At 74.3% G+C, this 56,818-nt stretch carries 53 protein-coding genes (2 of these 53 cut by a window edge); 17 read left to right on the plus strand and 36 right to left on the minus strand.

The window, feature by feature from the left end; all coding sequences use genetic code 11:
* The 4 genes from qcrA to ACR80Q_RS10265 all read left to right on the plus strand — a co-directional run.
* Positions 1-244: the final stretch of a cytochrome bc1 complex Rieske iron-sulfur subunit gene (qcrA, locus tag ACR80Q_RS10250; RefSeq protein ID WP_435377504.1), read on the plus strand. The gene continues 881 nt to the left of window position 1, outside the view; 244 of the gene's 1,125 nt are visible here — the last part of the coding sequence; its start codon lies beyond the left edge, outside the window; the stop codon is at positions 242-244.
* Positions 244-1,956 carry a cytochrome bc1 complex cytochrome b subunit gene (qcrB, locus tag ACR80Q_RS10255; protein ID WP_435377505.1) on the plus strand — a complete coding sequence of 571 codons (1,713 nt, stop codon included), beginning with the start codon at positions 244-246 and terminating at the stop codon, positions 1,954-1,956. The genes qcrA and qcrB overlap by 1 nt, the downstream gene beginning before the upstream one ends.
* Before the next feature lie 80 nt (positions 1,957-2,036).
* The gene (locus ACR80Q_RS10260) at positions 2,037-2,681 is read left to right on the plus strand and encodes a GNAT family N-acetyltransferase (RefSeq protein WP_435377506.1); all 645 of its coding nucleotides are present in this window, start codon (positions 2,037-2,039) and stop codon (positions 2,679-2,681) included.
* The gene (locus tag ACR80Q_RS10265) at positions 2,678-3,880 is read left to right on the plus strand and encodes a heparan-alpha-glucosaminide N-acetyltransferase domain-containing protein (RefSeq protein ID WP_435377507.1); all 1,203 of its coding nucleotides are present in this window, start codon (positions 2,678-2,680) and stop codon (positions 3,878-3,880) included. Before ACR80Q_RS10260 ends, ACR80Q_RS10265 begins: the two co-directional genes overlap by 4 nt.
* Before the next feature lie 29 nt (positions 3,881-3,909).
* Here the strand turns inward: ACR80Q_RS10265 and ACR80Q_RS10270 are convergent, their stop codons facing one another.
* The 6 genes from ACR80Q_RS10270 to ACR80Q_RS10295 all read right to left on the minus strand — a co-directional run bounded on the left by ACR80Q_RS10270 (position 3,910) and on the right by ACR80Q_RS10295 (position 10,375).
* Complete coding sequence (locus tag ACR80Q_RS10270; protein ID WP_435377508.1) at positions 3,910-4,362, minus strand: hypothetical protein; 453 nt, start codon at positions 4,360-4,362, stop codon at positions 3,910-3,912.
* Complete coding sequence (dapB, locus tag ACR80Q_RS10275) at positions 4,359-5,105, minus strand: 4-hydroxy-tetrahydrodipicolinate reductase (RefSeq protein ID WP_435377509.1); 747 nt, start codon at positions 5,103-5,105, stop codon at positions 4,359-4,361. Before dapB ends, ACR80Q_RS10270 begins: the two co-directional genes overlap by 4 nt.
* Positions 5,106-5,165: 60 nt before the next feature.
* Complete coding sequence (locus tag ACR80Q_RS10280) at positions 5,166-6,527, minus strand: M16 family metallopeptidase (RefSeq protein WP_435377510.1); 1,362 nt, start codon at positions 6,525-6,527, stop codon at positions 5,166-5,168.
* On the minus strand, positions 6,527-8,776 hold the full coding sequence (locus ACR80Q_RS10285) for a polyribonucleotide nucleotidyltransferase (RefSeq protein WP_435377511.1): 2,250 nt from the start codon (positions 8,774-8,776) through the stop codon (positions 6,527-6,529). The genes ACR80Q_RS10280 and ACR80Q_RS10285 overlap by 1 nt, the downstream gene beginning before the upstream one ends.
* A 224-nt stretch (positions 8,777-9,000) precedes the next feature.
* Positions 9,001-9,270 carry a 30S ribosomal protein S15 gene (gene rpsO, locus ACR80Q_RS10290; protein ID WP_435377512.1) on the minus strand — a complete coding sequence of 90 codons (270 nt, stop codon included), beginning with the start codon at positions 9,268-9,270 and terminating at the stop codon, positions 9,001-9,003.
* Positions 9,271-9,382: 112 nt separating this feature from the next.
* Positions 9,383-10,375: a bifunctional riboflavin kinase/FAD synthetase gene (locus tag ACR80Q_RS10295; protein WP_435377513.1), complete on the minus strand. Its 993-nt coding sequence runs from the start codon at positions 10,373-10,375 to the stop codon at positions 9,383-9,385.
* A gap of 106 nt (positions 10,376-10,481) precedes the next feature.
* On the opposite strand from ACR80Q_RS10295, the gene ACR80Q_RS10300 reads away from it, so the two are divergent.
* The gene (locus ACR80Q_RS10300; RefSeq protein ID WP_435377514.1) at positions 10,482-10,919 is read left to right on the plus strand and encodes an SRPBCC family protein; all 438 of its coding nucleotides are present in this window, start codon (positions 10,482-10,484) and stop codon (positions 10,917-10,919) included.
* Positions 10,920-10,956: 37 nt separating this feature from the next.
* Here the strand turns inward: ACR80Q_RS10300 and ACR80Q_RS10305 are convergent, their stop codons facing one another.
* Positions 10,957-11,517, minus strand: coding sequence for a CGNR zinc finger domain-containing protein (locus ACR80Q_RS10305; RefSeq protein ID WP_435377515.1), 561 nt, complete (start codon positions 11,515-11,517; stop codon positions 10,957-10,959).
* 79 nt (positions 11,518-11,596) lie between these two features.
* Here ACR80Q_RS10305 and ACR80Q_RS10310 point away from each other — a divergent pair, with 79 nt between their 5' ends.
* A complete protein-coding gene (locus tag ACR80Q_RS10310; protein ID WP_435377516.1) occupies positions 11,597-12,643 on the plus strand; it encodes an EamA family transporter in 1,047 nt (348 codons plus the stop codon).
* Positions 12,644-12,683: 40 nt separating this feature from the next.
* Here the strand turns inward: ACR80Q_RS10310 and ACR80Q_RS10315 are convergent, their stop codons facing one another.
* Positions 12,684-14,600: a propionyl-CoA synthetase gene (locus ACR80Q_RS10315; RefSeq protein WP_435377517.1), complete on the minus strand. Its 1,917-nt coding sequence runs from the start codon at positions 14,598-14,600 to the stop codon at positions 12,684-12,686.
* Positions 14,601-14,772: 172 nt separating this feature from the next.
* On the opposite strand from ACR80Q_RS10315, the gene ACR80Q_RS10320 reads away from it, so the two are divergent.
* The 4 genes from ACR80Q_RS10320 (at position 14,773) to ACR80Q_RS10335 (ending at position 17,508) form a co-directional block, all read left to right on the plus strand.
* Positions 14,773-15,723 carry a DUF3097 family protein gene (locus ACR80Q_RS10320; protein ID WP_435377518.1) on the plus strand — a complete coding sequence of 317 codons (951 nt, stop codon included), beginning with the start codon at positions 14,773-14,775 and terminating at the stop codon, positions 15,721-15,723.
* Between the two features lie 35 nt (positions 15,724-15,758).
* Positions 15,759-16,451, plus strand: a complete 693-nt coding sequence (locus tag ACR80Q_RS10325; protein ID WP_435377519.1) for a DUF2461 domain-containing protein — start codon at positions 15,759-15,761, stop codon at positions 16,449-16,451.
* Between the two features lie 65 nt (positions 16,452-16,516).
* Positions 16,517-17,209, plus strand: coding sequence for an AzlC family ABC transporter permease (locus ACR80Q_RS10330; RefSeq protein ID WP_435377520.1), 693 nt, complete (start codon positions 16,517-16,519; stop codon positions 17,207-17,209).
* Entirely contained in the window at positions 17,206-17,508 is a 303-nt protein-coding gene (locus ACR80Q_RS10335; RefSeq protein WP_435377521.1) for an AzlD domain-containing protein, read from the plus strand. Before ACR80Q_RS10330 ends, ACR80Q_RS10335 begins: the two co-directional genes overlap by 4 nt.
* A gap of 12 nt (positions 17,509-17,520) precedes the next feature.
* Here ACR80Q_RS10335 and ACR80Q_RS10340 read toward each other — a convergent pair whose 3' ends face one another.
* The 7 genes from ACR80Q_RS10340 to rimP form a co-directional block, all read right to left on the minus strand.
* Positions 17,521-18,828 carry a M48 family metalloprotease gene (locus ACR80Q_RS10340; RefSeq protein ID WP_435377522.1) on the minus strand — a complete coding sequence of 436 codons (1,308 nt, stop codon included), beginning with the start codon at positions 18,826-18,828 and terminating at the stop codon, positions 17,521-17,523.
* 10 nt (positions 18,829-18,838) lie between these two features.
* Complete coding sequence (gene truB, locus ACR80Q_RS10345) at positions 18,839-19,849, minus strand: tRNA pseudouridine(55) synthase TruB (RefSeq protein ID WP_435377523.1); 1,011 nt, start codon at positions 19,847-19,849, stop codon at positions 18,839-18,841.
* Positions 19,850-19,851: 2 nt separating this feature from the next.
* Positions 19,852-20,358, minus strand: coding sequence for a 30S ribosome-binding factor RbfA (gene rbfA / locus ACR80Q_RS10350; RefSeq protein WP_435377524.1), 507 nt, complete (start codon positions 20,356-20,358; stop codon positions 19,852-19,854).
* 174 nt (positions 20,359-20,532) lie between these two features.
* Positions 20,533-23,595 carry a translation initiation factor IF-2 gene (gene infB / locus ACR80Q_RS10355; RefSeq protein WP_435377525.1) on the minus strand — a complete coding sequence of 1,021 codons (3,063 nt, stop codon included), beginning with the start codon at positions 23,593-23,595 and terminating at the stop codon, positions 20,533-20,535.
* 83 nt (positions 23,596-23,678) lie between these two features.
* Entirely contained in the window at positions 23,679-23,996 is a 318-nt protein-coding gene (locus ACR80Q_RS10360) for a YlxR family protein (RefSeq protein WP_435377526.1), read from the minus strand.
* Between the two features lie 116 nt (positions 23,997-24,112).
* Entirely contained in the window at positions 24,113-25,135 is a 1,023-nt protein-coding gene (nusA, locus tag ACR80Q_RS10365; protein ID WP_435377527.1) for a transcription termination factor NusA, read from the minus strand.
* Positions 25,135-25,731, minus strand: coding sequence for a ribosome maturation factor RimP (gene rimP / locus ACR80Q_RS10370; RefSeq protein ID WP_435377528.1), 597 nt, complete (start codon positions 25,729-25,731; stop codon positions 25,135-25,137). Before rimP ends, nusA begins: the two co-directional genes overlap by 1 nt.
* 132 nt (positions 25,732-25,863) lie before the next feature.
* Between rimP and ACR80Q_RS10375 the strand changes: the two genes are divergently transcribed.
* Positions 25,864-27,285, plus strand: a complete 1,422-nt coding sequence (locus ACR80Q_RS10375) for a hypothetical protein (protein WP_435377529.1) — start codon at positions 25,864-25,866, stop codon at positions 27,283-27,285.
* A gap of 22 nt (positions 27,286-27,307) precedes the next feature.
* On the opposite strand, the gene ACR80Q_RS10380 is transcribed toward ACR80Q_RS10375, so the two are convergent.
* Positions 27,308-28,126: a TSUP family transporter gene (locus ACR80Q_RS10380; protein WP_435377530.1), complete on the minus strand. Its 819-nt coding sequence runs from the start codon at positions 28,124-28,126 to the stop codon at positions 27,308-27,310.
* On the minus strand, positions 28,123-29,901 hold the full coding sequence (locus tag ACR80Q_RS10385) for a proline--tRNA ligase (protein WP_435377531.1): 1,779 nt from the start codon (positions 29,899-29,901) through the stop codon (positions 28,123-28,125). The genes ACR80Q_RS10380 and ACR80Q_RS10385 overlap by 4 nt, the downstream gene beginning before the upstream one ends.
* A 223-nt stretch (positions 29,902-30,124) precedes the next feature.
* On the opposite strand from ACR80Q_RS10385, the gene ACR80Q_RS10390 reads away from it, so the two are divergent.
* Positions 30,125-31,036 (plus strand): hypothetical protein, encoded by a 912-nt coding sequence (locus ACR80Q_RS10390; protein ID WP_435377532.1) that lies wholly within the window; start codon positions 30,125-30,127, stop codon positions 31,034-31,036.
* Between the two features lie 67 nt (positions 31,037-31,103).
* On the opposite strand, the gene ACR80Q_RS10395 is transcribed toward ACR80Q_RS10390, so the two are convergent.
* The 5 genes from ACR80Q_RS10395 to ACR80Q_RS10415 form a co-directional block, all read right to left on the minus strand.
* A complete protein-coding gene (locus tag ACR80Q_RS10395) occupies positions 31,104-31,952 on the minus strand; it encodes a GNAT family N-acetyltransferase (protein WP_435377533.1) in 849 nt (282 codons plus the stop codon).
* Between the two features lie 69 nt (positions 31,953-32,021).
* Positions 32,022-33,185 carry a flavodoxin-dependent (E)-4-hydroxy-3-methylbut-2-enyl-diphosphate synthase gene (gene ispG, locus ACR80Q_RS10400; protein WP_435377534.1) on the minus strand — a complete coding sequence of 388 codons (1,164 nt, stop codon included), beginning with the start codon at positions 33,183-33,185 and terminating at the stop codon, positions 32,022-32,024.
* Positions 33,186-33,227: 42 nt separating this feature from the next.
* Complete coding sequence (locus tag ACR80Q_RS10405) at positions 33,228-34,577, minus strand: M50 family metallopeptidase (protein WP_435377535.1); 1,350 nt, start codon at positions 34,575-34,577, stop codon at positions 33,228-33,230.
* A gap of 24 nt (positions 34,578-34,601) precedes the next feature.
* The gene (gene dxr / locus ACR80Q_RS10410; RefSeq protein ID WP_435377536.1) at positions 34,602-35,774 is read right to left on the minus strand and encodes a 1-deoxy-D-xylulose-5-phosphate reductoisomerase; all 1,173 of its coding nucleotides are present in this window, start codon (positions 35,772-35,774) and stop codon (positions 34,602-34,604) included.
* A gap of 51 nt (positions 35,775-35,825) precedes the next feature.
* Positions 35,826-37,265 carry an NAD-dependent succinate-semialdehyde dehydrogenase gene (locus tag ACR80Q_RS10415; RefSeq protein ID WP_435377609.1) on the minus strand — a complete coding sequence of 480 codons (1,440 nt, stop codon included), beginning with the start codon at positions 37,263-37,265 and terminating at the stop codon, positions 35,826-35,828.
* 127 nt (positions 37,266-37,392) lie between these two features.
* Here ACR80Q_RS10415 and ACR80Q_RS10420 point away from each other — a divergent pair, with 127 nt between their 5' ends.
* A complete protein-coding gene (locus tag ACR80Q_RS10420; RefSeq protein WP_435377610.1) occupies positions 37,393-37,788 on the plus strand; it encodes a pyridoxamine 5'-phosphate oxidase family protein in 396 nt (131 codons plus the stop codon).
* A gap of 39 nt (positions 37,789-37,827) precedes the next feature.
* Here ACR80Q_RS10420 and ACR80Q_RS10425 read toward each other — a convergent pair whose 3' ends face one another.
* Positions 37,828-38,364, minus strand: a complete 537-nt coding sequence (locus tag ACR80Q_RS10425) for a DivIVA domain-containing protein (RefSeq protein WP_435377537.1) — start codon at positions 38,362-38,364, stop codon at positions 37,828-37,830.
* Positions 38,361-39,578 (minus strand): dual-specificity RNA methyltransferase RlmN, encoded by a 1,218-nt coding sequence (gene rlmN / locus ACR80Q_RS10430; protein WP_435377538.1) that lies wholly within the window; start codon positions 39,576-39,578, stop codon positions 38,361-38,363. Before rlmN ends, ACR80Q_RS10425 begins: the two co-directional genes overlap by 4 nt.
* A 63-nt stretch (positions 39,579-39,641) precedes the next feature.
* Here rlmN and ACR80Q_RS10435 point away from each other — a divergent pair, with 63 nt between their 5' ends.
* The 3 genes from ACR80Q_RS10435 (at position 39,642) to ACR80Q_RS10445 (ending at position 43,917) form a co-directional block, all read left to right on the plus strand.
* A complete protein-coding gene (locus ACR80Q_RS10435; protein WP_435377539.1) occupies positions 39,642-42,032 on the plus strand; it encodes a phosphoketolase family protein in 2,391 nt (796 codons plus the stop codon).
* Between the two features lie 89 nt (positions 42,033-42,121).
* On the plus strand, positions 42,122-43,237 hold the full coding sequence (locus tag ACR80Q_RS10440) for an OmpA family protein (protein ID WP_435377540.1): 1,116 nt from the start codon (positions 42,122-42,124) through the stop codon (positions 43,235-43,237).
* Positions 43,234-43,917 (plus strand): hypothetical protein, encoded by a 684-nt coding sequence (locus ACR80Q_RS10445; protein ID WP_435377541.1) that lies wholly within the window; start codon positions 43,234-43,236, stop codon positions 43,915-43,917. Before ACR80Q_RS10440 ends, ACR80Q_RS10445 begins: the two co-directional genes overlap by 4 nt.
* Before the next feature lie 10 nt (positions 43,918-43,927).
* Here the strand turns inward: ACR80Q_RS10445 and ACR80Q_RS10450 are convergent, their stop codons facing one another.
* From ACR80Q_RS10450 to rpsB, 5 genes are all read right to left on the minus strand, one after another.
* Positions 43,928-44,941 carry a phosphatidate cytidylyltransferase gene (locus ACR80Q_RS10450; RefSeq protein ID WP_435377542.1) on the minus strand — a complete coding sequence of 338 codons (1,014 nt, stop codon included), beginning with the start codon at positions 44,939-44,941 and terminating at the stop codon, positions 43,928-43,930.
* Between the two features lie 3 nt (positions 44,942-44,944).
* The gene (frr, locus tag ACR80Q_RS10455; RefSeq protein WP_435377543.1) at positions 44,945-45,502 is read right to left on the minus strand and encodes a ribosome recycling factor; all 558 of its coding nucleotides are present in this window, start codon (positions 45,500-45,502) and stop codon (positions 44,945-44,947) included.
* A gap of 60 nt (positions 45,503-45,562) precedes the next feature.
* Positions 45,563-46,321: a UMP kinase gene (gene pyrH, locus ACR80Q_RS10460; protein ID WP_435377611.1), complete on the minus strand. Its 759-nt coding sequence runs from the start codon at positions 46,319-46,321 to the stop codon at positions 45,563-45,565.
* 7 nt (positions 46,322-46,328) lie between these two features.
* Positions 46,329-47,159 carry a translation elongation factor Ts gene (tsf, locus tag ACR80Q_RS10465; protein ID WP_435377544.1) on the minus strand — a complete coding sequence of 277 codons (831 nt, stop codon included), beginning with the start codon at positions 47,157-47,159 and terminating at the stop codon, positions 46,329-46,331.
* A 153-nt stretch (positions 47,160-47,312) separates the two neighbouring features.
* Complete coding sequence (gene rpsB, locus ACR80Q_RS10470) at positions 47,313-48,302, minus strand: 30S ribosomal protein S2 (RefSeq protein ID WP_435377545.1); 990 nt, start codon at positions 48,300-48,302, stop codon at positions 47,313-47,315.
* Positions 48,303-48,640: 338 nt separating this feature from the next.
* On the opposite strand from rpsB, the gene ACR80Q_RS10475 reads away from it, so the two are divergent.
* Positions 48,641-49,240, plus strand: coding sequence for a murein hydrolase activator EnvC family protein (locus ACR80Q_RS10475; protein ID WP_435377546.1), 600 nt, complete (start codon positions 48,641-48,643; stop codon positions 49,238-49,240).
* Here ACR80Q_RS10475 and ACR80Q_RS10480 read toward each other — a convergent pair.
* From ACR80Q_RS10480 to ACR80Q_RS10510, 7 genes are all read right to left on the minus strand, one after another.
* Positions 49,227-50,861 carry a choice-of-anchor I family protein gene (locus ACR80Q_RS10480; RefSeq protein ID WP_435377547.1) on the minus strand — a complete coding sequence of 545 codons (1,635 nt, stop codon included), beginning with the start codon at positions 50,859-50,861 and terminating at the stop codon, positions 49,227-49,229. The two genes, ACR80Q_RS10475 and ACR80Q_RS10480, sit on opposite strands and share 14 nt — an antisense overlap.
* A 106-nt stretch (positions 50,862-50,967) precedes the next feature.
* Positions 50,968-51,783: an RNA polymerase sigma factor WhiG gene (gene whiG, locus ACR80Q_RS10485; protein WP_435377548.1), complete on the minus strand. Its 816-nt coding sequence runs from the start codon at positions 51,781-51,783 to the stop codon at positions 50,968-50,970.
* Between the two features lie 330 nt (positions 51,784-52,113).
* Entirely contained in the window at positions 52,114-53,055 is a 942-nt protein-coding gene (locus ACR80Q_RS10490; protein WP_435377549.1) for a tyrosine recombinase XerC, read from the minus strand.
* Between the two features lie 4 nt (positions 53,056-53,059).
* Positions 53,060-54,373: a DNA-processing protein DprA gene (gene dprA, locus ACR80Q_RS10495; protein WP_435377550.1), complete on the minus strand. Its 1,314-nt coding sequence runs from the start codon at positions 54,371-54,373 to the stop codon at positions 53,060-53,062.
* On the minus strand, positions 54,370-55,950 hold the full coding sequence (locus ACR80Q_RS10500; protein WP_435377551.1) for a YifB family Mg chelatase-like AAA ATPase: 1,581 nt from the start codon (positions 55,948-55,950) through the stop codon (positions 54,370-54,372). The genes dprA and ACR80Q_RS10500 overlap by 4 nt, the downstream gene beginning before the upstream one ends.
* Positions 55,950-56,345, minus strand: a complete 396-nt coding sequence (locus tag ACR80Q_RS10505; RefSeq protein WP_435377552.1) for a YraN family protein — start codon at positions 56,343-56,345, stop codon at positions 55,950-55,952. Before ACR80Q_RS10505 ends, ACR80Q_RS10500 begins: the two co-directional genes overlap by 1 nt.
* Before the next feature lie 213 nt (positions 56,346-56,558).
* On the minus strand, positions 56,559-56,818 hold the 3' portion of the coding sequence (locus ACR80Q_RS10510) for a DUF2469 domain-containing protein (protein WP_435377553.1). 64 nt of this gene lie beyond the right edge of the window; only the last 260 of its 324 coding nucleotides appear in the window; the start codon falls outside the window, past its right edge — the gene reads right to left on this strand; the stop codon is at positions 56,559-56,561.

The following is a 56,818-nucleotide window of genomic DNA, read 5'->3' on the forward strand; positions in this document are numbered from 1 at the left end:
CTGCCCGGTGGCCCTGTACGAGCAGCAGACCCACCACCTGCTCTGCCCGTGCCACCAGTCGACGTTCGACGTGACGCAGAACGCGGCCGTCATCTTCGGCCCCGGCAAGCGGCCCCTACCCCAGCTGCCCATCGACGTGGACGATGACGGATACTTGGTGGCGACGGACGGATTCGCAGAGCCGGTCGGTCCCAGCTACTGGGAGCGCGAGCAGGACCTGCGCCGGATGACTGAGGAGTCCTGATGAGCGCGACCACGGCACCCGCACCGCGTCCGGCCCCCCCGCAGGGCACGGCGGCCAAGCTCGGCAGCTTCGCCGACTCCCGCCTCGGGCTGTCCGGGGTCATCAAGGCCAACGCCCGCAAGATCTTCCCCGACCACTGGTCGTTCATGCTGGGCGAGATCACGCTCTACAGCTTCGTCATCTGCCTGATCACCGGCGTCTTCCTCACGTTCTTCTACGTGCCCAGCGTCGCGCTCATCGAGTACTCCGGGCCCTACGAGCCGCTGCAGGGCAAGCTGGTGTCGGAGTCCCTCGCCTCGACGATCAACATGTCGTTCGAGGTCCGCGGCGGTCTGCTCATGCGGCAGATCCACCACTGGGCCGCCCTGGTCTTCGTGGCGGCGACCATCGTCCACATGGCCCGGGTCTTCTTCACCGGCGCCTTCCGCCGGCCCCGCGAGCTGAACTGGGTCATCGGTGCGATCCTCGCCCTGCTCGCCATCTTCGAGGGCTTCGCCGGCTACTCCCTGCCGGACGACCTGCTGTCGGGCACGGGCCTCCGGATCGCCGCGGCGATCATCCTGGCGATCCCGCTGATCGGCACCTACGTCCACTTCTTCGCCTTCGGCGGGGAGTTCCCGGGCGAGGCGTTCATCCCGCGGCTCTACACCATCCACGTGCTGCTGCTGCCGGCGATCTTCCTGGCGCTGATCGCCGCCCACCTGTTCCTGGTGGTGCTGCACAAGCACACCCAGTACCCCGGGCCCGGCCGCACCAACAGCAACGTGGTCGGCTACCCGCTGCTGCCGGTCTACATCGCCAAGGCGGGCGGGTTCTTCTTCATCGTCTTCGGCGTCATCGCGCTGATGGCGGCCTTCGTGCAGATCAACCCGGTGTGGTCCTACGGGCCGTACGACCCGTCACCGGTGACCGCCGGCTCCCAACCCGACTGGTACATGGGTTGGCTGGACGGTGCGGTGCGCGTGATGCCGGGCTGGCTCGAGGTCACGATCTTCGGCTACGTCCTGTCGGGCAACATCCTGATCCCGGCGGTGGTCCTGCCAGGCCTGCTGACCACGCTGCTCATCGCCTACCCGTGGATCGAACGCCTGGCGACCGGTGACGCGCGTGAGCACCACCTGCTCGACCGCCCCCGCAACGCCCCCACCCGCACCGGCATCGGGGTCATGGCCCTGACGTTCTACTGCCTGATGTGGGCCAACGGCGGCAACGACATCATCGCCACGCACCTCGACCTGGCGATCAACGACATCACCCGCTTCGTCGGGGTCGCGATGTTCGTGGCGCCCCCGCTCGCGTTCCTCATCACCAAGCGCATCTGCCTCGGCCTGCAGCGTCGTGACCGTGACCGGGTGCTGCACGGCGTCGAGACCGGGCAGGTGTACCGGCTCGACAGCGGCGAGGTGCTCGAGCGCCACACCCCGATGTCGGACTACGACCGCTGGACCCTGGTCCAGCACGAGAACTACGTGCCCCTGGAGCCGGGTCCGGCCACCGACGCCAACGGGGTCAAGCGCAAGGGGGCCCTGCTCAGCAACGTGCAGCGTCGTCTCTCGCGGTTCTACTTCGAGGACCGGGTCGAGCCCGTCACCCCCGCCGACCTGGCCGCGGCTCACAGCCACGGCGACCACGACAGCATCGACGGCACGCACCCCGAGCCGGGTGCCGTCGAGGGACGGTCCAACCGTGAGGTCGGCTCCGGCCAGGCCTGACCGCACGCCTCAGGAGGGCCCCGACCGCAGCTGCGGTCGGGGCCCTCCTGCTCCTCCCCCCCGCATGGCACGATCGGCCCATGTCGAGCCCCCTGCTCGGTGCCCCCGGCGCCGACAACTCCGTGCGGCCTGCGCGCGAACCCGACCTGAACGCAGTCGGTGCCGTGCACGCCGCCTCCTGGACCGGTCCCTACGCGCAGGTCCTCCCGGCGCCGCTCGTCGCGGCCCTCACCCCGGCGGTGCTGGCGGAGGCGTGGCGGCCGGCGGTGGCCACGCCCCCCTCCCGCCGCCACCGCGTGCACGTGGCCATCGGCGACGGCATCGTCGCGGGCTTCGTGGCCTCGGCCCCCACCCCGGCCGCGGAGACCGGCGAGGCGCCCCCCGACGCACCCGCGAACGTCGTGGAGATCGTGGCGCTCGAGGTGGACCCGCTGCACCAGCGCCGGGGCCACGGCTCGCGACTGCTGGCCGCGGTGGTGGACACCAGCCGGGCGGACGGCGTGGACGAGGTCCAGGTGTGGGTCCACGTGGACGACGCCGCCCGGGCCGGTTTCTTCCGCGGGGCGGGTTTCGAGACCGACGGGGCCCGGCGCCGCCGGGCGGTGCAGGGCGGCGACCCGCACGACGCCCGGTCCGTCTGGCCGGAGGTCCGCCTGGTGGCCTCCCTCGCCGGTGACGACGCCCCCGACGGGATCGCCCACGGCGCCGGGAGCGACGCCCCGTGACCGCCACGACGACCACCTCACGCGCGCTCCCGGCCCTGCCTCGCTCCCGCCGGCTCGTCGGGGTCGACGCCGCCCGCGGTCTGGCCCTGCTCGGCATGATGGCCGCCCACCTGCTGGAGCGGTACGACCTCGAGGGCAACCCGTCGGCGGTCTACCCCCTGGTGGACGGCCGGCCGTCGGCGCTGTTCGCCGTCCTCGCCGGCGTCGGGCTGGCCCTGCTCGACGGCGGCAGCGACGGCCCGCACATCCCCTACCGGCGGATGCTCGCCCGCACCGCCGTCCGCGCGGTGGTGATCCTCCTCGTGGGGCTGCTGCTGGCGTCGATGGAGCTGCTGCCGGTCGCGGTGATCCTGCAGTACTACGCCCTGGCCTTCCTCCTCCTCGCACCGTTGCTCCGCCTGCCTGTGCCGGTCCTCGCCGGGGGCGGCCTCCTCTGGCTGACCGTGGCGCCCTTCGTCAGCCACGTCGTGCGCAGCTCGGCCGAGCTCGTCGGTCCCGGGGTCCAGGTGAGCCTCGCCCGCCTCGTCGTCGACCCGGTGGGCTCGTTGCAGGACCTGTTCATCACGGGGTACTACCCCGTCCTCAGCTGGTTCGGGTACCTGCTCGTCGGGGCGGCCGTCGGTCGCCTCGCCCTGCGCACGGCCCGCACCGCCGTCGTCCTCGTCGGCGCCGGGCTGCTGCTGGGCGTCGGCGCCTGGCTGGTGTCGAGGCTGCTGCTGGCCACGGCCGGTGCCCGGGCGGCCCTGGCCGAGCCCGACACGCTCACCGGCCGCGGTCCCGACGGTCCGTGGTTCGGCACCACCCCCACGTCCTCGTTCTGGTGGCTGGCGGTCGACACGCCCCACAGCGGGACCCCGCCGGACCTGCTCGGCACCACCGGTTCCGCGCTGCTCGTGATCGGGGTCTTCCTGCTGCTGGCGCGCACGGTGGCCGGATGGGCCCTGCTGCCGCTGGCCGCGGCCGGGTCGATGACGTTGACGCTGTACACCGCGCACGTCGTCGCCGTGACGTACTACGCCCCCGACATCAGCCCTGTCGCCCTCTGGGCGGCGCACGCGGCCGCGGCCCTGGTGCTCGCCTCCGCCTGGGTCCTCGTGTTCCGGCGGGGCCCGCTGGAGGCGGCGACCGCGGCGCTGGTCGACATGGCCGCCGGGCCGTCGCGCGACCCGGCGCCGACCTCGGGCGACCGGTCGGGCTGACGCGCCCGGGGCCAGGGCCAGGGCCGGGGTCAGCGGCCGCGCTGCTCCGCGCGGTGCAGCCGGACGGCGTGGCGGGCGGCGGCCCGTCCGCGCCGTCGGTCCCCGGCGCCGTCGTAGGCCAGGGCGAGACGGAACCACGGCCGCCACTGCTCCGGGTCGGCCTCGACCTCGGCACGGTGCCGGGCGAACACCTCGTCCGCGGCCGCGCGGTCGACACCGCCGGCGTCGGTGCGGGGCACCGGTCCGGGCAGGGCGTCCTCGGCGGCCAGGGTGCGCCCGAGCCGCTGGGTGGCAAAGCCGAACCGCAGCTCGGCCGCCACGGCCAGCGCCCCCACGACCACGATGACGACGATCCCGGTGGCCAGCACCCACCCCAGCAGACCGCCGTCGGAGACCACGGCGACCGCCCGGGCCAGCAGGCCGAGCAGGTAGAACGACAGCACCGCCAGGAGCAGGACGATGACCACCTTCGTGCCCCTCACAGGTCGAGCCAGTGCTCCAGCCCGACGGTCAGCCCGGGGTGCGAGGCGACCTCGCGAACCCCCAGCAGGACACCGGGCATGAACGAGGACCGGTCCAGGCTGTCGTGGCGCAGGGTGACGTGCTCCCCCGGGCCGCCCAGCAGCACCTCCTGGTGGGCCACCAGGCCCCGCAGCCGCACCGCGTGCACCGGTACGCCGTCGACGTCGGCCCCCCGCGCCCCCGGCAGCGACGAGGTGGTGGCGTCCGGAGCGTCGGGCATCCCGGCCTGGCGGCGGGCCTCCGCGATCCGACGGGCGGTGCGGACCGCGGTGCCGGACGGCGCGTCGACCTTGTCGGGGTGGTGCAGCTCCACCACCTCCACCGACTCGAAGAACCGGGCGGCCCGGACGGCGAAGTCCGCGACCAGCAGGGCGCCGACCGAGAAGTTGGGGGCGATGAGCACGCCGACGTCGGGCCGCCCGCCCAGCTGCTCCCGCAGCGCCGCCAGACGGTCGTCGTCCCAGCCGGTGGTGCCGACGACCGCGTGGACCCCGGCCTGCACCGCGGACGCGACGTGACCCGGCGACACGTCCGGCACCGACAGGTCGACGAGCACGTCCGCGCCGCGCAGCGCGGCCGCGAGGTCGTCGTCGCGACCGACCCGGCCGTGGAGCACCAGGTCGTCCGCGGCCAGGACCGCCGCGCAGGCCTCGCGGCCCATCCGGCCGCCGGCTCCGGCCACCACCACCCGCAGCCCGCTCATGGACGGCTCCCCCCGACCCTCACCCGCACGAGTCGGTCCCTCACGACCACGTCCTGCACGTCAGCGGCCTGCGGTGCCGAAGCCGCGGTCGGCGTCGAACGGGCCGACGACGGCCAGGCTGCGGGGCCGTGAGGCCAGCTCGGCCGCCAGGTCCTGGACCTGTTCCGCGGTGACCGCGCGCAGCCGCAGCAGCGTCTCGTCCAGGTCGGTGTAGGCCCGGTGGACGAGCTCGGCCTTGCCGAGGCGCGACATCCGCGACCCGGAGTCCTCCAGGCCGAGCGTCATCCCGCCGGACAGCTGACCGACGGCACGCTCCAGCTCGCCCGGGTCGAGCCCGTCGGCGGCCAGGCGCTCCCACTCCGCCCCCAGCAGGTCCACGACCTTGTCCACCTTGGCGGGGTTGCAGCCGGCGTACAGGCCCATGTAGCCGCCGTCGGCGTAGCTGGCGCTGAACGAGTAGACGCTGTAGGCGAGGCCCCGCTTCTCGCGGACCTCCTGGAACAGCCGGCTGCTCATCCCGCCGCCGAGCGCCGTGTTGAGCACGCTCAGCACGTAGCGACGCTCGTCGGTGGCGGACAGGGCCGTGGTGCCCACGACGACCTGCGCCTGCTCGATGTCGCGGCGCACCACGACGTCGCGCCCGGACGCCGTGGCCTCGCGGACGCTGTCGGTGCCCCGCAGGTGACGCGGGGTGCCGACCCGGTCCAGCCAGCCGGCCTTGTCCAGCTCGGCCGAGACCGCCTCGACGACCTCGTCGTGCTCCAGCCCCCCGGCGGCCGTGATCACCAGCGTCGGGCCCTCGTAGTGGCGCCGGTAGTGGTCCACGACGTCGTCGCGGCCCACCCCCTTGATCGTCTCCGGCGTGCCGCCGATGGGCCGACCCAGCGGGTGGTCGGCCAGGACGGCCTCCGCGAAGCGCTCGTGGACGACGTCGGACGGGTCGTCCTCCGCCATCGCCAGCTCCTCGAGGATGACCTCGCGCTCGGACTCGAAGTCCTCGGCGCCGATGCGTGAGCTGGTCACCATGTCGGTGATGACGTCGATGGCCATCGGCGCGTCGCCCGCCATCACGCGGGCGTAGTAGCAGGTGTGCTCCTTGCCGGTGGCCGCGTTGGCCTCGCCACCGACGGCGTCGAACGCCTCGGCGATCTCCAGCGGGCTGCGTCGCTCGGTGCCCTTGAATAGCAGGTGCTCCAGGAAGTGGGTGCTGCCGTGGTGGCCGTCGGCCTCGTCACGGGAGCCGACGCCCACCCACATGCCCACCGTGGCCGAACGCAGCCCGGGCATGGACTCGGTGAGGACACGGACCCCGGACGGCAGGACGGTGCGGGCGACGACGGAACCGCCGTCGGAGGCGACCAGCACAGGCTGGCCGCTCCCGACGGCGGTCGCGTCGTCGATCGTGAGATCGACGGGGGTCATCAGCCCTCGAGCGACCCGACGGACTGGACCGCGTCAGCGGTGTCGGCGGCACCTGCGCTCGTGCTGTCGGGCCCGTCGGTGTTGACGACCGACAGGGAGAGCTTGCCGCGCTGGTCGATCTCGGAGATCTCGACCTGGACCTTCTGGCCCACGCTGACGACGTCGTCGACGTTGTCCACCCGCTTGCCGCCGACCAGGTCACGCATCTTGGAGATGTGCAGCAGGCCGTCCTTGCCCGGCATGAGGGCGATGAACGCGCCGAACGTGGTCGTCTTGACGACCGTGCCCAGGTAGCGCTCGCCGACCTCCGGCATGGTCGGGTTGGCGATCTGGTTGATCGCCGTGCGGGCGGCCTCGGCCGAGGGGCCGTCGACCGCACCGATGTAGACGGTGCCGTCGTCCTCGATCGAGATGTCGGCGCCGGTGTCGTCCTGGATCTGGTTGATGATCTTGCCCTTGGGCCCGATCACCTCGCCGATCTTGTCGACCGGCACCTTGACGGTGATGATCCGCGGCGCGAAGGGGCTCATCTCGTCGGGCTCGTCGATGGCCTCGGCCATGACGTCCAGGATGTGCAGGCGGGCCTGCTTGGCCTGGGTCAGCGCGGCGGCCAGGACCGACGCGGGGATGCCGTCGAGCTTGGTGTCGAGCTGGATCGCCGTGACGAACTCCTTGGTGCCGGCGACCTTGAAGTCCATGTCGCCGAACGCGTCCTCGGCGCCGAGGATGTCGGTGAGCGCCGCGTAGGTCGTCTCGCCGTCGACGGTGTCGGAGATGAGGCCCATGGCGATGCCGGCGACCGGGGCGCGCAGCGGCACACCGGCGTTGAGCAGGGCCATGGTCGACGCGCAGACCGAACCCATGGAGGTCGAGCCGTTGGACCCGAGGGCCTCGGAGACCTGGCGGATCGCGTAGGGGAACTCCTCGCGGCTGGGCAGGACCGGCGTGATGGCGCGCTCGGCGAGCATGCCGTGGCCGATCTCGCGGCGCTTGGGCGTGCCCACCCGACCGGTCTCGCCGGTGGAGAAGGGCGGGAAGTTGTAGTGGTGGAAGTACCGCTTGGACTTCACCGGGCCCAGGCCGTCGATCTTCTGCTCGAGCTTGAGCATGTTGAGGGTGGTGACGCCCATGATCTGGGTGTCGCCGCGCTCGAACAGGGCCGAGCCGTGGACGCGGGGCAGGATCTCGACCTCGGCGCCGAGCTGGCGGATGTCGGCCAGGCCGCGACCGTCGATGCGGACCTTGTCGGTGAGGACCCGCTGGCGGATCAGGTTCTTGGTGATCGAGCGGACGGCGGCGGACAGCTCGCCCTCGCGCCCCTCGAAGCCCTCGCCGAGCGAGGCCAGCGTGGCGGCCTTGATCTCGTCGAGGCGGGCCTCGCGCTCGAGCTTGTCGGCGATGCGGAGCGCGGCGGCCAGGTCGGACTCGGCCGCAGCGGCGACTGCGTCGTACGCGTCGCTCTGGTAGGCCGGGAACAGCGGGTAGTCGCGCGTCGGCTTGGCCGCCTTGTCGGCGATCTCCTGCTGGGCGGTGATGAGGACCTTGAGGAACGGCTTGGCCGCCTCGAGCCCCTGGGCGACGACCTCCTCGGTGGGGGCCTGGGCGCCCATCGAGATCTTCTCCCACGCGGAGTCGGTGGCCTCGGCCTCGACCATCATGATCGCGACGTCGTCGGCGTCGGTGACGCGGCCGGCGACGACCATGCTGAAGACGCCCTGCTCGACCTGGTCGTGGGTGGGGAACGCGACCCACTGGCCGTCGATCAGCGCGATCCGGACCCCGGCGACGGGGCCCGAGAAGGGCAGGCCGGCCAGCTGGGTGGACAACGAGGCGGCGTTGATGGCCACCACGTCGTAGGAGTCCTGCGGGTTCAGCGACAGGATGTCGACGACGACCTGGATCTCGTTGCGCAGGCCGTCGACGAACGACGGGCGCAGCGGACGGTCGATGAGGCGGCAGGTGAGGATCGCCTCGGTGCCGGGACGGCCCTCGCGGCGGAAGAAGGAGCCGGGGATCTGGCCCGCGGCGTACATGCGCTCCTCGACGTCCACCGTCAGCGGGAAGAAGTCGAAGTGGCTCTTGGGGTTCTTGCTCGCGGTCGTGGCGCTGAGCAGCATGGTCTCGTCGTCGAGGTACGCGACGGCGGAGCCGGCGGCCAGCTTGGCCAGGCGACCCGTCTCGAAGCGGATGGTGCGGGTGCCGAAGCGACCGTTGTCGATGACGGCCTCGGACGTGTGGATGTCTACCACTGTGATGTTCTCCGTTCTGCCCCCGTCGGGGGCACTCCCCGTTCCTCGGGGCTCTCGTCGGCGAGAGGGCGGCGCGGGCGGCACCGGCGGTGCCTCCCGCTGCGTGCGCGCACTCTCAGGTGGTGCTCGTGCAGGTGGTGCTCTTCAGGTGGTGCGGGTGGTTCTCGAGCGGGTGGTGCGCATGCGCGAAGGGCGGCCCCCCGGAGGGAACCGCCCTGTGCGTGTCAGCGACGCAGACCGAGACGCTCGATGAGCGAGCGGTAGCGCGCGATGTCGGTGCGCTGCAGGTACTGCAGCATCCGGCGGCGCTTGCCGACCAGCAGCAGCAGCCCCCGGCGGGTGTGGTGGTCGTGGTCGTGGGTCTTGAGGTGAGCGGTGAGGTCGACGATCCGCTTGGTGAGCATCGCGACCTGGACCTCCGGCGAACCGGTGTCGGTCTCGTTCTCGCCGTACTCAGCGATGATCTGCTTCTTGGTGGCAGAGTCGAGGGGCATTCGGTCTCCTTGAGGTCGTTGCGCGGCGCGCCGGGGGCGGTTCCACCCGGGCATGCTGATCCGCGGCCGGTTCACGGCGGTCGTCACAGTACCAACGGGCCGGACCGCACCCCTAATCGGCCAGCGGCTGCTGGGCGCGCGGCGCAGGGGCCCCCAGGACGACCCGGGCCTCCTCGACGTCGCGGGCCATCTGGGTCAGCAGCGCGTCCACGTCGTCGAAGCGCAGCGTGTCGCGCAGGCGCTCCACCAGCTCGACCCGGACGCGCCGGCCGTACAGGTCGAGGTCGTCCGGCCCCAGGTCGTCGCACGGCAGCACGTGGGCCTCGACGCGGCGCTCGGTGCCGTCGAACTGCGGGTTGGTGCCGATCGAGACCGCCGCGGGCCAGGCGGCCCCGCCACCCTCCCCCACGACGCGCAGCCGGCCCGCGTAGACCCCGTCGGCCGGGACCAGGCCCTCCAGGTCGGGGCCCAGGTTGGCCGTCGGGTAGCCGAGCTCTCGTCCCCGGTGGTCGCCGTGCACGACCGTGGCGTCCAGGCGGTGCGGACGTCCGAGCACCCGGGCGGCCTCGCCGACGTCACCCACCGCCAGACAGCTGCGGACCCAGCTGGAGGACCACCGGCGCCCCTGCGGCGCCTCGACGTCCGACAGCGCGACCACGTCGAAGCCGTACCGCTCGCCCAGCTCGCGCAGCGTGCCCAGGTCCCCGGCGTTCTTGTGCCCGAAGCGGACGTCGGTCCCGATGACGACGGTCGTGGCGCCCAGCGCCCCGACCACGGTGCCGGCGACCCACTCCTGCGGGCTCTGCCCGGCCAGGGCGAGGTCGAAGCGCTGCACCAGCAGGGCGTCGAGCCCGGTGAGGGCCAGCAGCTCGACCCGCTGGTCCGGGCCCGTCACCAGCGGCGGCGCGACGTCGGGGCGCAGGACGTGCAGCGGGTGCGGCTCGAACGTGATGGCCACGGCGCGGGCCTGGCGCGCCCGGGCCAGGTCGGTGACCTGCCGGAGGACGGCGGCGTGACCCCGGTGCACGCCGTCGAAGTTGCCGACGGTCACCACGGCCGGCCCGGGCAGCCGGGGGACGTCGTCCAGCGATCTCCACACGTGCACGCCGACAGGGTGCCAGGTGCCGGGCGTGCCCACCCGCAGCAGGTCGGAGGTACCGCCTCGGGGGTACCCCGGGCATACCGCCTGCGGCTGCACCTACCGTCGTGCCGTGACCATCTCCAGCGCCCGCACCGTCGCCGCCCCCGCCGCCCGGGTGCACGACCTGCTGACCGACGTCGACGCCTGGCCCCTCTGGAGCCCGCACGTCGTGTCGGTCGGCCCGCCGGGCGGTCGCGTGCACGACGGCTGGACCGGCCGGGTCCGCCCGTTCTTCGGCCCGGCGACCACGATGAACGTCACCCACGTCGAGCGCGACGGCGGCTACCGCTGGAGCACCACCGCGCTGGGCCACCGCCTGGACTACGTCCACGAGGTCCGCCCGGTCGGCCCCGACCGGTGCGTGGTCCGGTTCCGGGCCGACGTCCACGGGCCGGCGGCCGGGCTGGTGGAGCGGCTCGTCGGGTGGTTGTCGGCGTTCGGCCAGCGCCGTCGGCTGGCCCGGCTGGCCACCCTGGCCGAGGGCTGGCAGCGGGTCGAGCAGGACTAGGGCCGGTCTGTCGACCGGAGCACCGGCCCGAGGGCGCTCAGCCCTCGGCGGCCTTGCGGGCCCGGTACGCCGCGACGTTGGCCCGGTTGCCGCACCCGGCCTCGCAGTAGCGCCGGGACCGGTTCTTGGACAGGTCGACGTGGACGTCGTCGCAGTCCTCGCCCTCGCACACCTTGAGCCGGTCGACCTCCCCGCTGCGGACCACGTCGACCAGGGCCATCGCCGCCTCGACCGCCATCCGCACCGCCAGCGGCTGGTCGGGCGACGTGGCGTGCAGGTGCCAGTCCCAGCCGTCGTGACGGACGAGCTGCGGTCGGGCCCCGCCGTCGGTGAGCATCCGGTTCACGCCCTCGACCAGCTCGTCGGTGGAGGCGGAGGTCCACAACCGGTGCAGCTCGAGGCGCAGGGCCCTGACGTCGGCCAGCTCCTGCTCGACCCCGGCCCCCTCCGCCCGGCTCCCCGTGAACCCGGACGCCGCGACGAACGCGTCCAGCGTCTGCCGGTCGACGAGGGAGTCCTCGCCCGTGCGCAGGCCCAGGGTGTTGACCAGCGCGGCGGCCCCGATGAGCGCCTCCTCGGTGTCATGGGCGAATCGCACTTCACTCCTGACGTCGGATCCACTAGTGTCACTGTCGACGCACAGTTTACCCCTTACTTCTCGTCTCCAGAGGAACCCCATGACCACCACCACGTCGTCGAGCCGCGCCCGCAGCACCGGAGGCCCGGCTCCCCGTCAGCACTTCGTGTCCGGGCTCTGGCTGGCGCTGGCCTCCGCGGCGGCCTTCGGCAGCTCCGGCCCGTTCGCTAAGTCGCTGCTGGAGGCCGGCTGGAGCCCGGCCGCGGCCGTCACGGCCCGCATCGTCGTCGCGGCGCTGGTGCTGCTCGGCCCGGCGCTGGTGATGCTCCGGGGACGCTGGCACCTGCTGCGCCGCAACGCGGTGCTGCTGCTGACCTACGGCGTCGTCGCCGTGGCGGCCGTCCAGCTGGCCTTCTTCAACGCGGTGAGCACCCTGTCGGTCGGGGTGGCCCTGCTCCTGGAGTACCTCGGGGTGGTGCTGGTCGTGCTGTGGCTGTGGGTGCGCCACGGCCAGCGGCCGCGCCGGTGGACCGTGGTCGGCATCGCGCTGGCGGTCATCGGGCTGATGCTGGTGCTGGACGTGCTGGGCGGCATGCGGGTCGACGGCGTGGGCGTGCTCTGGGCCCTCGCGGCCGCGTTCGGGCTCGCCACCTTCTTCGTGCTCTCCGCCCGGGCGGGCACCGGTCTGCCCCCGCTGGTGATGGCGGCGGCCGGTCTGCTCGTCGGCGGGGTGGCGCTCGTGCTGGCCGGCCTGGTCGGCCTGGTGCCGATGACGGTCACCACGGCCGACGTCGACCTCGGCGGGCGCCCCTTCCCGTGGTGGGTCCCGGTCGTCGGGCTGAGCCTGATCGCCGCCGCGTTCGCCTACGCCTCGGGCGTGGCGGCGACCCGGCGGCTCGGGTCCAAGGTGGCGGGCTTCGTCGGGCTGACCGAGGTGCTGTTCAGCCTGCTGTTCGCCTGGCTGCTGCTGGGCGAGCTGCCGCTGCCGGTGCAGCTGCTGGGCGGCGCGTTCGTGGTCGCCGGTGTCGTGGCGGTCCGCTACGACGAGCTGACCCGGCCGGGGCCCGACGCCGACGGGCAGGACCCCGGCGCCGTCGACGGACCGGGCCAGCCCGTCACGGCCACCCTGTCCCCCGTGGAGCCCTGAGCCGCCGGACGGGACCCGCGGCGAGTCGCCGCGCGGCGCCTCAGGCGCCGCGCAGCAGCCCCTCGACCTGCTCCAGCACCGCCACGTCCTCGATGGTCGAGGGGACGGTCGGGCGCTTGCCGTCGGCCATCTCGCGCATCGTCCGCCGCAGGATCTTGCCCGAGCGGGTCTTGGGCAGCGCCGCCACGACGTCCACCCGCTGCAGCGACGCGATGCCGCCGACCTCCCCCCGCACCACGGCCTTGAGCTCGGCGACCAGCACGTCCAGGTCGAGGTCCTCCGAGCCCGCCTTGAGCACCACGAGCGCACGGGGCACCTGGCCCTTGAGCTCGTCGTGCACCCCGATGACCGCGCACTCCGCGACCGCCGGGTGACCGGCGAGAGCGGCCTCGATGCCCCCGGTCGACAGCCGGTGACCGGCGACGTTGATGACGTCGTCGGTGCGGCCCATGACGAACAGGTAGCCGTCGGCGTCCCGGTACCCGCCGTCGCCGGTCAGGTAGTAGCCGGGGAACGTCGACAGGTAGCCGTCGAGGTAGCGCTGGTCGTCGCCCCACAGCGTCGGCAGGGTGCCGGGTGGCATGGGCAGGCGCAGGCAGATGGCGCCCTCGGTGCCGGCCGGCACCGGGCGGCCGTGACCGTCGAGCACCTGCACGTCGTAGCCCGGGACCGGCACCGACGGCGAGCCCGGCTTGATGGGCAGCTCCTCCAGACCGCGGCACCCGGCGGCGATCGGCCAGCCCGTCTCGGTCTGCCACCAGTTGTCGACCACCGGGACCCCGAGGACGTCCCCGGCCCAGTGGTAGGTGTCGGGGTCCAGCCGCTCCCCGGCCAGGAACAGGGTCCGCAGGCTCGAGGTGTCGTGGGCCCGCACCTGCCGACCCATCGGGTCGACCTTGCGGACGGCCCGCATCGCGGTGGGGGCGGTGAACATGACCGACACGCCGTTCTGCTCCACCACCCGCCAGAACGCCCCGGCGTCGGGGGTGCCGACCGGCTTGCCCTCGTACATCACGGTCGTCGCCCCGACCAGCAGCGGGGCGTAGACGATGAACGAGTGCCCCACCACCCAGCCGACGTCGCTGGCGGTGAACATGGTCTCGCCGGGGTGCAGGTCGAAGACGTTCCTGATGGCCCAGGTCAGGGCGACCGCGTGCCCGCCGTTGTCACGGACGATGCCCTTGGGCCGGCCGGTCGTCCCGGACGTGTACAGGACGTACAACGGGTCCGTCGCCTGCACCGGCACGCAGTCGACGGGCTCGGCCGTCGCCATCAGCTCGTCCCAGTCGTGGTCGCGGCCCGGGGTCGTCCCGGCCCTCAGCTGCGGTCGCTGGAGCACGACGACGTGGGCCGGGGGGTGCTCGGCCCGGGCCAGCGCGGCGTCCACCATGGGCGTGTAGGCGATGACCCGGCTCGGCTCGATGCCGCAGGAGGCCGTGACCACCACCACCGGTCGCGCGTCGTCGATCCGGGCGGCCAGCTCGGCGGGGGCGAACCCGCCGAACACCACCGAGTGCACCGCCCCCAGCCGGGCGCAGGCGAGCATGACCACGGCGGCCTCGGGGACCATCGGCAGGTACACCACCACCCGGTCGCCGCGCTGCACCCCGAGCCCGCGCAGCACGCCCGCGAACCGGGACACCTGGTCGAGCAGCTCGGCGTAGGTGAGGACCCGCCGGGTGCCCGTCACCGGGGACTCGTGGACCAGTGCCGGCTGGTCGCCCCGCCCGTCGCGCACGTGCCGGTCGAGGGCGTTGAAGCAGGTGTTGAGGACCCCTCCGGTGAACCAGCGGTACAGCGGGGCCGCGTCGTCGTCCAGGACCCGGGCCGGCTCGGTGTCCCACTCGACCGCCGTGGCCGCGTCGCGCCAGAACCCGTCGGGGTCGGCCAGGGAGCGCTGGTGGGCCCGCGCCCACGCACCGGCGCGCGGGAGTACGTCCGTCTCGTCTTCGAGCATGGGTCATCGTGGCTCGCCCTCCGGCCGGGGGGAACGCTCCCCGGCGCGTCGGGCGGTGTGCGGTAGGCCCTGGACGACGAACGGGTCGCGCACCACCGCTGGGCCCAGGGACCGCACCCGGCGCGGGCGTGTCCGGCCGGGGCGGGCGGGGGCGGGTGCCTACCGTGGCGCGGTGACCGCCATGCCCCCGCACGACCGAACGCGCACCGTCCGGCCGCCGGTCGACCGATCCCGCCCCGCCCGCACCGGCGCCGCCGCCCCGGGCCCCGACCGGTACGCCGGGGACGTCCTCGCCGCCCGGCGCCGGCCCGTACCGGTCGAGGAGGTCCCGGCGACCCCCGGTCTGGTCGTCGAGGAGGTCACCACCGGCTGGTGCGGCGCGGTCCTGCGGGTCGAGAAGGTCGGCGGGATGCACGTCGTCGTCCTCGAGGACCGCCGGCTGCGGACCCGGACCTTCCCGCTGGGGCCGGACTTCCTGCTGGAGGGCCGCCCGGTGACCCTGGTCCGACCGCGCCCCGCGGCCGCCGGGCCCGTCGCCCCGGCCCGCTCCGCCAGCGGGTCCGTCGCCGTCGCCGGGGCGCGGGCCCGCGTCGCCCGGGCCAGCCGCATCCTGGTCGAGGGCACCCACGACGCCGAGCTGGTCGAGCGGGTGTGGGGTCACGACCTGCGGGTCGAGGGCGTCGTCGTCGAGGCCCTGGACGGGGTGGACGACCTGGCCGTGGCGCTGCGGGACTTCCGGCCGGGCCCCGGGCGGCGCATCGGCGTCCTCGTCGACCACCTCGTCGCCGGCAGCAAGGAGTGGCGCGAGGCCGAGGCGGTGTCCCGCTCCCCCGCGCTGCGCGAGCACGTCCTGGTGGTCGGTCACCCCTACGTCGACGTCTGGCAGGCGGTCCGGCCGCAGCGGGTCGGCCTGGACGCCTGGCCCGTGGTGCCCCGCGGCCGGCCGTGGAAGGAGGGCGTCCTGGCCCACCTCGGCTGGGCGCACGACACCCCGCAGGACGTCGGGCGCGGCTGGGGCCGGATCCTGGGCACGGTGCGGTCGTGGACGGACCTGGAGCCGGAGCTGCTGGGCCGGGTCGAGGAGCTCATCGACTTCGTCACCGGCGACGACGGCGACCGGTGAGGCCGGTGCCCCGCCCGCGCCCGTAGCGTGGCCGGGTGAGCGACACGACAGCACCTTTCACCGGGTTCGGCGAGGGCATGCCCCTGTTCTTCGAGGGGCTCGAGGCCGACAACTCCAAGGCGTACTGGACCGACCAGCGCCCGGTGTACGAGGAGCACGTGCGCGCACCCATGCTCGCCCTGCTCGCCGCGCTGGAGCCGGAGTTCGGCGCCACGAAGATGTTCCGCCCCTACCGCGACGTCCGGTTCTCCCACGACAAGACCCCGTACAAGACGCACGCCGCCGGCGTCGTCAACCGCACGGACGGCCGGGGCTCGCTGTACCTGCACGTCGACGCGGACGGGCTCCTCGTCGGCGGCGGGTCCTGGCGGATGGAGCGGGACCAGGTCGTCCGGTTCCGCGAGGCGGTCGCCGACGACGGCACCGGGCGGGCGCTGGTGCGGGTCGTCACGCGGCTGAGCGACGACGGCTGGACGACCGCCGGCGACACGCTGGTGCGGGCCCCCCGCGGGTACGACCCCGCCCACCCGCGCATCGACCTGCTGCGGCACAAGGGGTTCGCCATGTCGCGGCACCACGAGCTCGAGGACTGGGTCTTCGGACCCGGCGCCGTCGACGTCGTGGCCGAGCACTGGCGCGCGGTGGCACCGCTCGACCGGTGGCTGGCCCGGCACGTCGGCCCACCCGTCCCCCAGGCCACCGACCGCGACCAGGCCCGACGCCTCTGACGAGCAGACCACCGCCAGGTGGATGGCCGCCGACAGCGGACGCCGTCTCCCCTACCGTGCCTGCCGTGAGCACCCCCACCCCCGTCTCGACCCCGGACGCCGTCCGGGCCGCCCGGCGCGACGGCGTCGGGCTGGGGCTGCTCGGCGTCTACGGGGTCAGCTTCGGCGCGGTGGCCGTGGCCGCGGGCCTGTCGCCGCTGCAGGCCGTGGTGCTGTCGGCGGTCGGGTTCACCGGCGGCTCCCAGTTCGCGTTCGCCGCGGTCGCCGCGGCGGGCGGCGCCCCGGTCACCGGGCTGGCCTCCGCCTGGCTGCTCGGGGTCCGCAACACCCTGTACGCCGTCCGGCTGACGGACCTGCTGCCCCGGCGGGGACCGGCCCGGGTCGGTGCGTCGGCGCTGGTCATCGACGAGACCACCGCGATGGCGCTCCGTCACGAGCCCCACGGCCCGCAGGCCGCGAGGGCCGCGTTCTGGGCGACCGGGATCGGGCTGTTCGCCACCTGGAACGCCACCACCGTGCTGGGTGCCTACGGCGTCCAGGCCCTCGGCGACCCCGCCGCCCTGGGGCTCGACGCCGCCGCCCCGGCCGCGTTCCTGGCCCTGCTGTGGCCCTACCTGAGGCAGCGGCGCACCGCGGCGGTGGCCGGGCTGGCCGCGGTCGTCGCGCTGGCCGCCTCGTTCGTGGCGCCCGCCGGCATCCCCGTCCTGGCCGGCGGGGCCGTGGCGCTGCTCGGCCTGAGCCCGCGGGCCCGCCGATGAGCTGGCTCGCGGTCTGGGTCTGCGCCGTCGGTCTGCTGCTGCAGAAGGTGGCCGGCGCGTTCGTGCCGCGCGGGTGGGTCTCCGGCGAGCGGGTCCGGGGGGTCCTGACCCTGCTGCCCGTGGCCATGTTCGCCGCCCTCACCCTGACCCAGGTGCTCGGCGGTGCCGACGGGTTCGTGCTCGACCTGCGGCTGGTGGGGCTAGGCACCGCGGCGGTGGCCCTGCTGCTCCGCGCCCCCTTCCTGGTGGTGGTCGTGGCTGCGGCCGCGGCGACGGCGGCCGCGCGCCTGCTCCTGTAGGCCCTCGCGTCGTCACCGGCCGGCGACGCCGGTGCCCGGAGGGGTCGTCCACCGCGTCGCGTCGGCGCGGGCCACCCGCTCCGCCCCGCTCGGGTGCGTGCCGAACCACCACTGGTACGCCGCCGGTGGCGACGGGTCGGCCCGGTTGGTCACCAGCAACGTCCGCATCGCCTCGGCGTAGGCGGCCGGGTCCTGCGTCAGCTCGACGGCCCGGACGTCGGCGGCCCGCTCGAGCTGCCGGCTGAGAAGCGCCGTGGCCGGCGCCGCCGCCACCTGCACCAGGAGCACCGCCAGCAGGACCACGCCGGCCGCGGACGTCCCGCCGACGCCGCGCCCGCCACGACGAGACCCCAGCACCACGGCCGCCGAACCGAGCAGCAGGACGACCGTGCCCGCCCCGACCGCACCGAGCACGGTGCCCCGCAGCACGTCCTGCGCGGCGGCGTGCGCGGTCTCGTGGGCCACGACACCCCGCACCTGATCCGGCGGCATGGTGGCCAGGAGCGTGTCCTGCAGGACGAGCCGGCGGGTGGGACCGAGCCCCGACACGTAGGCGTTGAGGGCCGTGGTGCGGGCGGAGGCGTCGGAGACCAGCACGTCGGCCACCGGCGCCCCCGCCTGCTCGGCGGTCCGCTCGACCTGCGCACGCACCGGCCCGTCCGCCAGCGGCCGGAGGTCGGCCAGCGCCGGTTCCACGACCACGGGGTGCAGCAGCGACACCACCACGACCAGCGTGGCGGTCACCGCGGCGGCCACGCCCGGCCACCAGCGCGGGGCCACCCGGGCCAGCAGCACCACGGTCAGGACCACAACGGTCAGGACGACGGCCTCGAACCCCGCGGACACCAGCCGGTCACGGGCCCAGCCGCCCCAGCCCTGCACCGACAGGCCGGCGTCCCGGCGGACCGCCTCCGCCCAGACCCCGAACGGCCAGCGGGCGACCAGGACGAGCCCGAGGACCGCGAGGACCTGCACCACGACCTGCCCGGCGACCCGTGCGCTGCTGCCGTCGCGCCCCGGCAGCCGGGCCAGCAGCCGCCGGCCGGGGCGGCTCAGCACCACCAGGGCCGTCGTGAGCAGGCCCACCGTCAGCGACAGCAGCGCCGGGAGCCGCAACGAGGCCGCCACCTGCGCCGACGTCTCGGCCACGCCCCCGGGCAGCCCCGCCGTCGGGTCCACCGCCCCGGCCGGCGCAGACGTCCACGGCACCAGCAGCCAGACGAGCGTCAGGAGCAGGGCGACCGCGGCCGTCGCCACCACCGCCAGCGCCGGCGGCAGCGGCCTGCCCGCCGCCCCGCCCTCGTCGCCGCCCCGGCTCACCGCAGCGGCCTCACGCGGCCGGTGGGGCCCCGCGCAGGTGGGGCGGCACCACGAGCACCGGGCGGGCCCGGCCCTCGACGTCGCCGACCAGCGCGACGAGCACGCCGTCCGGGTCCACGGCCGCCACGACCTGCTCCTGCTCCAGGCCCCAGGCCGGGAGCCGCCGACCGTGACCCAGCAGGGTCGCCGTGGCCCGGTCGACCTCTCGCACCTCGAAGCAGCGTCGCGCGGCGCCCACCAGGTCGAGCAGGTGCGGCCGGACCGCGAGCCGGGCCGCGTCCAGCACCTCCTCGCCCACCCGGCGCCCCGGCACGTCGAACGCCTCCGACTGCTCGAACGGCCCCGACCGGGTCCGGCGCAGCGCGGTCAGGTGACCGCCCACGCCCAGCGTCTCGCCCAGGTCGCGCGCCAGCGCCCGGACGTAGGTCCCCGACGACACCTCGGCCAGCACGTCGACGTCCAGCACGGCCCGCTCGACGCCGTCCGGCCCGGGCGCGCGGCCGGGCCGCAGCGCCAGCACCTCCAGCCGGTGGACCGTCACCGGGCGGGAGGCCAGCTCCACGTCCTCGCCCGAGCGGACGCGGGCGTAGGAGCGCCGGCCGTCCACCTTGATGGCGCTGACGGAGGACGGCACCTGCCGGACGGGTCCGCGCAGGGGGGCGCACGCGGCCTCGACGTCCGCGCGGGTGACGTGGCCGGCGTCGGCCCCCCCGCCGGCCTCGCCCTCGGCGTCGTCGGTCACCGTGGCGACGCCGAGGCGGACGGTGGCGAGGTAGGTCTTGTCGTGCCCGACCATGTAGGTCAGGAGCTTGGTCGCCCACCCCACCCCGACCACCAGGACCCCGGTGGCCATCGGGTCCAGCGTGCCGGCGTGACCGACCCGACGGGTCCGGAACAGCTTGCGGCACCGGGCGACCACGTCATGGCTGGACGCACCCTGCGGCTTGTCCACGACGAGGATCCCCACCGGCTCCACGTCGGCGCGGTCGGCGCGCCGCTGGGGCGCCGGCTCCTCGGCCACGCTCAGACCCGCTCGCCCTCGTCGGAGCCGCCGTCCTCCTCGTCTGCGTCGTCTGCGTCGTCTGCGTCGTCCTCGTCGTCCTCGGCCACGACGCGCGGCGCCTTGTACGGGTCGGCCTCGCCCGCCGGCTCCGCGAGCAGCGCGGCCGCGGCGATCTCGGCGTCACGGGCGCGGGCGGCGGCCAGCACGTCGTCGATCCGGCTGGCGGTCTCGGGCACGCCGTCCAGGACGAACTCCAGCGTCGGCGTCAGCCGCATGCCGGTCTGCCGCCCGACCTCGGCCCGCAGGAACCCGCGGGCGGACTCCAGCGCGGCGGACGTGTCGGCCTTGGCCTCGTCGTCGCCGTAGACGGTCCAGAACACGGTGGCGTGCTGCAGGTCGTTGGTGACCCGGGCGTCGGTCAGGGTCACGAAGCCGACGCGGGGGTCCTTGATGCGCTTGTCGAGGGTCTCGGCGACGACCACCTTGATGCGGTCAGCCAGCCTCCTCGCGCGTGCCGGGTCAGCCATGTCGTGGTCCTCCTGCGTCGGTCGGGCGGGCCGGGTCGACCGGCCCCGGGACGGGAAGGCGCCGCCGGGACGTGGTCCCGACGGCGCCTGCCCTCGTCGTTCTGGTGCGGTGCTGCTTCCTGCTGCTTCGTGCTGATCTGGTGCTGATCTCGTGCTGCGGTGCTGTGCCGTGGGTCAGGCGCGCGGCTTCTCCCGCATCTCGAACGTCTCCACGACGTCGTCGGAACGGATGTCGTTGAACGAGCCGAGGCCGATACCGCACTCGTAGCCCTCGCGGACCTCGGTGGCGTCGTCCTTGAACCGTCGCAGCGACTCGATCTTGAGGTTGTCGCCGACCACGACCCCGTCGCGGATGAGCCTCGCGCTGGAGTTGCGACGGATGAGGCCGGACCGGACGAGAGCACCGGCGATGTTGCCGAACTTGCTCGAGCGGAACACCTCGCGGATCTCGGCGGTACCGAGCTGGACCTCTTCGTACTCGGGCTTGAGCAGACCCTTGAGGCCGTTCTCGACGTCCTCGATGGCCGCGTAGATGACCGAGTAGTAGCGCATGTCCACGCCCTCCCGCTCGGCCAGCTGGGTGGCCGGGCCGTCGGGGCGCACGTTGAAGCCGATGACGATGGCGTTCGACGCGCTCGCGAGCATGACGTTGGTCCGGGTGATGGCCCCGACGCCGCGGTCGATGATGCGCAGCTCGACGTCGTCGCCCACGTCGATCTTGACCAGGGCCTCCTCGAGCGCCTCGACCGAGCCGGACACGTCGCCCTTGAGGATCAGGTTGAGCGTCTCGACCTTGCCGGCCTGCAGCGCCTGCGTGAAGTCCTCGAGCGTGATGCGCTTGCGTGCCTTGGCCAGCATGGCGTTGCGCTCGACGGCCGCACGCTTCTCGGCGATCTGGCGCGCGGTCCGGTCGTCGGACGCCACGAGGAACGTGTCGCCGGCGCCGGGGACGCTGGTCAGGCCGAGGACCTGGATCGGACGGGCGGGCAGCGCCTCGGTGAGCGCGTTGCCGTGCTCGTCGAACATGGCCCGGACCCGGCCGTAGGCCGTCCCGGCGACGATCGCGTCGCCGACGTGCAGCGTGCCGGACTGGACGAGGATGGTCGCGACGGGGCCGCGACCCTTGTCCAGGTTGGCCTCGATCGAGATGCCGCGAGCGTCCTTGTCGGCGCGCGCCCGCAGGTCCAGGGCGGCGTCGGCGGTGAGCAGGACGGCGTCGAGCAGCTCGTCGATGTTGAGCCGCTGCAGGGCCGAGACCTCGACGAACATGGTGTCGCCGCCGAAGTCCTCGGCCAGCAGGCCGTACTCCGCCAGCTGACCCTTGACCTTCTCGGGGTTGGCGCCGTCACGGTCGATCTTGTTGACCGCGACCACGATCGGCACGTCCGCCGCCTGGGCGTGGTTGAGCGCCTCGATGGTCTGAGGCATCACGCCGTCGTCCGCGGCCACGACGAGGATCGCGATGTCGGTCACCTTCGCGCCTCGGGCACGCATGGCGGTGAACGCCTCGTGGCCCGGGGTGTCGATGAAGGTGATCGCGCGGTCGACGTCCTCGTGCATGTGACGGACCTGGTAGGCGCCGATGTGCTGCGTGATGCCACCGGACTCCCCCGCCACCACGTCGGTGGAGCGGATCGCGTCCAGCAGCTTCGTCTTGCCGTGGTCGACGTGACCCATGACCGTGACGACCGGAGGCCGCGCGATCATGGACTCGTCCTCGTCCTCGGCGTCCAGGTCGATGTCGAACGCCTCGAGCAGCTCGCGGTCCTCGTCCTCCGGCGACACAATCTGGACGTCGTAGCCCAGCTCGGTGCCGATCAGCAGGAACGTGTCCTCGTCCAGGCTCTGCGTGGCCGTGGCCATCTCGCCGAGACCGAACAGGACGCGCACGAGCGAACCGGGGTTCGCGTCGATCTTGTCCGCGAAGTCGGTCAGGCTCGAGCCACGACGCAGGCGCACGACGGTCGTGCCGTCACCACGAGGGACGTCGAAGCCGCCCATCGTCGGCGCGGACATGTTGTCGAACTCCTGGCGCTTGGCCCGCTTCGACTTGCGGGCGCGGACCGGACGACCGCCACCGCGGCCGAAGGCACCCTGGGTGCCACCGCGGCCACGGGACCCCTTGCCGAACCCACCACTGGTGGGCATGCGGCCGGGAGGACCACCGGGAGCGCCACCGGGACCACCGGGGCCGGCGCCGCCGGGACGACCACGACCGGGAGCGCCGCCCGGGGCACCGGGACGACCTCGACCCGCGGCACCGCCGGGACCCGGACGACCGGGGGCGGGACGCGGCGGCATCATGCCGGGGTTGGGGCGCGGCGGCATGCCGGACGGGCTGGGACGCGGGCCACCGGGACCCGCCGCACCACGGTCGGCGGGCCGGGGCATGCCCTGGCGCGGCGCGAACGGGTTGTTGCCGGGGCGCGCCGGACCACCGGGCCGAGGCATGCCCTGGCTCGGCGCGAACGGGTTGTTGCCGGGGCGCGCCGGACCACCGGGCCGAGGCATGCCCTGGCTCGGCGCGAACGGGTTGTTGCCGGGGCGCGCCGGACCACCGGGCCGAGGCATGCCCTGGCTCGGCGCGAGCGGGTTGTTGCCCGGACGGTTGGGGGTGGCACCGGGGCGCGGGGCCCCGGGACGGGGGGCGCCGCCGGGACGTGCGGCGTCGTCGGGACGTGCGGCGTCGTCGGCCGCAGGGGCCTCCGGCGCCGGCGCGTCCGGGGCCTCGGGGGCCTGGGCGGCCGGGGCCTGGGGCGCCGGGGCCTCAGGAGCCCTGGTCGCCGGGGCCTCGGGAGCCTTGACCGCCGGGACCTCGGGCGTCGGGGCGACCGGGGCCTCCGCCGCAGCGGGGACCTCCGGGGCGGCCGGCGCGGGCGGACGGGGACCGGGTCGGGGACCGCCGCTTCGTGCCGGGGCGGCCGGAGCCGCCTCGGCCGCGCGAGCGACCGGAGCCTTCGGGGTCGTCGGGGCTGCGGGGGCGGTCGGTGCCTGCACCGCAGGGGCGCCGGCAGCCGGTGCGGCCGCAGCAGGAGGCTTGGGGGCCGCCGGCTTGGCCGGGGCCGCGGGGGCGGGGGCGGCGGACTCGAAGTTCTCCCGCACCTTCCGCACCACGGGCGCCTCGATGGTCGAGGACGCCGCACGGACGTACTCCCCGTTGTCCTGCAACCAGGACAACAGGTTCTTGCTGGTGAGACCGAGCTCCTTGGCGAGCTCGTGCACGCGGACCTTTGCCACTTCTCTCCTGTCTTGGTCCGCAGCCAGACAGGCACGGACCGGGTTTAGCGAGGGCTGTTCATGGCAGCGCGCTCATGGGGTGCTCATACCTCGTCGACCCGCTTCCGGTTGGGTGGTGGTGCCTTGGAGTCTGGTGCCTTGCCTGTCGCGCCCTGCTCCGCGAGGTGCTCGCGGACCGCGGTCGGGTCCACGGGCCCGGGGAGCCGCAGCGCCCGCGCGAACGCCTTGCGGCGTTCGGCCAGCTCCACGCACCCTCGGTCCCGGTGGACCCAGGCACCGCGTCCGGGGCTGCTGGCTCCGGGGTCGGGGACGGCGAGCAGCCGACCCTCGACCTCGTGACCGACGATCCGGACGAGGACGGACCTCGGTGCGGTGCGGCGGCACCCGATGCACGTGCGCACAGGTCCGTCGGACGAGAGGTCCGGGGACTGCGAGCGCGTGGCAGGGGGAGCCGCTACGCCGTTCGAGGCCGTGACTAGTGTAGCGCCGTCGCGGGCCCGACCGGACCGCGACGGGCTCACGAGGGGGCGACGGGCCCTGCGGGGTCGTCGTCGGAGTCCCGACCACGCGGCGCGGGGGCCTCGTCGGAGCGGATGTCGATGCGCCACCCGGTCAGCCGGGCCGCGAGGCGGGCGTTCTGCCCCTCCTTGCCGATGGCCAGGGAGAGCTGGTAGTCCGGGACGACGACCCGGGTCTGCTTGGCGACCGGGTCGACCACCTCGCACGAGATCACCTTGGCCGGGCTGAGCGCCGCCGCCACGTAGCGCGCCGGGTCCTCCTCGAAGTCGACGATGTCGATCTTCTCGCCCCGCAGCTCGGACATCACGGCCCGCACCCGCTGGCCCATCGGCCCGATGAACGCGCCCTTGGCGTTGAACCCGGGCCGGCCGGACATGACGGCCACCTTGGAGCGGTGCCCGGCCTCGCGGGCGACGCCCATGATCTCCACGGTGCCGTCACCGAGCTCGGGCACCTCCAGCGCGAAGAGCCGGCGCACCAGGTTGGGGTGGCTGCGCGACAGCGTGATCTGCGGGCCCTTCATGCCCTTGGCCACCGACACCACGTAGCAGCGGACCCGCTCGCCGTGCTTCAGGCCCTCGCCCGGCACCTGCTCCGCCGGCGGCATGATGCCCTCCACGTCGCCGAGCTGGACCCGGATGTAGCGGGGGTCGCGGCCCTGCTGCACGGTGCCGGAGACGATGTCGCCCTCCTTGCCGCGGAAGTCGCCCAGGACGCGCTCGTCCTCCGCGTCGCGGATCCGCTGCAGGATGACCTGCCGGGCCGTCGCGGCGGCGACCCGGCCGAACCCGGTCGGGGTGTCGTCCCACTCGCGGACCACGGCCCCGGTCTCGTCGACCTCCTGGGCCATCACCGCGACCCGACCGGACTTGCGGTCGAGCTCGATCCTGGCCCGCTGCTCGGAGCCCTCGGTGCGCTGGTAGGCCAGCAGCAGGGCCTGCTCGATGGTGCTGAGCAGGACCGGCAGCGGGATCTCGCGCTCGGCCTCGATCAGGCGCAGCGCCTGCAGGTCGATGTCCATCAGGCCTCCTCCGCCTCGTCGTGCTCGTCGTGCTGGTCGGTGTCGTCGTGCTGGTCGGTGTCGTCGTGCTGGTCGGTGTCGTCGTGCTCGTCGGTGTCGTCGTGCTCGTCGGTCTTCTTCGGCTTGGTGAACTCCACCTCGACGACGCCCTTGCGGACGCCGTCCCAGTCCACGGTGACGTGCTCACCGGCGACGTCCAGGACGGCTCCGCCGTCGCCGACCTCCAGCAGCCGCCCGGTCAGCGGCTCGGCGCCCTCGCGCTCGACCCGGACGAGCCGTGTCCTGGCGCGCAGCCAGTGCCGACGCTGCGTCAGGGGCCGGTCCACGCCGGGTGTGGTGACCTCCAGGGAGTACGGGTCGGCCCCGAGCGCGTCCGAGGTGTCCAGGGCGTCCCCGACCGCGCGGGAGACCCCGGCCACCCGGTCCAGGTCGACCGAGCCCACCTCGTCCTCGGGCAGGTCGACGACGACGCGGACCTGACGTCGTCGTCCGACGGCCGTGACGACCACGTCCTCGAGCACGAGACCGGCGCCGCTCACGACCGGGTCGAGCTGCGCGGCGAGCTGCGCGGCGAGCTGCGCGTTGGGCGTGGACACGGTCGTGGCCTCCGGTTCTGGGGTGGGTGGGGAGCCCCACACAGTATCCGGGCCGGGACGGTCACGGACCCACGCGAGCGCCCGGCCGCGGCGTCCGGGCCCTCCGGGCGGTCCGTCTGACAGCATCGGGCCGTGCCCCCCTCCCGCCCCGCCGCCCGTCGTGCGGGCGGGGCCACCGGGACGCCGTCGCGGCGCACGGTGCTGCGCCTGGGTGTGCTGACCGGTCTGGGGCTGGGCACGGCCGCCTGCTCCGCCCCGCAGCGTGAGGCGCTGCTGGACGTCGACCCCCGTGAGGTGCGCCTCGACCGCGACCGCCCGGTGCCGCCCCGGCCCGTCCCGAGCGACCGCGAACGACGGCGCCTGGCCGTGCTGGGCGGTGCGCTCGCCGCCGCCGCGGCCTACCAGGGCGCGGCCGGCACGGCACCACCGCTGGTGGGCCGGTACGGGGGCGCGGCGGCCGTCACCGACGCCGTCGCGGTCCACCAGGCCCACCGTCAGCTGCTGGGGGCCGGACCGACCGCCCCGTCGGGGCTGCTCGGGCGGGTGGCGGTCGACGAGGGCGGGCCGGTCCTCGACCCGTCCTCCCGACCCGCGGCGGTGCTGGGGGCGGGCCGGACGGTGGCCCTGGCCGCCGCGTCCGCCGAGCGGTCCGCCGACGACGCCGACGCGGACCTGGCCCTGCTGCACGCCCGCGTCGCGTCCGCCCGGGCGGCCCAGGCCGCGGCCCTGCGGGGTTCCGGACCGGTCGACCTGGCGTGGCCGACCGACCTGGCCGGCCCCGCCGACCCCGACCTGGCCGACCCTGACCTGGTCGACCCCGACCCCGCCGACCCCGACCTGGCCGACCCTGACCTGGTCGACCCCGACCCCGCCGACCCCGACCTGGCCGACCCTGACCTGGTCGACCCCGACCCCGCCGACCCCGACCTGGCCGACCCTGACCTGGTCGACCCCGACCCCGCCGACCCCGACCTGGCCGACCCTGACCTGGTCGACCCCGACCCCGCCGACCCCGACCTGGCCGACCCTGACCTGGTCGACCCCGACCCCGCCGACCCCGACCTGGCCGACCCTGACCTGGTCGACCCCGACCCCGCCGACCCCGACCTGGCCGACCCTGACCTGGTCGACGCCCTGCAGCGGCTGCTGGCCCAGGAGCACCGGGCCCGCTGGTCCTACGGCGTGGTGCTCGCCTGGTCGACGGACCGCACCGACGACGCCGGCGGGGCCCGCCTCGACCACGCCCGCCGGGTCGAGGCCCTGACCTCGCTGCTCGCGCAGCTGGGCGCCGCCGAGGTGGGGGCGCTCGCGACCTACCCGACCGACGACGCCGGGCAGCCCGTCGACGGCCCGCAGACCGCGGCCGCCCTCGCCATGCGACTGGAGGACGCGGTCACCACCGCGACCGCCGTGGTGCTCCGCGCGGCCCTGGCGCTCGACCCCGCCGCCGCCGGCCAGGAGGCCTGGGTGGCGGCGGCGGTCACCGCCCTCGCCGAGGCCGAGCGGTCCCGGTGGTCCTGGGGCGGGGCCCCGCTCCCCCTGCCCGGCGGCTGAGCCGTCCCGCGGGGGACGCGCCTCAGAGGAACAGGTCCCAGGCGAGGCGGACCGCGAGGCCGCCGACCACGACGAGGAACACCACCCGCACGAACGCGGAGCCCCGCGCGATGGCCGTCCGGGCCCCGAGCCACCCACCGAGCAGGTTCGTGGCCCCCATCAGCAGGCCCAGCGTCCACAGCGGCGCCCCCTGCACCGAGAAGACCGCGAGCGCCGCCAGGTTGGTGACGGCGTTGGCGATCCGGGCCAGGCCGGTCGCGTCGAGGAACTGGTAGCCGGCCAGGCCGACGAGCGCGAACACGAACAGGGTCCCGGTACCGGGGCCGAAGATCCCGTCCCAGATCCCGACGCCGATGCCGATGCCGGCCAGCAGGGCCGCGAACGACACGCTGCGCACCCGGTGCCGCTCGACCAGCCCCATCTGCGGCTTGGCGACGGTGACGACGCCGATGACGACGACCAGCACGAGCACCAGCGGCGTGAACAGCCCGGGCGGCACGAACGCCGCCAGCGCCGCCCCCAGCGCCGAGCCGGCCGCCGCCGACGCCGTCAGCACGCCGATGGCGCGGGGTCGGCGCGGCAGGTTGCGCGCGTAGGTGATGGCGGCGATCGACGTTCCCCACACCCCGGACAGCTTGTTGGTGGCCAGCACCTGGACCGGGGCCGCCCCGGGCAGCGCCAGCAGCAGGGCGGGCAGCTGGACCAGCCCGCCCCCGCCGACGACCGCGTCGACCCAGCCCGCCACCAGGGCGGCGAGCAGCAGCAGGGCCAGCACCTGCCAGCTGGTGTCGGGCATGCCCGGCAGGCCGGTGAGGACACCGGCCGGCAGGGACGCGGTCACCCTCCGATGCCCAGGCGGGCCGGCAGGTCGTCCAGGGCGACGTCGTCACGGTCGCCGGTGCGGCGGTCCTTGACCTCGACGAAGCCCTCGGCGAACCGCTTGCCGACCACGACGATGGTGGGGATCCCGACGAGCTCGGCGTCCTTGAACTTGACCCCGACGCTGGCCTTGCGGTCGTCGAGGACCACGTCCAGGCCGGCGGCGTCGAGCCGGGCGGCGATGTCCTCCGCGCCCTGGGCGACGTCGGCGTCCTTGCCCGCGACGACCACATGGACGTCGGCGGGCGCGACCTGGGCCGGCCACACCAGCCCGACCTCGTCGTGGCTGGACTCGGCGATCGCGGCGACCGCCCGGGACACACCGACCCCGTAGGAGCCCATGGTCACCACGACCTGCTTGCCGTTCTCGTCGAGCACCTTGAGGTCGAGGGCCTCGGCGTACTTGCGGCCGAGCTGGAACACGTGGCCCATCTCGATGCCGCGGGCGGACTCCAGGGTGCCGGTGTCGCAGACGGGGCAGGCGTCGCCGTCGCGGATCTCGGCGGCCTCGACCGTCCCGTCGGACCCTTCCTGGCCCGCGGCCGGGAAGTCCCGGCCCGCGACCAGGTCGAAGACGTGGTGGCCGCGGCTGTCGGCACCGGTGAGCCACGCGGTGCCGGCGACGACCCGGGGGTCCAGCAGGTAGCGGATGCCCGTGCTGCTCGTGCTGCCGAGCGCGCCGGGCCCGATGTAGCCCTTGGCCAGGCCCGGGTGCCGCTCGAAGTCGGCGTCGGTGAACGCCTCGACCTCGGCGGGCTCGACGACGGCCTGCAGCCGCTTGGCGTCGACCTCGCGGTCACCGGGCACCCCGATGGCCAGCGGCTCACGCGTGCCGTCGGGGTGGCGCAGCACGACCAGGACGTTCTTGAGGGTGTCGGCCGCGGTCCAGGGCCGGTCGTCGCGGGGGTGGGCGGCGTTGGCGTGGTCGACCAGGGTCTGGATGGTCGGGGTGCCCGGGGTGTCCTCGACGTGGCTCGCGGGGAGCACGGCCAGCTCCTCCGCCGAGCCTGCGGCGGGGACCCGCGTGGTCACGGCCTCGACGTTGGCGGCGTAGGCGCACGTGGTGCAGCGGACGTAGGTGTCCTCACCGGCCGGGCTGGGGTGCAGGAACTCCTCGCTGGCCGACCCGCCCATCGCACCGGACACCGCGGCCACGACCACGACGTCCAGGCCGAGCCGCTCGAACAGCCGCAGGTAGGCCGCGCGGTGCTGCTGGTAGCTGGTCTCCAGCCCGGCGTCGTCGACGTCGAAGCTGTAGCTGTCCTTCATGACGAACTCGCGCCCGCGCAGCAGCCCCGCCCGGGGGCGCGCCTCGTCGCGGTACTTGGTCTGGATCTGGAACAGGTGCAGGGGCAGGTCCTTGTAGCTGGAGTACAGGTCCTTCACCAGGAGCGTGAACATCTCCTCGTGCGTGGGCGCCAGCAGGTAGTCCGCGCGCTTGCGGTCCTGCAGGCGGAACACGTTGTCGCCGTACTCGGTCCAGCGGCCGGTCGCCTCGTAGGGCTCGCGCGGGACCAGCGCGGGGAAGTGGACCTCCTGCGCGCCGATCCGCTCCATCTCCTCGCGGACGACCTGCTCGACCTTGCGCAGCACCCGGTAGCCCAGCGGCAGCCACGAGTACACCCCCGGCGCGGCCCGACGGATGTAGCCCGCCCGCACCAGCAGCCGGTGGCTCGCGACCTCCGCGTCGGCCGGGTCGTCGCGCAAGGTGCGCAGGAAGAGGGAGGACATCCGCATGAGCACGACCGCGAGGGTACCGGCGGCCCCGCCCCTCCCCCGCCGCCGAGGCGTGGGTCGGCACTGACGGCCCGCTGGCCGGGTCGACGGGCATGGATGCGGACCAACCCCGCTGTCGACGCCGCTGCGGGGCCCCCGTCGGGCCGATCTCCGCATCGGTGGCTCGGCCCGAACCTGTGGACGAGCCGCACGGGACCACGCCCGTCCGCACGACCCTGGAGCCGTGCCCCTCGACCCGGTCACCGTCCTGTGCGCGATGGGCGGCCACGCCCCCTACCGGAGACTGGTCGAGGCCTGCGGGCGCGCCGCACTGCGACGCGCCACCGAGAGGGGGCAGGTCGTCGCGCTCGGCCGGGGCCGCTACACGTTGCCCACCACGTCGGAGCCGTCTCGCGTCGCCCTCGCCGACGGCGGTGCCCTGTCGCACCTGTCCGCTGCCGAGGCGCACGGCTGGGCCCTGACCCGGCGTCCGGCCGAGGTGCACGTGACGGTCCCCGCCCACGCGCACCGGTCGGCCACCGACACCTGGCGACGTCACTACGCCCCCCTGACTCGGTCCGAGCTGGCCGCGGGGCTCACCGACCCGGCCCGGACGGTCGTCGACTGCGCCCGGCTGCTGCCGCTACCGGAGGCGTTGGCGGTCGCCGACTCGGCCCTGCGTTCCGGCAGCATCGACCCGGTCGATCTGGACGAGGCGGCCGCAGCCGTGCGCGGCCCTGGGGCCCGGCAGGTCAGGCTGGTCCTGGTCCACGCGGACGATCGCGCCGCCAACGCCTTCGAGTCGACCGTGAGGGGCACGCTCCTGGCCGCCGGCATCACCGGTTTCGTCCCGCAGCTGCTCGTCACCGGCGACGGGCTGCTCGCTGCCGTGGACCTCGGGCACCCTGAGCTGAAGGTGGCCCTGGAGGCGGACGGGTACGGGGTGCACGGCAACCGTCGCGCCTTCGCCGCCGACCTCGCCCGTCATGACGAGCTGCAGGCCGCCGGGTGGATCACCCGCCGGTTCGCCTGGGAGCACGTCATGTTCAGACCGGGCTGGGTGGTCGCCCAGGTCCGCAGCGCGCTCGCCCAGGAGCTCGTCCACCGACCACGGATGCGGAGCAGCAGCTCGCGAAGAGCACGCAAGGCGGTGTGACCGCCCCTTGATCCGCACTCGTGCGCAGCCGCCATCGTCCCGCCCCTCGCCCGCCCGCCCGCCCGCCCTACAGCAGGACCGTGGCGAAGCAGCCGTGGTGGTAGAACCCGACGCGCTCGTAGACCGCCACGGCGCGGGTGTTGAAGTCGTTGACGTACAGGGACGCGCGCGCGCCCAGGTCACGGCCCACGGCGTGGACGACCGCGGCCACGGCGGGGGCGGCGAGGCCCTGGCCCCGGCGCCCCGGGGCGACCCAGACGCCCTGGATCTGCGCGACCCCACCGGTCACGGCGCCCAGCTCGGCCTTGAAGACCACCTCGGGCCGTCCGTCGGGACCCGCGTCGATCCGGACGAACGACCGGCCCAGGCCCACCATCTCGGCCACGCCGGCGCGGTAGCCGGCGCCCCCGTCCAGCCCCATCGGGGAGTAGCCGATCTCCTCGGTGAACATGGCGACGGACGCGGGGAACAGGGTGTCCAGCTCGGTCGGACGGGTGCGGCGCACGTACGGGTCGGGCTCGACCACCGGCTCGTCGCAGACCATCAGCGGCTGGTTGGGTCGGATCTCGCGGGCCGGGCCCCAGGTCCCCTCCAGGCCGGCCCAGAGCCGGAGCACGTCCTCGCGGGGGCCGAACAGCGACGAGCTGCGCCGGTTGACCCGGCGGGCGCGCGCGGCGAAGGCGTCCGCCGCGTCGCCGGAGGTCTCGACGGGGACCATGTTGGCGCCAACCCACAGCAAGGAGCGGAGCCCACCACCGTCCTCGTAGCCCCAGACTTCGGCGTGCCCGGCCTCGCCGAGCAGCCCGCCGACCAGCCGCGCGGACACGAAGGCGTGGGCCACCGGGTCCAGGGCGCAGACGTCGACGGCCTCCTCGAGGTCCCGCGCCCCCAGGACGCGGACCGACGGGCGAACCACGAGCACATCCTCACCCATCGCGACGCCGCGGACACAACGCGCGCCGGTCCGGGCGCCCGCTGCCTGCCGTCAGGAGACGCTGACCACCGCGGCGCCCGACGGGGCGGCCTCGGGGTCGACGCCCATCTCCTCGGCGATGCGCATCGCCTCCTCGATGAGCGTCTCCACGATCTGCGCCTCCGGCACGGTCTTGACCACCTCGCCCTTGACGAAGATCTGCCCCTTGCCGTTGCCCGAGGCGACGCCGAGGTCGGCCTCCCGGGCCTCGCCCGGGCCGTTGACGACGCAGCCCATGACGGCCACGCGCAGCGGGACGGTCAGGCCCTCCAGACCGGCGGTGACCTGCTCGGCCAGGGTGTAGACGTCGACCTGGGCGCGACCGCACGACGGGCAGGACACGATCTCGAGCTTGCGGGGGCGCAGGTTGAGCGACTGCAGGATCTGGTTGCCGACCTTGACCTCCTCCACCGGCGGCGCGGACAGCGAGACGCGGATGGTGTCGCCGATGCCCTTGCTGAGCAGCGCGCCGAACGCGGTGGCGGACTTGATGGTGCCCTGGAAGGCCGGCCCGGCCTCGGTGACGCCGAGGTGCAGGGGCCAGTCGCCGCGCTCGGACAACAGCTCGTAGGCGCGGACCATGACCACGGGGTCGTTGTGCTTGACGCTGATCTTGAAGTCGTGGAAGTCGTGCTCCTCGAACAGCGACGCCTCCCAGACGGCCGACTCGACGAGGGCCTCCGGGGTGGCCTTGCCGTACTTCTTCATCAGCCGCGGGTCAAGCGAGCCCGCGTTGACGCCGATCCGGATCGAGACGCCCGCGTCCTTGGCCGCCTGGGCGATCTGCTTGACCTGGTCGTCGAACTTGCGGATGTTGCCCGGGTTGACCCGGACGGCCGCGCAGCCGGCGTCGATCGCGGCGTAGACGTACTTGGGCTGGAAGTGGATGTCGGCGATCACGGGGATCTGCGACTTCCTGGCGATGATCGGCAGGGCCTCGGCGTCGTCCTGGGACGGGCACGCCACCCGGACGATGTCGCAGCCGCTGGCGGTGAGCTCGGCGATCTGCTGCAGCGTGGCGTTGATGTCGGTGGTCGGTGTCGTGGTCATCGACTGCACGCTCACCGGGGCGTCGCCGCCGACCAGGACGTCGCCGACCTTGATCTGCCGCGTCTTGCGACGGGGGGCGAGGACGGGGGGCGGGGCTTCCGGCATTCCGAGGCTGACAGCGGTCACCGGACCAGTATCGCGCGCCTGCGCAACCCGGCCGACCCGGGCTCAGCCGGTCAGCCGGACCGGGTTGACCAGGTCGGCGTAGATCAGCACGACCGACAGCCCGAGCAGCAGGATCGCCACGCCGTAGGCCACCGGGAGCGCCTTGGCCACGTCGACCGGCCCGGGGTCGGGCAGGGAGCGCAGCCGCGCCCAGGTCTTCTTGACGCCCTCCAGCAGCGCCCCCGCGACGTGCCCGCCGTCCAGCGGCAGCAGCGGGATCAGGTTGAAGACGAACAGCGCGACGTTCAGCCCGGCGAGGATCGCGAGGATCTGGGCGACCCGCTCCTCCAGCCCGATCAGGCCCTCCGGGTCCTGGTAGGAGGCGACCTCGCCCGCCAGGCGCCCGACGCCGACCACGCTCACCGGTCCCTCGGGGTCGCGCTCCCCCGCGCCGAACGCCGCGTCGGCCACGCCGACCATGTACTGGGGCAGCCGGACGAGGACCGTGGCGGTCCCGACGACGGCGTCCCCGACCATCCCCGGCACGACCGTGACCGGCTGCGGCACCAGGTCCTGCGTCGGCCCGACCCCGAGGAACCCGCCCTCGGTGGTCTGGTAGCCGCCGTCGGCGTCCAGGACCGGCTCGCCGGCCGCGTCGAGGGCGATGATCGACGTCTCGCTGGGCGTCGCGGTGAGCGACAGCTCCCGGTCCCCGCGCTGGACGAGGAACACCGTGGACTCGCCGCCGCTGGCACGGATCTGCTCACGCACGTCCGGCCAGGTCGGGGTCGCGACCCCGTCGACGCTCAGCACGACGTCACCGGGCAGGATGCCGGCGGCCGCGGCCGGCGCGGCGGGGTCGTCCGCGGAGCACTCGGTGTCGACCGGCGCGTCCAGGGGCAGGATGCACTGCGAGACGCTGCCGACGGTGGTGGTGGCCTGCGGCGCCCCGAAGCCGACCGCCACCACCGCGAGCAGCACGGTGGCCAGGACCAGGTTCATCACCGGGCCGCCCAGCATGACGACGAGCTTCTGCCACACCTTGAGGTTGTAGAACGTCCGGTTCTCGTCGCCGGGGCGCAGCTCCTCCAGCGACTCCTCGCGGGCGGACTCGACCAGCGAGGCGATCGGGTTGCTGGACCCGGCGGCGACCATGCCGTCGGGGGTGTCGCGCCGGGGCGGGAACATGCCGATCATCCGGATGTAGCCGCCGAGCGGGATGGCCTTGACGCCGTACTCGGTCTCGCCCCGTACCCGCGACCACACCGTCGGCCCGAACCCGACCATGTACTGCGTCACCCGGACGCCGAAGCGCTTGGCCGGCACCATGTGCCCGACCTCGTGCAGGGCGATGGACACGGCCACCCCGACCACGACGGCGAGCACGCCCAGCGTGTAGTACAGCCCGGTCATGCGGTCCTCCGTCCCGGGGCCCGCCTACCGACGGGCCAGAGCCACCAGTGTCGCAGCCGCGCGTTCTCGCGCCCACGCGTCCGCGGCCATCACGTCCTCCACGTCCCGAGGGGCCGTGAGCCCCTCGGCGTGGGCCTCGTCGAGGACATCGGCCACCGTGTCGACGATCTGGAGGAACCGGAGGTTCCCGTCGAGGAACGCGGCCACGCAGACCTCGTTCGCCGCGTTGAGCACCGCGGGCATCACGCCGCCCGCCTCACCGGCGCGCCGGGCCAGGCCCAGGGCGGGGAACGTGGCCTCGTCGACGGGCTCGAACGTCCAGGTCGCGGCCTCGGTCCAGTCGATCCCGGGGGCCGCGTCGGCCACCCGGTGGGGCCAGCCCAGCGCGAGCGCGATGGGCAGCCGCATGTCCGGCGGGCTGCACTGGGCCAGCGTGGAGCCGTCGGTGAACTCGACCATGGAGTGGACGACCGACTGGGGGTGGACCACGACGTCGATGCGGTCGAAGCCGATCCCGAACAGCAGGTGGGCCTCGATGACCTCCAGGCCCTTGTTGACCAGCGTCGCGGAGTTGGTCGTGACCAGCGGCCCCATCGACCAGGTCGGGTGGTCGAGCGCCTGCTCGGGCCCGACGTCGGCGAGGGAGGCCCGGTCCCGGCCCCGGAACGGCCCGCCCGAGGCGGTCAGGACCAGGCGGCGCACCTCCTCGGCCCGACCGCCCCGCAGGCACTGCGCCAGCGCGGAGTGCTCGGAGTCGACGGGGACGACCCGGTCCGGGCGGGCGAGGGCGGTGACGAGCGGGCCACCGATGATCAGGGACTCCTTGTTGGCCAGCGCCAGCACGTGACCGGCCCGCAGGGCCGCGATGGTCGGGCGCAGGCCCACCGCCCCGGCGAGGCCGTTGAGGACGACGTCGGTGTCGGCGCAGGCCAGCTCCGTGGCGGCGTCGGGCCCGGCCAGGACCTCGACCTGGCGCCCGGTCGCCCGCAGGGCCCCGCGGACCTGCTCGGCGACCTCGGTGTCGGCCACCGCGACCAGGGGCACGTCGTGGTCGACCACCTGCCGCACGAGCAGCCCCGGGTCCCCGCCGCGGACCGCCAGCCCGGACACCGACAGGTCGTCGGGGTTGCGCCCGATGACGTCGAGGGCCTGGGTGCCGATGGAGCCGGTCGAGCCGAGCAGGGTGACGCGTCGCATGGCGCCGAGTGTCCCAGGGCGGAGCGGGGCGGGGGCGACGGGGCGCGCGACCTACAGACCGATCCCCACGTACTTGGTGTCCAGGTACTCCTCGATGCCCTCGGCGCCGCCCTCGCGGCCGGACCCGCTCGCCTTGACCCCGCCGAACGGCGCGGCCGCGTTCGACACCACGCCCCGGTTGAGGGCCACCATGCCCGTGGCCAGCTGCTCGGCCGTGCGCAGCGCCCGGGACAGCTGCTGGGTGAAGACGTAGGACACCAGCCCGTACTCGGTCGCGTTGGCCAACGACACCGCCTCCGCGTCGTCCTCGAAGGTCATCACGGGGGCCACCGGGCCGAAGATCTCCTCGTGGCGCAGCCGGGCGCCCGCGTGCACGCCCGTGAGCACGGTCGGGGCGTAGAACGCGCCCGGACCCTCGAGGTGGTCACCGCCGGTGAGGACCGTCGCACCGCCCTCGACCGCGTCGGCGACCAGCGCGTGCACCCCGTCGCGGGCCTGGCGGGTGATGAGCGGCCCGACCTCGACGCCCGGCTCCGTGCCCCGGCCCACCGGCATGGCCTGCAGCCGGTCGGCCAGGCGGCGGGCGAACTCCTCGGCGACCGAGGAGTGCACGAGGAAGCGGTTGGCCGACGTGCACGCCTCGCCGGTGTTGCGCATCTTGGCCAGCACCGCCCCGTCGACGGCCGCGTCCAGGTCGGCGTCCGCGAACACCAGGAACGGTGCGTTGCCGCCCAGCTCCGTCGACACCCGCTGCAGGTTGTCGGCCGCCTGCGCGACCAGGCGCTTGCCCACCGCCGTCGAGCCGGTGAACGTGACCTTGCGCAGCCGCGCGTCGGCGAGCAGGGGCTCGACCAGCGCGCCGGCCCGCGACGTCGGGAGCACGGCCAGCACCCCGTCGGGCAGACCCGCCTCGCGCAGCAGCTCGGCGAGGGCCAGCGCCGTCAGCGGGGTCTGGGCCGCGGGCTTGAGGACCATGGTGCAGCCCGCCGCGAGGGCAGGGGCGATCTTGCGGGTGGCCATGGCCAGCGGGAAGTTCCACGGCGTGATGGCCAGGCAGGGGCCGACGGGCTGCTTCATGGTCAGCAGGCGGCTCCCGCCGTCCGGTGCCGTCGACCAGCGGCCGTAGGTGCGCACGGCCTCCTCGGCGAACCAGCGCAGGAACTCCGCCCCGTAGGTGACCTCGGCCCGCGACTCCGCCAGCGGCTTGCCCATCTCCAGGGTGATGAGCAGCGCCAGGTCCTCGGCCCGGGAGGTGGTCAGCTCGAAGGCCCGCCGGAGCACCTCGCTGCGCTCGCGCGGGGGCGTCGCCGCCCAGCCCGCCTGGGCGTCCAGGACGGCGTCGAGGGCGTCCAGGGCGTCGGCCGGTGAGGCGTCGGCGACCTCGGTCAGCGTGTCGCCGGTCGACGGGTCGTCCACGGCCAGCACCGCGCCGCCGTCGGCGTCGCGCCACCGCCCGCCCACCAGCAGGCCGGTGGGCACCGCCGCCACCACCTCCCGCTCGCGGGCGGCGTCCGCGCGCGTCGCGCCGACAGGGGCCGGGCCGGCGGCGGGACCGGCGGTCGAGGTGGTCACGCCCGGACGCTAGCGCGAGCGGACGTGCGAGGCTACGGGGGTGGCGATGGACCCCCGGGCGCTGCCCGCCGAGGCCGTGGAGTTCCTCACCGAGCGCCACCTGGCCACCCTGTCGGGGCTGCGGCCCGACGGCAGCATCCACACCGTGCCGGTCGGCTTCACCTGGGACGACGGGTCCGGGCTGGCGCGGGTCATCACCAGCGCCGGCACCCAGAAGGCCGCGAACGTCGCCCGTGGCTCGCGGGTGACGCTGTGCCAGGTCGAGTCCTGGCGCTGGCTCACGCTGGAGGGCACGGGCCGGGTCCTGGACGACCCGGCGGCGGTGGCCGACGCCGTCGCGCGCTACACCGCGCGGTACCGGCCGCCGCGCCTCAACCCCCGCCGGGTGGTGCTCGAGGTCACCGTCGACCGCGTGCTCGGGCTGGTGCGACGGCCGGGCTGACCCGTCCGCACCTCGTCCGGCGGACCCGCGACCGGCGCCTCAGGCGGAGCCGCGCCGCCTCATCACGTCGACCACGCGGTCGAGGTAGGCGTCCACGGGCGCCTCCCGGTACCCGCGCGAGCCGCGACCGGCCCGGAACACCGAGGTCCGCACCTCGTCGACGCTCAGCGGGCGCCCCAGGACCAGGTGCTCCCGGACGCGACGGCACAGGTCGTCGACGTCGCGGATGCGGTAGCCCAGCCCCAGGAACCGGCCGCGGGGGAAGCGGGCCCCGTCGACCCGGTCCAGCCGGGCCAGGACGGCGTCCTCCGCCTCACGCCAGCTCGCCGGCCCGGCGCGCTCCTCCCGCGACACGAAGGCGTCCTCGATCCGGTCCAGGGCGCTGTCCACCGCGGGCACCCGGTAGCCGTTGCGGCGCATGTCGAAGCCGACGGTCCGGACGTGCCACGACGTGATGCCACCGGGGGGACCGCCGGCGTCCCAGACCTGCTTGGCCCGGTCGAGGAAGTCCTCGACCTGGCGCCGGTCGTAGCCCTTGCGCAGCCGTCCGGTGCGGTGGAACAGCTCGGCGCTCACGCCTCGCCACCACCTGACGACCCGACCGGGGGCGGGACCGACGGCTGGTCCGAGGGCAGCACGACGGGCCGCTCCTGGCCCTGCCGGGGCTGGACCAGGTCCTGCGCGGCCAGCTGCCCGCAGGCCCCGTCGATGTCGCGGCCCCGGGTGTCGCGCACGGTGGTCGGGATGCCGGCGTCACGCAGGGTGCGGACGAACTCGTGCTCGACGCGCGGGTCGGACGCGGTCCAGATCGACCCGGGCGTCGGGTTGAGCGGGATCGGGTTGACGTGGACCCAGCCCTTGCCGCGGCGGTTGAGCTCCTGAGCGAGCAGCCGGGCGCGCCAGGCCTGGTCGTTCATGTCCCGGATCAGGGCGTACTCGATGCTGACCCGGCGTCCCGTGGCCTCGAAGTACGCGCGGGCGGCGTCGAGCAGTGCCTTGACGTTGTGGCGGGTGTTGATCGGCACGAGGCTGTCGCGCAGCTCGTCGTCGGGCGTGTGCAGGCTCACCGCCAGGGTCACCGGCAACCGCTCGTCGATCAGCTTCTCGATGGCGGTGACCAGGCCGACCGTGGACACGGTGATGTTGCGGGCGGAGATGCCGAGGCCGTCCGGCGTCGGGTCCGTCATCCGGTGCAGCGCGCCCACGACGGCGTTGTAGTTGGCCAGCGGCTCGCCCATGCCCATGAACACGACGTTGGTGACCCGCCCGCCGGCGGCGCGACTGGCTCGGACGACCTGGTCGACGATCTCGGCCGTGGACAGGTTGCGGGTCAGGCCCTGCTGGCCGGTGGCGCAGAACGGGCAGGCCATGCCGCAGCCGGCCTGGCTGGACAGGCACAGCGTGGTCCGGTCGGAGTAGCGCATCAGCACGCTCTCCACCAGCGAGCCGTCGAACAGCCGCCACAGGTTCTTGACGGTGTTGCCGTGGTCACCCTCCAGCGTGCGGACCGGCTCGAGCAGCTGCGGCAGCACCGAGGCGACGACCGCGTCGCGCTCCGCCGCCGGCAGGTCGGTCATGTCGGCGGCGTCGGCGGTGAACCGGGCGAAGTAGTGCCGCGACAGCTGGGCGGCCCGGAACCGGGGCAGGCCCGCCGCGGTCACGGCCTCGACGCGCTGCGCGACCGTGAGGTCGGCGAGGTGCTGCGGCGGCTTGCCGCGGCGCGGCGGGGCGAGGACGAGCGGCAGGGGCACGGCCTCAGTGTGCCAACGATCGAGCCGATACAGGAACATCGCGGGTACCACCCGGGCAAGAGGTCCCTTGTGCGGCCGGTCGGGGCGCGGTTCGATCGCCCCATGTCTGACGTGACGGACGAACGCACGACGACCGAGACCTACCTCCCCGACGACGAGCTGGCGAGCCTGCAGGCGTGGTGGCGGGCAGCCAACTACCTGTCCGTCGGCCAGATCTACCTGATGGGCAACGCGTTGCTGCGCGAGCCCCTGCGGGCCGAGCACACCAAACCGCGCCTGCTGGGGCACTGGGGCACGACGCCCGGTCTGACCTTCGTGCACGCCCACCTGAACCGGGCGATCCTGGCCCGGGACCTGCAGGTGCTCAACATCACCGGGCCCGGGCACGGTGGTCCCGGCCTGGTCGCCGCGGCCTGGCTGGACGGGACCTACAGCGAGGTCTACCCCGACGTCTCCTACGACGAGGGGGGCATCGGACGGTTGTTCAAGCAGTTCAGCTTCCCGGGCGGCATCCCCAGCCACGTCGCCCCCGAGACGCCGGGCTCCATCCACGAGGGCGGTGAGCTCGGCTACGCGCTGTCCCACGCCTTCGGCGCCGCGTTCGACAACCCCGACCTCGTGGTGGCGGCCGTCGTCGGCGACGGCGAGGCGGAGACCGGCCCGCTGGCCGCCAGCTGGCACTCCACGAAGTTCCTCGACCCGGTGGGTGACGGGGCGGTGCTGCCGATCCTGCACCTGAACGGCTACAAGATCGCCAACCCGACGGTCCTGGCCCGCATCCCCGAGGCCGAGCTGCGTGACCTGCTGTCCGGCTACGGCTGGGAACCGGTGTTCGTCACCGGCGACGACCCGGAGCAGATGCACCACGCCTTCGCCCGCGCCCTGGACGGCTGCCTGGACGACATCGCCCGGATCCAGCAGCAGGCCCGTGAGCAGGGCCGCAGCGAACGGCCCCGCTGGCCGATGATCGTGCTGCGCAGCCCCAAGGGCTGGACCGGGCCGAAGTCCGTGGACGGCAAGCCCGTGGAGGGCAGCTGGCGCAGCCACCAGGTGCCGTTCGCCGACGCCCGCACCGACCAGTCCCACCGCGACGTGCTGGAGGGCTGGATGCGGTCCTACCGGCCGGAGGAGCTGTTCGACGCCGACGGCACCCCCGTGGAGCTCGTCCGCCGGCTCTCCCCCGTGGGCGAGCGTCGGATGAGTGCGCTCCCGCAGGCCAACGGCGGGGTGCTCAGACGCGCCCTGCGGCTGCCGGACTGGCGCGACCACGGCATCGACGTGGGTGCGCCGGGGACCACGTCGGCCGGGGCGACCGGGGTGCTGGGCCGCTACCTGCGGGACGTGATGACGCTGGACGAGCCCCGACGGTCGTTCCGGGTCTTCGCGCCCGACGAGAACAACTCCAACCGGCTGCAGGCGCTGCTGGAGGTGACGGGGCGGGCCTGGCAGGGCGAGACCCTGGACACCGACGTCGGCCTGGCCCCGGACGGCCGGGTGATGGAGATCCTGTCCGAGCACACCTGCCAGGGCTGGCTCGAGGGCTACCTGCTGACCGGGCGGCACGGGTTCTTCAGCTGCTACGAGGCGTTCATCCACATCGTCGACTCGATGGTCAACCAGCACGCCAAGTGGCTCAAGACCACCCGCGGCATCGAGTGGCGCCGACCGGTGTCGAGCCTGAACTACCTGCTGACCAGCCACGTCTGGCGCCAGGACCACAACGGCTTCAGCCACCAGGACCCGGGCTTCATCGACCACGTGGTCAACAAGAGCGCCGACGTGATCCGGGTGTACCTGCCGCCGGACGCCAACACCCTGCTCAGCGTGGCCGACCACTGCCTGCGCAGCGTCGACTACGTCAACGTCATCGTCGCCGGCAAGCAGGAGGCGCCGCAGTACCTGTCGGTGGCGGAGGCCGACGTGCACTGCACCAAGGGCATCGGCATCTGGGACTGGGCCAGCACCGACGACGGCGCGGAGCCGGACGTGGTGATGGCCTGCGCCGGCGACGTGCCCACCATGGAGGCGCTGGCGGCGGTGCAGCTGCTGCGCGGGTTCTTCCCGGACCTGCGGGTGCGCTTCGTCAACGTCGTCGACCTGATGCGGCTGCAGTCGGCGGAGGAGCACCCTCACGGGCTGTCCGACTCCGCGTTCGACAGCCTGTTCACCACCGACAAGCCGGTGCTGTTCAACTACCACGGCTACCCGTGGCTCATCCACCGGCTGACCTACCGCCGCACCAACCACGGCAACATCCACGTGCGGGGCTACGTCGAGGAGGGCACCACGACGACGCCGTTCGACATGTGCGTGATGAACCGCGTCGACCGGTTCCACCTGGCCATCGACGTCATCGACCGGGTGCCGCGGCTGGGCACGACCGGGGCCCACGCCCGCGAGGCGCTGCGGGCCAAGCTCATCGAGCACACCCGGTGGACGCGGACCTACGGCGAGGACCTGCCCGAGATCCGCGACTGGGTCTGGGAGGGCTGAGAGGGCTACCGGGTCCGGGCCGGCGGCCCCACCGCCCCCGCCCGGCTACCCTCTCGCCCGGGACGGTCCACGAGCTCCGGGGGTAGCAGGTGCGGGTCACGACGGTGGTGTGCGCGGCGGCGCTGGTGGCGGCGGTGGCCCCGGGCGCCGCTGCGGCGGGTGTCACGCCGGGCGAGGACGGTGACCTGCGGGAGCCGCAGACCAGCACGGCCGGGGTCGAGGTGTCGACCTACGGGACCTCGTCGGAGCCGTACCGCTGGGAGTCCGGCTCGCCCTCGGTGACCCAGGCGGTGCACGCGGTGCAACGCGTCGGCGACGTCACCGTCGTCTACTGGTCCGTCGGGTACGAGGAGGAGCCGGAGTCGACCGGGGCCTGGAACTGGTTCGGTCACATGCCGTCCTCGACCACCGCCTACGTCGGCGTGGGACCCGGGATGTTCGTGCACCTGGCCGTCCCGGCCGAGGGCCTGCTGCTCTACCCCGTCCCGGACCGGGAGTCACGCGGAGGAAGCCTGCCCGCGTCCTCCGAGATCGACGCCTTCCCGGAGGAGCCGGGGGTCATGGGTGTGCAGTACACGGTGGTCCCGGCGCTGCCCGAGGGGGTCGGGACGGTCGACGTGACGCTCGGTTTCGCCGAGGTCGTCACCGACGTCCCCGTCGGTGACGGTCTGCTCGAGCCCGTCTCGGCCGGTCCGGTCGTGCCGCTCGGCACGGGCTGGCCCGAGGTGCCGGAACGGTTCCTGGCCGAGCCCGAGGTCGTCGAGATGACGCGACGGCCGCTGTCGAGCGTCGTCGAGCAGCTCGACGGGGCCAGCCGGGAGACCACGGTCGAGGAGGAGGTGAACATCGACATCGCGGCCGACGTGCTGTTCGCGCTCGACTCCGCCGACCTGTCCGCCGAGACCACCGCGACCGTCACCGACGTCGCCGCCGACCTGGCGGAGCGGGCCGCGCCCGGCCGGCTGACCATCGTCGGGCACACCGACGACCAGGGGTCGGAGGAGTACAACGACGACCTGTCGCTGCGTCGCGCCCAGGCCGTGGCGGACGTGCTCGTCCCCGCCCTGGACCGCGACGACCTCGAGGTGGTCGTCGAGGGCCGCGGCGAGCAGGAGCCGGTGGCCGAGAACGACTCCGACGAGAACCGGCAGCTCAACCGACGGGTCGCCGTCGGGTTCACCGAGAGCACCGGGAGCGGACGATGAGGGCACCTCGAGGCGTGCGGGCCGCGACCGCCTCTATCGGCCTCGTCGTCCTGGTCAGCGGGTGCACCGCCGCGCCCGAACCGTCGCCCGGCCCGGACGGTGCACCGGTCCCCGCGTCCGCCGGGCCGTCACCGTCGGCCGCTCCGGCCGAGACCATCGGCGACGGGGTCGACCCCGCCGACCTCTCCCGGCAGGTGCTGGACTCCTCGGTCCGGCCCGCCGATGCGCCGACCCTGGCCTCGCAGACGGTGGAGGTCCCGACCGGACTGACCGCAGACGGCACGACACAGGTCACCGTCCAGGTACGAGCCGTCGAGCGCAGGGACCACTCGACCCTGCTCACGCTGGCCGTGTCGGCGGCCGACCCGGGGACCGAGCTGGCCCCCGACGTGTTCGGCGGTGCGCGCAACCTCGAGAAGTTCGACTCCATCGCCCTCGAGGACCCGGCCGCCGGTCGCCGCTACCTGCCGCTGTCGTGGCGCCGCTGGATCTCCGCGCCCGACGACCTGGAGCTGGACGGGCCCACCAACGACTGCGTCTGCCCCGACCGGAAGGCGGTCCTCGGCCCGGAACCGGTGCTCATGGACGTGATGTACGGCCCGCTCCCGGGCGACGTCACCACGGTGTCGGTCACCTCGCCCGACGGGCTGCTGGCGATCACCGACGTCCCCGTGGGCTGAACCGACCCGCTCAGGTCGCGGGGACGAGCACCGCGAGCAGCAGGTAGGCCACCGGCGCGGCGGGCAGCAGCGAGTCCAACCGGTCCATGATGCCGCCGTGGCCCGGCAGCAGGCTGCCCATGTCCTTGATGCCGAGGTCGCGCTTGAGCAGGGACTCCGACAGGTCGCCGACGGTCGCGGTGAGGACGATCGCGAGGCCCAGCGCGGCGCCGGCCCACCAGGGACCGTCCAGGGCCAGGGTCACCCCGGCGACGCCCAGGACGACGGCGAACACCGCGGACCCGGCCAGGCCCTCCCAGGACTTCTTGGGGCTGACCGACGGGGCCAGCGGGTGCTTGCCCCAGACCACGCCGAACGCGTAGCCGCCGATGTCGCTGCCGATCGCCACCATGAGGAACGCCAGCACCCGGTAGGGCCCGTCCGGCTCGGCCAGCATGAGCAGCGAGAACGCGGCGAGGAACGGCACGTAGGCGGCGGTGAAGATGCCCGCGGTGACGTCCCGGACCGGGTTGGGCCCGTCGAGAACCCGCCACAGCAGGACGGCGAACGCGGTCAGCGCGAACGACACGAGCAGCGCCTCGGCCCCGGCCGCGAAGGCCGACACGAGCATGCCGACCGAGCCCACCACGACGGGCAGCACGGGGATGCGGATCCGGCGGGCCCGGAACGCGTTGGCCAGCTCCCACACGGCGAGGACGATCGCGGCGGCCGCCAGGACGACGAACGCCTCCTTGCGGACGAACAGGCAGACCGCCACGAGCGCACCCAGCCCGACGCCCACGGCGATGGCAGCCGGCAGGTTGCGCCCGGCCCGCCGGTCGCGCAGCCGACGGCCGGTGCGAGCCGTCTCCGCCGGGGCGGGGTCGGGGACGACCGCGACCCGGCCGGGCGCCGCGGCCAGCACCGGCGGGAGGCCCCGGGCCGGGACGGCCGCCGGGACCTGGTCGACCGCCGGGACCTGGTCGGGTCCCGGGGCCTGGTCGGTCCCCGGGGCTGACGACGCCCGGTCAGCCGGGCTGGTCATCGTTCAGACCTCCAGCAGCTCGACTTCCTTGCCGCGCAGCAGCTCGTCGATCTCGTCGACGTGCTTGCGCGTGAGGACCTCGAGCTCCTTCTCCGCCCGGTTCCCCTCGTCCTCGCCGACCTCGCCGTCCTTGACGAGCCGGTCCAGCTCCTCCTTGGCCTTGCGGCGGATGTTGCGCACCGAGATACGCGCGTCCTCGGCCTTTCCGCGGGCGAGCTTGATGTAGTCCTTGCGGCGCTCCTCGGTGAGCTGCGGCAGGTTGAGCCGGATGACGTTGCCGTCGTTGTTCGGGTTGACGCCGAGGTCGCTGTCGCGCAGCGCCCGCTCGATGGCCGGCATCGAGCTCTTGTCGTACGGCGCCACGATGACGGTGCGGGCCTCGGGGATCTGGAAGGAGGCCAGCTGCTGCAGGGGCGTGAACGCGCCGTAGTACTCGACCATGACCTTGTTGAACATGCCCGGGTTGGCCCGGCCGGTGCGGATGCCCGCGAAGTCGTCCTTGACGACCTCGATGGCCTTGGCCATCTTCTCCTCGGCCTCGAAGAGTGCCTCGTCGATCACGTCGTCTCCTCCGTCTGCAGCGGCTGTGGCAGTCGCCTGTGCTTCCTCGTCCGTGACCGGTCAGCCGGTGACGAGCGTGCCGATCCTCTCACCGACCAGCGCGCGGGTGACGTCTCCCTCGCCCTCCATGCCGAACACGACCATGGGGAGCCGGTTGTCCATGAGCAGGCTGAACGCGGTGGCGTCGACGACCTTGAGGCCCTTGCGCAGGGCGTCGTCGTAGGTGAGGCGGTCGAGCTTGGTGGCGGTCGGGTCCTTGTGGGGGTCGGCGGTGTAGACGCCGTCCACACCGTTCTTGCCCATGAGGACCACGTCGGCCTTGACCTCCAGCGCCCGCTGCGCGGCGACGGTGTCGGTTGAGAAGTAGGGCAGCCCGGCGCCGGCGCCGAAGATGACGACGCGGCCCTTCTCCAGGTGCCGGATGGCCTTGCGCGGGATGTACGGCTCGGCGACCTGACCCATGGTGATGGCGGTCTGCACCCGGGTGTCGCGCCCGGCCTGCTCCAGGAAGTCCTGCAGAGCCAGGCAGTTCATGACCGTGCCGAGCATGCCCATGTAGTCGGCCCGGGCCCGCTCCATGCCCCGCTGGGACAGCTCGGCGCCGCGGAAGAAGTTCCCCCCGCCGACGACGATGGCGATCTGCACGCCGAGGTCGGCCGCGGCCGCGATCTCCCGGGCGGCCCGCGAGACCACGTCCGGGTCGACGCCCACGCTGCCGCCGCCGAACGCCTCGCCGGACAGCTTCAGCAGCACCCGACGCCCTCGGGGGTCCGAGGGCGTCGGGCGTGCTGCGGAGGACGTCTCGAGCTCCTCCGTCACCACGTGATCAGCTGCCGACGCGGAAACGGGCGAAGGCGGTCGCGACCAGCCCGGCCTCGTCGAGGACCTTGGCGATGGTCTTCTTGTTGTCCTTGCTGAAGGCCTGCTCCAGGAGGACGTTCTCCTTGAGGTAGCCCTTGACGCGCCCCTCGACGATCTTGGGCAGCGCCTGCTCCGGCTTGTTCTCGTTCACGGCCGTCTCGTGGGCGATGCGACGCTCGGCCTCGAGGGTCTCCGCCGGCACCTCGTCGGCGGTGAGCACGCTGGGCGACATGGCCGCGATGTGCAGGGCCACGTCGCGGGCGGTGCCGGTGTCGTCGCCGTCGACCGCGAGCAGCACGCCGATCTGCGGGGGCAGGTCGGGGCTGGTGCGGTGCAGGTAGGACGTCACGTGGCCGCCGGTGAGGCGGGCGACCCGACGGACCTCGATCTTCTCGCCGAGGGTGGCGTTGCCCTCGTCCAGCAGCTGCTGGACGGTGGTCCCGTCACCGGTGTCGGCGGCGCGGAGGGCGTCGGCGTCGGCCGCAGCCGAGGTCACGGCGACCTGGAGGACCTTCTCGGCCAGCTCCTTGAACTTCTCGCCCTTGGCGACGAAGTCGGTCTCGCAGTTGACCTCGACGAGAACACCGGTGCCACCGTCGACGTGCGCGGCGACGAGGCCGTTGCTGGCGCTGCGGCCCTCGCGCTTGGTGATGCCCTTCAGACCCTTGACGCGCAGGATCTCGACGGCCTTCCCGGTGTCGCCCTCGGCCTCGTCGAGGGCCTTCTTGACGTCCATCATCCCGGCGCCGGTGCGCTCGCGCAGGGCCTTGATGTCAGCAGCTGTGTAGCTGGGCACGGACAACTCCTCCGAATGGGGTGAGGGCCTCGTGGGCCCTGGTCTTTCGTGCGGTGTGCTGGTGCTGTGCGAGGTCCTGCGGGCCGACGGCTCGGTACCCGCCGGCGTGCTCCCCGCCGGGCCGGCTGGCGGCCCGGCGGGGTGCGGTGTCGATCAGGCGCTGGGCTTGGCCTCGGCCGGAGCCTCGGTCGCCTCGGCAGCGGGAGCCTCCGTCGCGGGAGCCTCCGTCGCCTCGGCAGCGGGAGCCTCAGCAGCGGGAGCCTCGGTCGCCTCGGCGGCGGGAGCCTCGGCGGCGGCCGGGGCCTCGGTGCTGGTCGCGTCGGCCGCAGGGGCCTCGGTCGCGGCAGCGGCGGGAGCCTCGGTCGTGGCGGCCGGGGTGGCCTCGCTCGTGGCCAGGAGCTCGCGCTCCCACTCGGCCAGGGGCTCCTCGGCGGTGGTGGCGGCGTCGCCACCGGACCGCGCGACGAGACCCTCGGCGACGGCGTCGGCGATCACACGGGTCAGCAGGGCGACGGAGCGGATCGCGTCGTCGTTGCCCGGGATCTTGTAGTCGACCTCGTCGGGGTCGCAGTTGGTGTCCAGGATGGCGATCACCGGGATGCCGAGCTTCTTGGCCTCGCTGACGGCCAGGTGCTCCTTCTTGGTGTCGACGATCCAGACGGCGCTGGGCACCTTGGTCATGTCGCGCAGACCACCGAGGGTCTTCTCGAGCTTGTCGCGCTCGCGCCGCAGGACCAGGAGCTCCTTCTTCGTCATGCCGGAGCCGGCGACGTCGTCGAAGTCCACGGACTCCAGCTCGCGCATGCGCTGGACGCGCTTGCTGACGGTCTGGAAGTTGGTCAGCATGCCGCCGAGCCAGCGCTGGTTGACCCAGGGCATGCCCACGCGGGCGGCCTGCAGGGCCACGGGCTCCTGCGCCTGCTTCTTGGTGCCGACGAACATGATGCTGCCGCCGTGCGCGACCGTCTGCTTGACGTAGTCGTAGGCGACGTTGATGAACTCCAGCGACTGCTGGAGGTCGATGATGTAGATGCCGTTGCGCTCGGTGAAGATGAAGCGCTTCATCTTGGGGTTCCAACGACGGGTCTGGTGCCCGAAGTGGACGCCGCTCTCGAGGAGCTGGCGCATGGTGACGACTGCCATGCCGACACGATCCTTCCGGCGCCCCGGGGGCGCCCTGTCCGGTTCTGCAGCGACACCGGTCGGTGCCGCTTCCTGGCGCCCTGGTCGGTCCTCCCCGCGCCACCGTGGACGGCGTAGCGGGACCGGGGACCTCCCCCGCCTGGGCGGATGAGGGCGCGCGAATTGGCTGGGCGGACCCAGCTCGGGGCTCATCGTACGGCCAGCGGCACGACGCTCCAAACCACCTGTGGCGGCGGACGGGGCGCGCGCCGTGTCCACAGGCCCGGTCCGACCCTCACCGTCCACAGCCTCGCGGCCGGGCTGCTGCGCCTCCTCCGCCCGCACGGTTGGCTGCTCCGGTGGCTGCAGCGGTGACGGGATGGGCGACGGCGGCGGTGCTCGTCGTGGGCGGCACCGCCGTCGCAACCGCTGCAGCCACCCCGGCCTGGGCACCCCCCGCTCCCCCGGTCGCCGCCACCGCGCCGGGACCGGCGACCGCCGCGGCGCCCGACCTGCGCCGGCCCGGCCCGGGCCACGACGAGCGCGTACCGCCGCTGCCGGGCGAGCCGGCCCGCCAGTTCGAGCCCCCACCTCACGAGTACGGCCCCGGTCACCGCGGGATCGACCTGCCTGCGGCGCCGGGGAGCGTGGTCGTCTCGCCCGCGCACGGGGTCGTGACGTTCGCGGGACCCGTGGCGGGCCGAGGGGTGGTCGTGCTCGAGCACGTCGGGGGCACGCTGACGTCCCTGGAACCGGTGGAGACGTTGCTGCCGGTCGGCGCGTCGGTGGGCGTCGGCGGTCCGGTGGCCCGAGTGCAGGACGCCCCGCGCCACCCGGGATGCCCCGTGGTGGACGGGTGCCTGCACTGGGGGGTGCGCGTGGGCGGCCGCTACGTCGACCCGTGGTGGTGGCTCGGTCGGGCGGGGCCGGTCCGGCTGCTGCCGCTCAGCGTCGGGTGACCTCGAACAAGGTGGTGGTGCCCGACACCTCGTTGCCCACGACCAGCAGCGGGACACCGGTCGGCGAGTCCGAGGCGGGCACGAAGACCAGACCCTCGATGCCGGAGTCGGACCCGTTCTCCTCCAGGTCGCCGGAGAAGTCCCGGAGGTTGACGTAGTCCACGAAGGTGACGCGCGTGGGGACGGTGATGTCGTAGATCATCACGCCGCCGATCCGCTCGAGCCCGATGAACGCATAGGTCCGTCCGTCGACCCGGCCCACCTCGATGCCCTCCGGTTCCGGGCCCTTGTTGTCGCTGCGGTTGTCGAAGCTGTCGTTCTCGCTGTTGTTCGCGTTGAAGTCATCGGGGAACCGCTCGGCCGTGATGCGCTCGAAGTCGTCCCCGGAGTCGAAGACCATCGTCCCGTCGGCGTCCAGGATCGAGAACGACCTCGCCCCGAAGGCGTGGATCTCGGTGAACCGCCCCTCGTCGTCGGTCGGGGCGGTCGTGGTCGCCGTGAGCCGGCCGAGGGCCGCGTCGGCCTGCAGCGCCGCCACGGCTTCCTCGCCCCCGAACGCGTCCGGGCTGAGCTCGAGGTCCTTGACCCGCTCCTCCTCCGCGTAGCCGTCGTACTCCCGGGCGTCGCCCTCGTTGGCCATGACCACGAAGGTGCGCCCCCGCGCGGTGTACGTGTCGATGGCGTCGGGCATGTACATGCCCAGCACGGGCCACTGGCTGATGTTGATCCCGCCGTCGCGGTCGCTGGCGTCCAGACCGTTGCCGGGCAGGCTGTGGTCCTTCAGGCCCAGGGGGAGGATGTCGACGACCTCGGCGGTGCGGAGGTCGATCACCCCGAGGGCGTTCGCCTCCTGCAGCGACACCCACGCGGTGCGGGACCGCACGTCGACGGCGATGTACTCCGGCTCGAGGTCCTCGCTCACGCTCGCCCCCGGCCCGAAGATGCGGACCCCCTCGGTTCGCAGCTCCTCCAGCCGGTCGTCGAAGGCGTTGAAGTCCGCCGTGCGCACGTCGGCCTGCGACGGCACGCCGCCACTGACGTCGATGACGCTCACGCTGCCCTCCGGGTCGACCTGCCCCGGGAGGTAGCCCGCGGGCTCGCCCTCGTTGGCCACCAGCAGCGCCCGGCCGTTGGGTGTGAAGGTGATCGCGTCGGGCAGCGCCCCCACCTCGACCTGACCCAGCCGCTCGAGGCTCGCGGAGTCGAAGAACGAGACCGTTCCCGGCTGCTGGGCGTCGTCGGCCTGCTCCGCCACCGCCAGCAGACCGTCCGCGACGGCGATCCCGTTGGCCCCGGGGGTGTCGAGGGCGGCCACCCGGACCGGCTCCTCCGGGTCGGACACGTCCAGGACGTCGACGGTGCCGGTGGCGTTGGTCACGAACACCCGGTCGGTGTCGCGGTCGAAGACGGGGATCTCGGCGGCGCTGGCGTCGAACTCGCCTGAGCTGAACGTCCCCAGCGGCTGCAGTCCCAGCGCGGGTGCGGGTTGTCCGGCCACGGCCGGTGGTCCCATGACGACGCCGGCGAGGACCAGGGAGGCGAGGGCGGCGGTACCGACGACGACGGGGTGGAGGTCCCCGCGGACGTGACGGGAAGGCCGAGCAGCGGCAGCAGGAGGCATGTCCGCGAACCTGCCCTGCCGGGGTTACGGCGACGCGACGTGCAGGTGAACGGAAGCGGGCCAGGTCGTCGGACCGCGCCGCCCCGAGCAGCGGTCGCCGCGGGTCCTACCCGTCCCCGGCCGCACTGAGCTTGGCGCGCAGCTGCATCACGGCCTTGGTGTGCATCTGGCAGATGCGCGACTCGGTGACCCCGAGCACGCGGCCGATCTCGGCCAGGGTGAGGCCCTCGTAGTAGTACAGCGTGACCACGATCTTCTCCCGCTCGGGCAGGAGGTTGATCGCCCGGGACAGCAGGAACTTGGTCTCCTGCGTCTCGAAGGCCTGCACGGGGTCCTCGGCGCGGTTGTCCTTGAGCGTGTCGCCCAGGGTGAGCGAGTCCCCGCGCTCGCTGCCCGCGTGCATCAGCTCGTCGAGCGCCACGACGTTCGCGTACGACACCTTGGAGAAGATCTGGTGGAGGTCGCCGATGGAGATGCCCAGCCGGTCGGCCACCTCCTGCTCCGTGGGGCTGCGGTGCAGCTCGGACTCCAGCGCCGCGTAGGTGCGCTCCACCTCGCGGGACTTGCTGCGCACCGACCGAGGGATCCAGTCGATGGAGCGCAGCTCGTCGATGATGGCGCCCCGGATGCGGGAGATCGCGTACGTCTCGAACTTGATGGCGCGCTCGAGGTCGTACTTGTCGATCGCGTCGATCAGGCCGAACACCCCGTAGGACACCAGGTCCGCGTGCTCGACGTTGGGGGGCAGGCCCACCCCGACGCGACCGGCGACGTACTTCACCAGGGGGGAGTAGTGGACGATCAGGCGGTCCCGGACGGCCCGGTCACCGGTGTCCTTGTACTCCCGCCACATGGCCACGACCCGGGCCTCGGCCTCCTCGGCCGGGGTCGGGGCGGCCTCCTCCACGTCGGACAGGTCCACGACGTGAGAGTCGGCTCCGCCGTTGACCCCGCCGGCGGATGCGGTCCCGCCGTTGGAGCTGCCGACCGCACCGGCCCCGTCGGCCCCGTCGCCGACCGTGCCGTGAGCGCCTGCCCCGTCCGTGCCGTCCGTGCCGTCCGTGCCGTCCGTGCTGTCCGTGTCCGTGCTGTCCCCCGTGTCCGTGCTCGCCTCGTCAGGGCTCGCCGTCTGCGTCGTCACACCCGCGTTCGCTGCCTCCGCGGTGCCCCCTGCGTCCCCGCCGCCGGCTGCATGGGCGGAGCGCCCACCCGGCATGGCCGTCGTCCCCGCCATCGGTGCCCCTCCCGGTCCTCATGCGCGCGGGTGCGCCTGGTGGTAGGCAGCGAGCAGGCGAGCCTGCGACACGTGGGTGTAGATCTCGGTCGTCGTGAGCGTAGCGTGACCGAGCAGCTCCTGTACCAATCTCAGGTCGGCTCCCCCGTCGAGCACGTGGGTGGCTGCGGTGTGGCGGAGCGCGTGGGGGTGCACGTCCGCCAGTCCGGCCGCCCTGGCCGCGCGGGCCACGGCATCCCTCGCCTGGCGCTGGTCGAGCCGCCCACCGCGACGGCCGAGGAACACCGCGGGGGGCGACGTGGCCGTGGCCAGGGCCGGGCGCCCTTCCTCCAGCCATCGGTCCAGCGCGCGAAGGGCCGGCACGCCGAGCGGCACGACACGCTCCTTGTCCCCCTTCCCGGTCACCCGGACGGCCCGGCGTTCCCGGTCGACGGCGCCGAGGTCCAGGCCGACCGACTCCCCCACCCGGGCTCCGGTGGCGTAGAGGAGCTCGACCAGGGCGTGGTCCCGCAGACCCACCGGCCCGCTGTCCGCCGCCGCGCGGGCGGACTCGCACAACCGCTGCGCCTCGGCCTGGTCCAGGACCCGGGGCAGGTGCCGCGGCCGCCGCGGCGACACGAGACGACCGGCGGGGTCGGTGACCAGGACGTCGTGGCGGACGGCCCACGAGGTGAACGTCCTCGCCGCCGCCGCACGACGGGCGGTCGTCGCCCGTGACCAGCCGGACTGCTGACCGGCCCCCAACCACGACCTCACGTGCGCCGTCGTCAGTCCCGACACCTGGGCCTCGCCGAGGACCAGCGCGTGCAGCAGCAGCGCCGACACGTCGGCGCGGTAGGCGCGGACCGTGGCGGGTGAGCGGCCGCGCTCCCACCGCAGCCAGTCGACGAACCGTCCGAGCACGGCCAGGGAGGCGTCGGGCAGCACCGGGAAGGGCTCCGGTGCGCTCGGCTCGGCCACGACCTCATGGGACCACGCCCGCAGCCGCGCCCCCCGTGTCGCCACGCCGCCAGCCCTGCTCGCTGCGGACGGCCGCCCCGGCCAGCTCGAGCACGGCGAGACCGCGGGCGACGGCGCGGTGCCCCAGCCCGACGGCGACGACCAGCTCCTCCACGTCACGGGGGCCGCGCGCCCTCAGGCCTCGCCACACCCGGGACGCCTCGGGGCCGAGCGACTCCACCAGTCGGGACGGGTCGACCCCCCGCACCCGGTTCCCGACCCCGTCGGGTCCGGCCCGCGGCGTGCCGGCAGCCCCGCGCGTCCCCGGCTCCCACAGCTCCCCCGCCTCCCCCGGCTCCCCCGGCTCCCCCGGCTCCTGACCAGGACCGAGCGGGGAACCGAACAGCCCCATCCGGCCCAGCAGCTCCACGACGTCATCGGCTCCGGTGACGCACGCCGCGCCGTCCCGCAGCAGCCGGTTGGTGCCCACGGACATCACCGACGTGACGGGGCCCGGGACCGCCGCCACGTGGCGGGACAGGTCGCCGGCCGTGCGCGCCGTGTTGAGCGCGCCCGAGCGGTGCGACGCCTCGACGACGACCACCCCCAGCCCCCAGGCGGCGATGAGCCGGTTGCGCAGCAGGAACCGGTAGGGCGCGGGACGGGTGCCCGGGGGCACCTCCGACACGACGGCACCGCCGCAGTCCACCGTCCGGCGCAGGAGCTGCTCGTGCCCGGCCGGGGAGGCCTTCTCCGCGCCCCCGGCCAGCACGGCCACCGTCGGGGCCCGGGCCTCGTCCCCCAGGGCGAGCGCGCCACGGTGGGCTGCGGCGTCGATGCCGTAGGCGGCGCCCGAGACGACGGTCCAGCCGCGCGTCACCAGTCCCGCGGCCAGGTCCTCCGCGACGTGCTGGCCGTAGGCGCTGCAGGCCCGCGACCCGACGACGGCCGCGACGGGCGGTGCGCCGGCGGCCGCCGGGAGGGTCCCCCGCACCCACAGGCAGACCGGTGCCCCGCCGTCCGCCCCGTCACGGACGGGGAGCTGCCGCAGGTCGCCCAGGCCCTCCGGCCAGCACCGGTCCTCGGGCACCACGAGCCCGACGCCCAGGCGCGCGGCCCGGGCGACGAAGGCCGTCGTCGGCTCGTCCAGCCGGGCATGACGCGCCTGCCACACCTCCGGGCCCCGACCGGCCCGCAACCGGTCGAGCAGCCCGCGCCGTCGCTCGGGCTCGTCGTCGGCCGGCAGCGCGCGGTCCCCCGGCTCCGCCACCCGGGACAGGTGGGCGCGCACCAGCCGGTCGTCGTCGCAGCCGTCGCCCGGGTCCTGGGCCGGGTTCACGACGCGGCCGCCAGGGTCCGGAACGCCACGGCCTCGGCGATCTCGTCCGGGCCCGGGGAGCCACGGCCCGCCAGGTCGGCCAGCGTCCACGCGACCCGGAGCGCGCGGTCGAACCCGCGGGCGGTGAGCGTGCCCCGGTCCACCCCGTCCACCAGCGGCGCGAGCACCCGGGCCGCGGGGCGGTGCGGCCTGGAGCGCAGCAACGACCCGGGCACCTGGGCGTTGGTCGGCGCGGCGGCACCCCAGCGTCGCCCGGCGGCGCCCCGTGCCGCGACCACCCGCGCGGCCACCACCGCGGTGGGCTCCCCCAGCTCGGCCTGCGCCCAGCGCGCCGCGGTGACCGCCGGGACGTCGACCTGCAGGTCCACCCGGTCCAGCAACGGTCCCGACAGCCGGGCCAGGTAGCTGCGGCGGGCCATCGGCGTGCAGGAGCACGCGGCCCCCCGCGACCCCGCCGACGCCTTGCCGCAGGGGCACGGGTTGGCCGCGAGGACGAGCTGGAAGCGGGCCGGGAGCCTCGCGACCCCCCGGGAGCGGTGCACCTCGACCACGCCCTGCTCCAGCGGCTGGCGCAGGGCGTCCAGGACACCGCGTCTGAACTCCGGGCACTCGTCCAGGAACAGGACCCCCGCGTGGGCCCGGGACGCGGCTCCCGGACGCGGCAGCCCCGTGCCGCCCCCGACGACGGCGCTGACGCTGGCGGTGTGGTGGGGGCTCTCGAACGGCGGCCGTCGGATGAGCTGGGGCACCGCCAGCGTGCCGGCCAGGGAGTGGACGGCCGTGGCCGTCAGGGCGTCCTCGTCCCCCAGGTCCGGGAGCAGGCCCGGCAGGCGCGCGGCCAGCATGGTCTTGCCCGCCCCGGGTGGTCCGAGCATGAGCAGGTGGTGGGGGCCGGCGGCCACCACCTCGACCGCACGACGACCCATCGGCTGGCCCACGACGTCCGACAGGTCGCCCACCGCCGGTGGTGGCGCACCCCGGGGTACCGCCGCGGCCGTCGAGGCGCCGGTGTCACCGCCGCCGCCCGTCCCGCCCCCGGCACCGTCGCCTCCGGGGACGGGCCACGGCTCCCCCCGGTGCAGGGCCACCGCCTCGGCGAGGCAGCGGACGCCGTGCACCCGCAGCCCCGGCACCAGACGCGCCTCCTCCGCGTTGGCCGCCGGGACCACGACCTGCCGCACACCGGCCCGTCGGAGCCCGAGGACAGCGGGCAGGACACCCGGCACGGCCCGGACCGCCCCGTCGAGACCGAGCTCACCGACGTGGCCGACCCCGGCCACCGAGCCCGGCACCTGCCCGACGGCCGCCAGCACGCTGATGGCCACGCCCAGGTCGAACGCGGTGCCGGACTTGGACAGCCCGGCCGGCGACAGGTTGACGGTGACCCGCGCCTGCGGGGGTGCCTGCCGACTGGCGACCAGGGCCGAGCGCACCCGGTCGCGGGCCTCGAGGACGCCGGCGTCCGGCAACCCCACGACCACCCAGCACACCAGGCCGGGCGCCACGTGCGCCTCGACCTCCACAACGTGGCCGTCCAGACCCACCAGCGCCGCGCACAGCGTGCGACCCAGCCCCATCAGCCGACACCACGGACGTGCGTCACCTGGCACGGACCGGAGCGCTGGAGCTGCACGGCGACCACGTCGACGCGCGCCCCGCCCGCGTGGCGGACCCTGGCCCGGGGGTCCTGCGCGGCCCACCACACCCCGAACAACCGCCGCAGGCGGCGGAGCTTGACCGGCGTCACCGACTCCAGGGCCGTGCCGCAGGCCTCACCACGGCGGGTGCGCACCTCGACCACGACCAGGACGCCGTCGGGGTCGACGGCGACCAGGTCCAGCTCTCCCGGGCAGTCCCGGTCGGCGCTGCGCCAGTTGCGGTCCAGCACCAGCCAACCCTCCTCGACCAGCCGGTCGTGGACCAGCTGCTCGCCGTACACACCCACGGCCGCCTTCGCCCCTGCTGTCGCCATGACCCGACGGTGACCCCGGGGCACGGGACCGCATCAGGACCGCGGGGCCGGCTGTGGACGAGAGGGGCCCCACCGCGCTGTGGACACAGCACCGAGGACCGGCGGCGAGGACCGGCAGGAAGACCCGCGGCGAGAGCCCGGTGCGGTGGCCGACCTCCGACCGGCCCCGGGCCCGGGAGGTCGGCCGCCGACGTCCGGGGTGGCGCCCGCCCTTCAGCCCTCGAAGCCGCCGGTCTTGGGCACCTGGAGGTCGGACTTGGCCATCTCCTCGACGTTGACGTCCTTGAACGTCACCACCCTCACGTCCTTGACGAACCGGGCGGGCCGGTAGAGGTCCCACACCCAGGCGTCCGTGAGGTGGACCTCGAACCACACCTCCCCGCCCTCGCCCCGCGGGGTCACCTGCACGGCGTTGGCCAGGTAGAACCGGCGCTCGGTCTCGACCACGTAGCTGAACAGCCCCACCACGTCGC

The sequence above is a fragment of the Aquipuribacter aurantiacus genome (assembly GCF_051216895.1).
In the GTDB taxonomy this organism is placed as follows: Bacteria; Actinomycetota; Actinomycetes; order Actinomycetales; family JBBAYJ01; genus Aquipuribacter.

Bases quoted from the DNA above. Each gene is read 5' to 3' on its own strand.
- ACR80Q_RS10500 (WP_435377551.1), bottom strand. From the start codon at position 55,950: ATGGGGCTGGGTCGCACGCTGTGCGCGGCGCTGGTGGGTCTGGACGGC.
- rpsB (WP_435377545.1), bottom strand. From the start codon at position 48,302: ATGGCAGTCGTCACCATGCGCCAGCTCCTCGAGAGCGGCGTCCACTTC.
- ACR80Q_RS10435 (WP_435377539.1), top strand. From the start codon at position 39,642: ATGTCTGACGTGACGGACGAACGCACGACGACCGAGACCTACCTCCCC.
- ACR80Q_RS10450 (WP_435377542.1), bottom strand. From the start codon at position 44,941: ATGACCAGCCCGGCTGACCGGGCGTCGTCAGCCCCGGGGACCGACCAG.
- qcrB (WP_435377505.1), top strand. From the start codon at position 244: ATGAGCGCGACCACGGCACCCGCACCGCGTCCGGCCCCCCCGCAGGGC.
- rbfA (WP_435377524.1), bottom strand. From the start codon at position 20,358: ATGGCTGACCCGGCACGCGCGAGGAGGCTGGCTGACCGCATCAAGGTG.
- nusA (WP_435377527.1), bottom strand. From the start codon at position 25,135: ATGGACATCGACCTGCAGGCGCTGCGCCTGATCGAGGCCGAGCGCGAG.
- ACR80Q_RS10445 (WP_435377541.1), top strand. From the start codon at position 43,234: ATGAGGGCACCTCGAGGCGTGCGGGCCGCGACCGCCTCTATCGGCCTC.
- ACR80Q_RS10420 (WP_435377610.1), top strand. From the start codon at position 37,393: ATGGACCCCCGGGCGCTGCCCGCCGAGGCCGTGGAGTTCCTCACCGAG.
- ACR80Q_RS10315 (WP_435377517.1), bottom strand. From the start codon at position 14,600: ATGCTCGAAGACGAGACGGACGTACTCCCGCGCGCCGGTGCGTGGGCG.
- ACR80Q_RS10310 (WP_435377516.1), top strand. From the start codon at position 11,597: ATGACCACCACCACGTCGTCGAGCCGCGCCCGCAGCACCGGAGGCCCG.
- ACR80Q_RS10405 (WP_435377535.1), bottom strand. From the start codon at position 34,577: ATGACCGGGCTGTACTACACGCTGGGCGTGCTCGCCGTCGTGGTCGGG.
- rpsO (WP_435377512.1), bottom strand. From the start codon at position 9,270: ATGCCCCTCGACTCTGCCACCAAGAAGCAGATCATCGCTGAGTACGGC.
- ACR80Q_RS10505 (WP_435377552.1), bottom strand. From the start codon at position 56,345: ATGGCGACAGCAGGGGCGAAGGCGGCCGTGGGTGTGTACGGCGAGCAG.
- ACR80Q_RS10260 (WP_435377506.1), top strand. From the start codon at position 2,037: ATGTCGAGCCCCCTGCTCGGTGCCCCCGGCGCCGACAACTCCGTGCGG.
- ACR80Q_RS10480 (WP_435377547.1), bottom strand. From the start codon at position 50,861: ATGCCTCCTGCTGCCGCTGCTCGGCCTTCCCGTCACGTCCGCGGGGAC.
- rlmN (WP_435377538.1), bottom strand. From the start codon at position 39,578: ATGTTCCTGTATCGGCTCGATCGTTGGCACACTGAGGCCGTGCCCCTG.
- ACR80Q_RS10335 (WP_435377521.1), top strand. From the start codon at position 17,206: ATGAGCTGGCTCGCGGTCTGGGTCTGCGCCGTCGGTCTGCTGCTGCAG.
- ACR80Q_RS10280 (WP_435377510.1), bottom strand. From the start codon at position 6,527: ATGACCCCCGTCGATCTCACGATCGACGACGCGACCGCCGTCGGGAGC.
- dapB (WP_435377509.1), bottom strand. From the start codon at position 5,105: ATGAGCGGGCTGCGGGTGGTGGTGGCCGGAGCCGGCGGCCGGATGGGC.
- ACR80Q_RS10385 (WP_435377531.1), bottom strand. From the start codon at position 29,901: ATGCGGATGTCCTCCCTCTTCCTGCGCACCTTGCGCGACGACCCGGCC.
- dxr (WP_435377536.1), bottom strand. From the start codon at position 35,774: ATGCGACGCGTCACCCTGCTCGGCTCGACCGGCTCCATCGGCACCCAG.